Here is a 54418-nt window from a genome sequence, read left to right on the forward strand (position 1 = left end):
GGCCGACATCGCGGCCTTCCGGCGCGATGAGGCGGTGGTGCTCCCCGCGATGCTCGATTACGGCAGCATCGCCGGGCTCTCGAACGAGTTGCGGCTGAAGCTCGGGACAGTGCGTCCCCTCACCCTCGGCCAAGCTGCCCGCATAGAGGGCGTCACTCCTGCCGCCCTCACCCTGCTCGCTGCCCATGCCCGTCGCGGCGCTACCGCCGAGGTTCCGGCCGAATGACCAAATCCCCGGTGACGAAGTCTCCTTCCGGCCGAGACGCCGTCCTGCGAGATGCGGGCGTTTCACGTGAAACAGCCGCTGCCCTCGATCTCTACGTCGCCCAGCTCACCCGCTGGCAGTCGATCAAGAACCTCGTCGGACCCTCGACCCTGGCCGAGGTCTGGACTCGGCACGTCGCGGATTCGCTTCAGCTCCTGGCCCTCGCCCCCGATGCGACGCGTTGGCTCGATCTCGGCAGCGGCGCCGGTATCCCAGGCCTGATCCTGGCGATCGCCGGGCGCGACCGTCCCGGCTTCCGCGTCGACCTCGTCGAGAGCAACGGCCGCAAGGGCGCGTTCCTGCAGGAGACGGCGCGCCTCACTGGCGCACCGGCCAAAATCCACGTCGCGCGCATCGAGACGGTGATCGCGGGCTTCACTGATTCGCAGATCGTGACTGCCAGGGCTCTCGCGCCGCTTTCGCAGCTTCTCATCTGGACCGCACCCTTGTTGAAAAATGGCGCGATCGGGCTTTTTCCGAAAGGGCGTGATGTCTTAACCGAATTGACCGAGGCCGAGGAAAGGTGGAGATTTGCCGCGGATCTGATCCCGAGCCGGACCGATTCTGATGCCAGAATCGTCCGCGTCTCCAGCGTGAGCGGCCTTCTCCCATGATCGCGGACCCCCCCGAGTCGCAGGCGAGCGGCAGCCCGCGGCCCCTGCGCATCATCGCGCTCGCCAACCAGAAGGGCGGCGTCGGCAAGACCACGACGGCAATCAACCTCGGCACCGCCCTGGCGGCGATCGGCGAGCACGTGCTGATCGTCGACCTCGACCCGCAGGGCAACGCCTCGACCGGCCTCGGCATCGACCGGCGCCAGCGCCGCCTCTCGACCTACGACGTGCTCGCCGGCGAGGCGCCCCTCACCGAGGCCGTACAAGCCACCGCGGTGCCGCGTCTCTCGTTGATCCCATCCACGATGGACCTGCTGGGCCTCGAAATGGCGATGGCGAGCGCGCCGGACCGGGCACAGCGCCTCCGCCGGGCCCTGGAGCCGCTCGATCTCGGCGACATGCCGGAGGATCAGCGTTTCACCTACGTGCTGATCGACTGCCCCCCCTCGCTCAACCTGCTGACCCTCAACGCCCTCGCGGCGGCGCATGCGGTGCTGGTCCCGCTGCAATGCGAGTTCTTCGCCCTCGAAGGATTGAGCCAGCTCCTGCGTACCGTCGAGCAGGTCAAGGGCGCTCTCAACCCGCGCCTGGCGATCCAGGGCGTGGTGCTGACGATGTTCGATCCGCGCAACAACCTGTCGGCGCAGGTGGTCGCCGACGTGCGCGAGTTCATGGGCGACAAGGTCTACGAGACCATGATCCCCCGCAACGTGCGCGTCTCCGAGGCGCCGTCGCACGGCAAGCCGGTGCTGCTCTACGATCTCAAATGCGCCGGCTCGCAGGCCTATCTGCGGCTCGCCTCCGAGATCATCCAACGTGAGGGCCGTCTTCCGGCCGCCGCCTGAACCAGCGTAATGGAGTCGATGAGAGGATGAAGGGTATGGCGGAGGAGGGAGCGCGGCCGCGCCTCGGGCGAGGTCTCGCGGCGCTGATCGGCGATTTCGGCGAGGAGACTCCCGCGGCCGCCGAGAAGCCGAAGGCCGGCCAGAGGCGCGTGCCGATCGAGTTCCTGCGGCCCAATCCACGCAACCCGCGTCGCCATTTCGCCGAGGCCGAGCTCGAGGAGCTGTCGGCCTCGATCCGCACCCGCGGTGTAATCCAGCCGATCGTGGTCCGGGCGCTCGCCAACGTGCCCGACGCGTTCGAGATCGTCGCCGGCGAGCGGCGCTGGCGGGCGGCGCAGCGGGCCGGCCTGCACGACGTCCCGGTGGTCACGGTCGAGATCGACGACCGCACCTCGCTCGAATACGCGATCCTGGAGAACGTCCAGCGCGCCGATCTCAACGCCATCGAGGAGGCGGCGGGCTACGAGCGGCTGATGAGCGAGTTCCGCTACACCCAGACCGAGCTCGCCGAGATCATCGGCAAGAGCCGCAGCCACCTCGCCAACACCCTGCGCCTGCTGCAATTGCCGCCCGGGGTGCAGGACCACGTGATAACCGGCACGCTCACCGCCGGCCATGCAAGGGCGCTCCTCGCCGTCAAGGACCCGGAGGGAATCGCCCGCCGGGTGATCGAGGACGGGATGACGGTGCGCGAGGTCGAAGCCCTGGCCGCCGGCGAGCAGACCGGTACCGGCCCACGCCCGGGCCGTCCGCGCAAGGCGGCTGTGGAGAAGGATGCGGATACCCGCGCCCTCGAGCGGCGCCTGGAGGAGGCTCTCGGGGTCGTGGTGTCGATCGAGGCCAAGGGCGCCGGCGGCGAGGTTCGCTTGCGCTATGCCAGCCTCGATCAGCTCGACGGACTGTGCCGGCGCCTGGAAGCGTAAGGATCGCAAGGCCAAGCTTCAGGCTCGGCCTTGGAATGAGAGGGGAGGGGGCGCGTCAGCCCCTTCTCGCCGCTTCGCTCGCCAGACGCAGGAAGAGATCGGCCGCGATGGCGTGCGAGAAGTCGCCCCCGGCCCGGCGGGCATTGAGCACCGCGTCTTGCAACAGCGAGACCGCCCGACGTAACGAGGCCGGGCTCCAGCGGGCGAGTTGCGTCTCGACGATCTTCTGACGCCGGAAATGCAGGCCACGCCATCCCGCCACCATCGCGCTCGGGCTCTTGCCCTCGCCATCGAGGCGGGTGGCGAGAAGGGTGAGCGCGTGGCGGAGCGCTCCGCCCAGCATCACCGAGGCGTCCATGCCCTCGATCTGGAAGCGCCGATAGCTGCGCTCGGTCTCGGCGATCCGTCCGGCAAAAGCTGCATCGATCAGCGCGTTGAGCATCGATCCGGAAACGTCGCTGCCGATTGCCTCGACATCGTCGATGCCGATCTCGCCCTGGCCGCGAGCGTAAAGCGCCAGCTTCTCGATCTCGCCGAGGCTCGCCCGTCGGTCACCACCGAGGCCGCTGGCAAGCAGGTCGCGGGCCTCGCGGGTGATGCGCAAGCCGTCCGCCCGCAACGTTTTGTCGATCAGGTCGGCGAGGGTGCCGGCATCGTCCGGGTAGCAGGGGATCGCGAGCGCCCGTGGCGAACGTTCGCAGATCACGCGCAAGGGCGCCGACTTGGCGAGATCGCCGGCCTCGACCACGATCCGCGTGTCGGCGCTCTCGTGCTTGAGGGCGGCGTCGACCGCCGGCGCGTAGTTGCGGCTGCCAGGACGGACCCAGACAGCCCGCTTGCCGCCGAACAGCCCGACGGTGGCGGCTTCGTCGACGAGGCGGCCGGGATCGCTCGCCAGCACGTCGCCGTCGAGCTTCACCAGCGCGAAGGGGTCCGAGGGATCGTCGACCGCCTTCTCGGCCAGGAGGCGGGCACGCTCGGTCACGAGACCGGTATCCGGGCCGTAGACCAGGATCACGGCGATGCGCGGGTCGGGGCCGCGGCGCAGCAGGCCCTCGACCTCGCCAGCCTTCACGGCGGTCACGACAAGCCTCCGGCGGTCATCATGCGCTCAGGGCTGGGTCGCCAGGATCGCGGCGACGCGTGTCTTGATCTGGTCGGAAAGGAGCTTGGCCAGCCGGATTTCGGCATCCCGGGCGGCGCGCAGGCTGGCGAAGCGCTGGGCCGAGCGGTCGTAGGTGGCGGTCCCTTGCGCGACGCCCTCGGTAATGGTGCGGTCGCCGGAGAGCGTCTGGACCTTGTAGGAGGCGGTGCCGACCAGCGTCGCGGCTTCCGCCCGGCCGGTGATCGAGCTGACGATCGGCGTCTGCACCGTCTCGCTCGCCGCAAGGGTCAGGCGATACTTCTTCTCCGCCGGCGTCCCTGAGCCGTCGAGGTCGAAGACCAGCTCGCTGCGCAGGTAATGACCGAGGCGCTCCTGGCCCTGCGCGGTCTTGGCCGGCTCGACCTGGATCGAGGCGAGCACGGCGCTCAGGGGCGCGCCGGAGGCGGTCGGCCCGTAGAGCGGCCGGAAGCAGGCCGAGAGGCCGAGAGCCAGGGTGGCGACGAGAGTGAGGTTCCGCGCCGTCTTCGCCGTGCTGCCTGCCATGAAGGTCCGTCCTGCCACCGCTTGATTCGTCACCGCGACGCTGACGCGGTTACCGCTACGCTGAGGTTCTGCCAAGGGGTTCTGCCAAGTGGAGTGAACACGCCCCGCGGGCTCCCAGGATAGAGCCGGCGATCTAAAGAATCTCTGCGGCGACAGCAGGGCCGTCGGCCGGTCGGATGGTGGAAATCGGGCATAAGACGACCGGAGTGAAAACGAGAAGGGCCCGGCGATCGGGAGATCGCCGGGCCCTCGTCTCTATCAATCCGTCACGCCCGCTCAGACCACGATGTTGACGATGCGCAACGGCACCACGATCACCTTGCGGGGCGGCTTGCCTTCGAGCGCCCGCTGAATGGGCTCGAGGGCCAGGACCGCATCCTGCACCGCCGCCTGATCGGCATCGCGCGGCACGGTGACGTCGGCGCGCTTGCGGCCGTTGATCTGCACCGGCATCGTGACGCTGTCCTCCACCAGCAGGTCGTGACGGACGGACGGCCAGGAAGCCTCCGCCACCAGGCCGTCCTGCTTGAGCGCCGTCCAACAGGCCTCGGCGAGGTGCGGCATCATCGGGGCGATGAGCTGCACCAGGATCAGCGTTGCTTGGTGCAGGGCAGGGGAGGGGGCATGGCCGCGCTCGGCATTGACCGCCTCCTGCAGGCTGTTCGCCAATTCGTAGATATGGGCGACGCAGCGGTTGAAGCGCAGGCGCTCGATGTCGTCGCCGACCGCCGCCAGCGCCTTGTGCGCCGCCTTCAGCGCGGCCTCGCTGCCGGCGGCAGCGGGTTCGGAACCGCCTTCCGCGATCTCGCTCACCATGCGCCAGACGCGCTGGACGAAGCGCGACGCGCCTTGCACGCCATCCTCGGTCCAGATCACATCGCGCTCCGGCGGCGAGTCGGAGAGCATGAACCAGCGGGCGGTATCGGCGCCGTAGGAGGCGATGATGTCGTCTGGATCGACGACGTTCTTCTTCGACTTCGACATCTTCTCGATCGCCCCGATGGCGATCGGCGCGTCGGTTTTCACGTGAAACGCTTTGCGCGTTCCATCCTCGGTTACCAGCTTGACGTCGACCGGCTGCACCCACGCTCCGGCCTCGTCGCGATAGGTCTCGTGGACGACCATGCCCTGCGTGAACAGGCCGGCGAAGGGCTCGTCGAGCCCGGCCCAGCCGGTCTGGCGCATCGCCCGCATGAAGAAGCGGGAATAGAGCAGGTGCAGGATCGCGTGCTCGATGCCGCCGATATACTGGTCGACCGGCAGCCAGTGATCGGCCACCGCCTTGTCGGTCGGCGCGTCCGTGAGCCACGGGGCGGTGAAGCGGGCAAAGTACCAGGACGAATCGACGAAGGTGTCCATCGTGTCGGTCTCGCGGCGGGCCGGCTTGCCGCAGGACGGGCACGGCACGTTGCGCCAGGCCGCATCGCGCTCCAGCGGGTTGCCGGGCACGTCGAACGAGACCTCCTCCGGCAGCCGCACCGGCAGGTCGGCGACCGGCACCGGCACGACGCCGCAAGCGTCGCAATGGATGACCGGGATCGGGCAGCCCCAGTAGCGCTGGCGCGAGACGCCCCAGTCGCGCAGGCGGAACTGCACCCGGCGCTTGCCGACCGAAGCGCCGTCGAGGGTCTCGGTCTCCAGGCGATCGGCGACGGTCTTGAACGCCTCGTCGGTGCTCATCCCGTCGAGGAAGCGCGAATTGATCATCCGGCCGTCGCCGTCATAGGCGGTGTCGGTGATCGTGAAGGCGGCGGGATCCTGGTCCGGCGGGCAGACGACCGGCGTGTTGCCGAGACCGTACTTGTTGGCGAAGTCGAGATCGCGCTGGTCGTGGGCCGGGCAGCCGAACACCGCGCCGGTGCCGTACTCCATCAGCACGAAATTCGCGACGTAGACCGGCAGGGTCCAGGACGGGTCCAGGGGGTGGCGCACCCTCAATCCGGTGTCGAAGCCGAGCTTTTCCGCCGTATCGATCGCAGCCTGGGCGGTGCCCATGCGCCGGCACTCGGCGATGAAGTCCTGCAGGGCCGGGTTGTCCTTCGCCACCGCGGCGGCAAGCGGATGGTCGGCGGCGACTGCCAGGAACTTGGCGCCGAACAGCGTATCGGGCCGCGTCGTGTAGACCGTGACCTCGGAGCTTGCGCCCTCCGGCACCGCCTCCAGGGCGAAGCGCAGCTCCAGCCCTTCCGAGCGGCCGATCCAGTTGCGCTGCATCAGCCGGACCTTCTCCGGCCAGCGCTCCAGCGTGTCGAGCCGGTCGTCGAGGTCCTGGGCGAAGTCGGTGATCTTGAAGAACCACTGGGTCAGCTCGCGCTGCTCGACGAGCGCACCTGAGCGCCAGCCGCGCCCGTCGATCACCTGCTCGTTGGCGAGCACGGTGTGATCGACCGGGTCCCAGTTCACCTTGGCGGTGCGGCGCGAGACCAGCCCGGCCTTCAGGAAGTCCAGGAACATCCGCTGCTGGTGCTTGTAGTAGTCGGGATCGCAGGTCGCGATCTCGCGGCTCCAGTCCAGCGACAGGCCCATCGATTGCAGCTGCGCCCGCATCGTCGCGATGTTGGCGTAGGTCCACTCCCGCGGGTTGACCTTGTTCTGCATCGCGGCGTTCTCGGCCGGCAGGCCGAAGGCGTCCCAGCCCATCGGATGCAGGACGTTGAAGCCCTTGGCGCGCTTGTAGCGGGCGACCACGTCGCCCATCGCGTAGTTGCGCACGTGGCCCATATGGATGCGCCCCGACGGGTAGGGGAACATCTCGAGCACGTAGTATTTCGGGCGCGGATCGTCGTTGCGGGTGCGAAAAATCTCCCGCTCGGCCCACACCTGCTGCCAGTGGGGCTCGGAATCCTTCGCGTTGTAACGTTCGGCCATGGCGGCGTCTTTGCGACCGGTCGGCGCCGGCGCCGAGAGCACCGGCGGCAGGGATGAAGGGAAAACGTCACGGCCGCAAACGGTTGAGCTTGCTCGGCGCGGCGCCGGCGGACTAGGACACGGTTTGGTCCCGAGGGTCAACAATCAAGCAAGGCGGCGCGCCGCCGGGAAGGATAGCGGTCATGATCGACCCGCAGACCGTCGTGGCGAACCTAACCGAGGTACAGGGCGAGATCGCTCGCGCCGCGCAAGACAGCGAACGCGATCGGGCAGACGTCGCCCTCATCGCCGTGTCGAAGACGATTGCCGCCGAGGGGATCCGCCCGGCCCTGGCTGCGGGCCAGCGGCTGTTCGGCGAGAACTACGTGCAGGAGGCCAAGGCGAAGTGGCCCGCCTTGCGCGAGGAATATCCGCAAGCCGAGCTGCACCTGATCGGCCCGCTGCAATCGAACAAGGCCCGCGAGGCGGTGGAGCTTTTCGACGTGATCCATACCCTCGACCGGACCTCGCTCGCGGCGGCCCTGGCGAAGGAGATTCAGCGCAGCGGCCGGCACCCGAGGCTGCTGGTGCAGGTCAATACCGGCGAGGAGCCGCAGAAGGGGGGCGTGGCGCCGGGCGCGGTCGATGCCTTCCTGGCCGAGTGCCGGGACACGCACGGCCTCACCGTCTCGGGGCTGATGTGCATCCCGCCGGCGGCGGATCCGCCCTCGGCGCATTTCGGCTTGCTGGCGGCAATCGCCCGCCGCCATGCCCTGCCGATCCTGTCGATGGGGATGAGTGCCGACTACCCGGCGGCCATCCAGATGGGCGCGACCCATGTGCGGGTCGGCAGCGCGATCTTCGGGGCGCGCCAGCCGCAGGGCTGACGCGCAACCTCAGTCAGTTGGCGTGCAGGCAGCGGATCTCCTCCCGCGCCTGCTCCAGGAAGCGGACACGGTCCTCGTCCGTGAGCAGGATGGGAGAGTTGGGCAGCCCGTCGCGATAGCGGGCGCCGAAATCCCAGAGGGTACCGCGCGCGCCCTCCGCCGCGTGGATCTGTCGGGCACGAACGATCTCGGTCGCGGTGTAGGCGTCGAGCATGCGTCTCTCCCCTGCGTCCGATAAGGCTTTTGTGTGGCAAGCCAGACCCTACAGGATGTTTTCGCGCTGCGCGAGTGTGGCAGCGTTACCAAAATGAAAGAGTTTTTTGTGCTCCGCAGCATGATTCGACGAGAAGATCCCGTCGAATTGTTCGCGTTGCCGGAGAACAGCTTGCCTAGATCGTGAGGCGGGTGCCGGGCCCGAGGCGGCGCAGGAGCCGGACCAGGTCGGGGCGGCGCAGGGCCACGCAGCCCTCGGTCGGCCGGAAGCCGGGGCGGGCGACGTGCAGGAAGATGGCGCTGCCGCGTCCGGGACGGATCGGGCCGCGATTGTAGTCGAGGTCGATCACGAGGTCGTAGAGCCCGTCGTCGCGCCACATCGCCTCGGCGCTGATGCCCGGGGCGGGGAGCGGGATCGGGCGGTTGTAGCGCCGGTCGTAGGTCTCGTCGCACCAGCCGTCGCCAGGGCGGATGCGGCGCAAGGGGAGGAGGGTCGCGGGCCGACCCCCGAGCCGGTCGGGCCGGTAGAAGCCGCCGCGCAGGCGAAAGGTCCCGCGGGGCGAGGCGCCGTCGCCCTCGCGCTTCCGGTGGGTCTGGCCGCCCTTGCCGAGGGCGCAGGGAATCAGCACCGGGCCGGCGATCAGCGTGCCGCGGCGGCGGTCGAGGGGATCGGGGCGGACCCGCAGGTGCCGGAGGGTGGTGCGCTTCATGAGCACCGTCTTACGGCGCCGTCGCGGGACCCGTCGAGGGGAGCGTGACAGGAGGCGGGGTCCGGCGGAGAATGGCGCTGAGACCCCGTATCCGAGCCGTCGCCATGCCCGAATCTCTCTCCGTCCTCGATGCCGTCCCGGACTGGCTCGGCTGGCTGCCGCCGCGCCTCGTCGCGGTCGATGTCGAGACGACGGGGTTGTCCGGAGCCGACCGGGTGGTGAGCTTCGGCGCCGTGGCGCTCGCCACCGCCTCGCTGGCCACCGGAACGCCTGAGATCGCCTGCCACCACCTGATCTTCGATCCCGGGCGGGCGAGCCATCCGATGGCCGAGGCGGTGCACGGTTACGACGACTGGCTCCTGCGCCACCAGGACCCGGTGGGCGCCCATGCGGGCGCCCTGGCGGACCTCCTCGCCGGGGCCGACCTGATCGTGGCCCACAACGCCGCCTTCGATCTCGGCTTTCTCGACCGCGAGCTGGCCGCCGCCGGGCTGCCGCCGGTCGCCGCCAAGGTCTACTGCACCATGGAGGCCTATCGCCGCCGGGGCGAGAAGGGGAGGGCGGCCCTCGACGCTGTGTGCCGGCGCATCGGCATCGCCCGGGTCGGTGCCCGCCACGGTGCGCTGGAGGATGCCTGGCTGGCGCTTCGGGCCTATCTCTGGCTCCAGGCCTGCCCGGTGGCGGTGGCGCGCCCGGAACTTGCCGCGCCGAGCAACCTGCGCCCGGCTCCGCCGCGCCCGGACGGCCCCTTGCCGCCCCGTCCGTGAGCCGGCGGCCGTGGACAGGCCGGTCCCCGGCCCTTGCCGCGGCTTGGCGCTCCGCTACTCTGCCCCGCAAGCTGCCAGGCTGCGCTCCGTCCGGGAGTGCCGCCCCGGCCGGCGGCGGGTCGCCCGTTCGCCTTCCTCGAGAGTGCCGGTTCGATGTCGAACGCCCACCGCCTGCTCGTCGTCGACGACGATCCGACCCTGCGCGACACCCTCACCGAGCAGCTCGCCCTGTCGGACGCCTTCGAGGTGGCGACCGCCGAGACCGCGCGGGGCGCGATGGACCGGGTCGCGGCCGAGCGCGTCGATCTCGTGGTGATGGATGTCGGCCTGCCCGATCTCGACGGGCGCGAGGCGGTGCGGCAGATGCGCCAGGGCGGCTTTCGCGGCCCGGTGATCATGCTGACCGGCCAGGTCTCGGATGCCGACACGGTGCAGGGGCTGGATGCCGGCGCCAACGACTACGTGACGAAGCCGTTCAAGTTCGCGGTGCTGCTCGCCCGCATCCGCGCCCAGTTGCGCCAATACGAGGCGAGCGAGGACGCGGTGTTCCAGATCGGCCCCTATACCTTCCGTCCGGGCGCCAAGCTCCTCGTCGGCGAGCGCGGCTCGAAGCTGAAGCTCACCGAGAAGGAGACCGCGATCCTGCGCTTCCTCTACCGGGCCGGACGGCAGGTAGTCGGGCGCGACACCCTGCTCGCCGAGGTGTGGGGCTACAACGCCCAGGTCACCACCCACACGCTCGAGACCCACATCTACCGCCTGCGCCAGAAGATCGAGCCGAACCCGGCGACCGCCTCGATCCTGGTGACGGAGGGCGGCGGGTACAAGCTGCTGCCATAGGCACGGGGGGATGGCTGAGCCGGTCGGTGACCGTGGGTCATCGAAAGTCCCAGGATCATCCCACGCGCAACCTCATCCCGAGGTGTGGAGCGATCGACGATGGACTAAATAGAAACTGGCTCTACGGGTTTGATTTCGCACGCAAATCCAAGGCGCTCGATCTGCCGCACGAGCGCCTTGGCGCGGATGGTCGGGGCCGCCTTGCGGCCGTGATCAGGCCCGGGATCGACGTAAGCCGTGCCGGCCTTGAGCATGTGATAGATCGCGGTCAACATCGAAGCGGCGACCGCGCAGATCGCCTTCTTGGGGCCGCGCCGGCCGCGCAAGCGCTGGAACTGCGCCCTGATGTAGCTCGCCTTCTTGCGCACTCCGGCCCAGGCGGCCTGCACCAAGGCCGTCTTGAGCCAGGGCGCGCCCTTGCGCAGTCGCGTCGAGCGCCGCTTGCCCGCGCTCTCGTCGTTTCTCGGGCACAGCCCGGCCCAGGAGATCAGATGGCCGGCGGTCGGGAAGCGGCTCATGTCGGGGCCGATCTCGGAGAGGATCACCTGCGCGGTGAGGTCACTGATGCCCGGGATCGTCACCAGCAGCTTCACCGCTTCCCGGAAAGGGCCGAGGTCGCGCTCCACCTGCGCGTCGATCTCCGCGATCGCTCGCCCCAACCCGTCGTACTGGCGTAGATGCACACCGAGCAGGAAACGGTGGTGATCCCCGATCCGGCCCGTGAGCGCGGCCCGGATCGCCTCGGGCGCCGCCTTCACCCGCGGGCTGACCAGCGCCTGCAGCCCAGCCGGATCGCGCTCGCCCTTGACCAGCGCGTCGAGCACGGCGCGACCGGACTGGCCCATGATGTCGGTGAGCACCGAGGCGAGCTTGAGGTTGGCCTCCTCGAGGGTCTTCTGGATGCGCTGGACGTGGCTGGCCTGCTCGCGGACCAGTTGCTTGCGGGTGCGCAGCAGGTCGCGCATCGCCTGGGTCTGAGCCTCGGGCACGAAGCTGGCGCGGATCAGGCCGTGGGCGAGCAGGTCGGAGAGCCAAACCGCGTCGGCGACGTCGGTCTTGCGGCCGGGCACGTTCTTGACATGGGCGGCATTGGCCAGGATCAGGGTGCGGCTGTCGGCGTCGAGGACCTGCCAGACCGGGCGCCAGTAGATGCCGGTCGCCTCCATGGCGACATGGGTGCAGGCGTGCTCGTCGAGCCAGGCGGAGAGGTCGAGCAGAGCGGGCGTGGTGGTGGCAAACGTCCGCACCTCACGCTGAACCTCGCTGCTCTCGGCCAGACGGATGGCTGCGACGACGGTGTCCTTGTGAACATCGAGGGCGGCGCAGCGGGGGTAGAGGACCTCCATCACGATCTCCTTGCCGTCAGGCCGCCGGCGCAGGCTCCCGTGAGATCAAATCTAAATGACGCGCTCCGGGGCTGGCCCGAGGACCGGCCCGTGACGCAAGCGAGGGGACTGAAGAGGAGCCCGGATCCAACTGATACGCGGGGTCTGGCACACCAAAGACGAACCGATCTCTCCGCCGACGGCAAGTCCACTCTGCCATATGTTTCATCCGCAAGGGACCGCGAAGCCGGTGACGAACTGATACCAATGGTCCAAGATGCTGACGCATCGGGCCATTGATCCATCTCGAATTTTCGATTTCAAGCCAGAGGCTTGGCGAAAATTCGAGAGCGGAACCAAAGGTCGTTTCCAACGACCGTTGGTATGACACCTCGGGATGAGGGCGTGAATGGGAACGACGCCGGAACGGATGCTCCATTCGTCAAGCGATCATCCCGCGCGCCTCGACCGGCAACGTCCCGACGATCGCCCCGTCCCGCACCGCCACCAGCTCGTCGACCATGTTGACGACGACGCAGACGTGGTTGGGCACCACCTCGACCAGGGTGCCGACCGGGGGCCGCGAGGTGCAGGCCGAGAGGTCGAGGAAGCCGTGCTCCTCGGCGAAGGCGCCGATCCGGGCGCCGGGATGGTCGGGCAGCAGGCCGAACCCGTCGAGGCCGCCGCCGGCGTCGCTGGTGAGCGTCTTGGAACCGGCATCCAGGATGCCGCGCTCGAGGCCTGCCCGGCTCACCACCCGGGCGAGCACCGCGAGCGCGCAATCGTCGAGCGTCGCGACGCCCGCCGCCATCATCATGCGGTCGTTGAAGATCACCGTGCCGGCCCGGTGCTCGGTGGCGCCGCGGACCCGGCCGAGTTCCGGCAGGTTCGGCGTGCCGCCGGTCGAGACGATGCGGGCGGTCAGACCATGCTCGGCGAGCCCCGCTTGCGCCGCGTCGAGGAAGCGTTGCGCGCCGTCGGCGTCGCCGGCTGGGGGATAGAGGAGCAGGCCCGCGAAGGCGAGGCCGGGCCGGGCGGCGATGTCGCGGGCGAGCGCCACCGCCTCGCCCGGGGTCTCGACGCCGGCGCGCTTGCGGCCGGTGTCGCATTCCACCACCACGTCGAGAGTGCGCCCGCCCGCTTGCGCGGCCTCGTGCAGGCCCGCCACCGTGATCGCGTTGTCGGCCGCGACGGTGATCCGGGCAGCGCTCTCGCGCAGGAGCCGGCCGAGGCGCCCGAGCGCGTGCGGGCCGATCAGGTTGTAGCTCACCAGGATGTCGTCGATCCCGGCCCGGGCCATCACCTCGGCCTCGCCGATCTTCTGGCAGGTGACGCCGCTTGCGCCGGCCTCGATCTGCATCCGGGCCAGCACCGGGCTCTTGTGCGTCTTGATGTGCGGGCGGTTGGCGAGGCCGGCCGCGTCGCAGGCGGCCTGGAGCCGGGCGATGTTGCGGGCCACCCGGTCGAGGTCGATCACCACCGCCGGCGTGCCGTGGCGGCGGGCGATCTCCTCGCGCAAGGCGGGGCTCAGCATCGCGGCGCATCCCGGCAGGGCGTCGGCGCAATCGTGTCGGCACGCATCGTGGTCCCTCCTGGCGGCGGTTCTTTCGCGGGCCGGATCCTAGAGCATTTTCCGACGAAGTGGATGCCGGTTCGTCGCAGAAAATGCGGCAAAATCAAAGACCTAGAGCAGCCCTCGATCGCGTTGCAATCGGTACCATGCTGGATCTTCGATCTTGGCTATGTCTTTGATATTGAGATTATTTCTCCTCGACGAGCCGGCATGTGCCCCGCCGCAGGATGCGCCGGCCGCGGCCGTCTGCGCCACCTCGGGCACGTCAGCCATCCACATGAGGGCATCCCTCCGTTTCCGCCGGGCAACCCAATGTTAGAAATCCGCTACTAGAGAGAGAACATCCCAGCACCGCGCAACGGAGCGTCGATGCCGTCCGGACCCCGCAGGCGACCCTCCACCGCGTCCCGCACGCTGGCCGGATCGATCGTGGTTGCCACCCTGGTGATTGGTGCGGTTTCCGGCCTGACGGTCATGCAGATGCGCGCGAGCGCCTGGGATCAGGTCGGCCGTGTGTCGCAGAACCTGCTCGAATCGGTCGAGCACATGGTCGACCGCAACATCGAACTCTATGACCTGTCGCTCCAGGCCGTGGTCGAAGGCCTGCACAACCCGGAGGCCGACGGCATCGCGCCGAGCCTGCGTCAGGTCGTGCTGTTCGACCGGGCCGCCACGGCGACCGGCCTCGGCGCCATCCTGGCCCTCGACGCGCAGGGGCAGGCCTTCGCCGATTCGACCGATCCAGTGCCCCGCCGGCTGAGTTTTCCCGACGCGGATTTCTTCCGGGTCCACAAGGAGCGGGGGGATGTCGGTCTCTATATCGGCAAGCCGTTCCGGACGAAGCCGGACGGGCGCTGGGTGATCCCGCTCAGCCGCCGCCTCGCCTATGCCGACGGGGCCTTCGCCGGCGTCGTCGTCGGCACGATCGACATCGGCTACTTCAACGCCCTGTTCGGCCGCCTCAGCCTCGGCGACCACACCCGCATCGCCTTCTTCCGCGAGAGCGGCGAGCTTCTGGTCCGCAGCCCGGTGATGGAGGACGCGATCGGCAAGGACCTGACGGCGGCGCCGCATTTCCGGAACTTCCTCGAGCACCGCTCGGGACAGTTCGTCGCGACCGGCTACACCGAGGCGATCGAGGGCCTGTTCAGCTACAGCCGGATCGGCGACCGCCCGCTCATCGCCGCGGTGGTGGTGCCCACGCGGGCCATCGCCGAGCTGTGGCGGCCCAAGGCGATGGCGATCGTGGCCGTGGTGGCCTTCCTGTGCGGCGGCATGATCGGGCTGACCCTGGTGCTCCAGCGCGAGCTCGAACGGCGGGCCCGCGCCGAGGAGGGGGCGCTCGCGGCCAACCGCGACCTCGCCCGCCTCGCCCATACCGACGGACTCACCGGCCTGCCGAACCGGCGCCACTTCGACGAGGCCTTCGCGCGGGCGCGCGCGGAGGTCGCGCGGACGGGCGTGCCTCTCTCCCTCGTCCTGCTCGATGCCGACCGGTTCAAGCGCTACAACGACACCTACGGCCACCTCGCCGGGGACGAGGTGCTGCGCGCCGTCTCCCGTGTGCTGCAGCGCCAGGTCGGCGAGCCGGACGAGACCGCCTGCCGGATCGGCGGCGAGGAATTCGCCGTGCTGCTGCCGGGGGCGTCCGGTGCCGAGGCCGCGGCCCGGGCCGAGCGCATCCGCCAGGCCCTGGCCCGCCTGCAGATCCCGCATGTCGGCAACGAGGGCGGCGTCGTCAGCGTGAGCCTCGGCGTCGCCGAGGTGCAGCTGGCCGAGACCGCCGGGCAGTCCTTCGCCGCCGCCGACGCGGCGCTCTACGAGGCCAAGCGCCAGGGGCGCAACCGCGTGGTGGCACGGCCCGGCGGCGCGGAGGCCGTGCGGGTCGCGTGACGCTGCGCAGACTGACGGTGGCGCGCCGACGCAAGTCTGCTTAGAGGAGTCTGCTTAGAGCTTGTCTGCGCGGAGCGTGAAGCTCGGGCGGACTGGACGGACGCGTGAGGACCGCGCGAGGCGCATCACGGGGAGAGCGGGGCCGTTGGCGCTCGACGACGACATCGCGATTCTGGAAGCGGCGCCGCTGTTCGGCCTGATGAACCGGGACGCCCTGCGGCTGATCTCGTTCGCCGCCGAGCGCCGGCAACTCGCGCCGGGCGCCGTGCTGTTCACCCGCGGCGACACCGCCGAGGGCGGCTTCGTGGTGACCCGCGGCACCGTGGTGCTGGAGCCCCGCGGGCCCCGCGGCGCCCTGGTCGAGGCCGGGCCCGCCGCGCTGATCGGCCAGGCCGCCCTGTTCTTCACCCTGGAGCGGCCGACCACCGCGCGGGCCGGCAACGGCCCGGTCGAGGTGATGGTCGTCACCCAGGCGGTGATGCGCCGGATGCTCGAAGTGTTTCCGGATGCCGCCGCGGTCATCCACGATGCGCTCGCCGACGAGCTCGCCGCGCTCACCCGCGCCTTCGCCGACAGCCGCGCCGCCGACCCGACGTGACAGCACGGCAGGGGCTTTGGTAGAGGGGACGCCGCAACGAAACGAACTCCCGCCTGGACGCCTCCCATGTCGCACGCCGATCTCGCCCGGACCATCGAAGCCGCCTGGGAGGACCGCGCCGGCATCGGCGCCGATACGCGCGGACCGGTGCGCGAGGCCGTCGAGGCCGCCCTGGCGCTCCTCGATTCCGGCGAGGCCCGGGTCGCCGAGAAGAGCGAGGGCGGTGACTGGCACGTCAACCAGTGGCTCAAGAAGGCGGTGCTGCTCTCCTTCCGCCTCAACGACATGTCGCTGATCGAGGGCGGGCCGGGCGGCGGCGGCTGGTGGGACAAGGTGCCGTCGAAGTTCGAGGGCTGGGACGCCGCGCGCTTCCGCGCCGCCGGTTTCCGGGCGGTGCCGGGTGCGGTGGTGCGCCGGGGCGCCCATATCGCGCCCGGTGCGGTGCTGATGCCGTCCTTCGTCAATCTCGGCGCCTATGTCGGCGAGGGCTCGATGATCGACACCTGGGCCACGGTCGGCTCCTGCGCCCAGATCGGCAAGCACTGCCACATCTCCGGCGGCGCCGGTATCGCCGGCGTGCTCGAGCCGCTCCAGGCCAACCCGGTCATCATCGAGGACAATTGCTTCATCGGCGCCCGCGCCGAGGTGGCCGAGGGCGTGATCGTCGGCGAGGGCAGCGTGCTCTCGATGGGCGTCTATATCGGCGCCTCGACCAAGATCATCGACCGGGCCACCGGCGAGGTCACCTACGGCCGGGTGCCGCCCTACTCGGTGGTCGTGTCGGGCACCCAACCCGGCAAGGCGCTGCCGGACGGCACCCCCGGCCCGTCGCTCTACTGCGCCGTCATCGTCAAGCGGGTCGATGCCGGCACCCGGGCCAAGACCGGCATCAACGAGCTCCTGCGGGACTGATACCAACGGTCGTTGAAAGCGACCTTTGGTTCCGGTCTCGAATTTTCGCCAAGCCTCGAATTTACGCCAAGCCCGAGGTCCCGGACTTCTGGGCGTGGTGTCGACAATTCGAGATGGGTCGACGGTCCCGTCGATCTCGGGCCTGCCCGAGATCGAATCGATGCGTCAGCATCTTGGGCCGTCGGTATGAGTCTTCCCCAGCGTCGCGGTCTCGTCTTTCAGACCGCGACGTTGTCGATGAGGCGCGTGCGGCCGAGGAAGGCCGCCGCCAGCACCCGCGCCGGACCCTCGACCCGCTCCAGCGGCGCCAGGGTCTCGGCATCGTTCACCGACAGGTACTGCACCGGCGCAAAGCCCGCCGCCTCCAGCGCCGCCCGGCCCTCCGCCAGGGCGGGTGCCGTCGCCGCCCCGTTGCGCACCGCCTCGGCCACCCGTTGCAGCACGGCATGCATCGCCGGCGCGGCCCGCCGCTCCCCCTCCGAGAGGTAGCGGTTGCGCGACGACAGGGCGAGGCCGTCCGGCTCGCGCAGGGTCGGCGCGCCCTCGATCGCGACCGGGATGTCGAGGTCGCGGGCGGCGCGCCGGATCACCTGGAGCTGCTGAAAATCCTTCTCGCCGAAGATCGCCCGGTCGGGCAGGCCTTGCAGCAGGAGCTTCGTCACCACGGTGGCGACGCCGGCGAAATGCCCGGGGCGCAAGGGGCCGCACAGGACCTCCGTCAGTCCCGCCACCGTCACGGTGGTGGAGAAGCCCTGCGGATACATGGTGTCGACGTCGGGCAGGAAGGCGGCATCGGCCCCGATTGCGGCGAGCAGGGCGAGATCGGCCTCCAGGACGCGCGGATAGCGTGAAAAGTCCTCGTTGGGGCCGAACTGCGTCGGGTTGACGAAGATGCTGACCACGACCCGCCGGCTTCCCGCCTGCGCTTGCCGTACCAGGGACAGGTGCCCCTCGTGCAGCGCCCCCATGGTCGGCACCAGGGCCACGCCCTCCCCGGCCGCCCGCCAGCCCCGCACCTGCGCCCGCAGGGCGGCGACGTCGGTCAGCCGGAGAACGGGGGTGGAGCGGGCAGGGGACGGTGATAGGGTCATCGTCGATCTCCGGTCGGTCGAACCGGCGCGACCGTAATCGGGGCGGGCGCCGGGCGCCAGGGTCGCGCCGCGCCGAGATGCGGGGAAGATCCCCCGCCTCTGCGCCGGTCGCTGCCGGGACTCGAGAGTGTCGAATAGTGCACGTCCCCAGCGGAACGGCGTCAGAGCTGTTGCTGCCTCATCAAGGCCTCGCGACCGAGGCGATACGTGAGATCGCTGTAAGACAGGGAATCCGCGATGAAGCGGTCGAACGCATCGATCCAGAGCGGTGTCAGGACGATGAACTGTCCCTTGTCACCGTGGCGCGCGAGGAAGCCGTGTTGCTCCGCGGCGAGCAGCATGTTCCGGATATGCGAGCGGGACACCCCGAACCGGGGGGCGAGCGCCGCGAGATCGGCCTCCCGCACGGCGCTGTCCGTGGTTTCCCCCCCGAGGCGGCACAGGGTGAACAGGATCGAGAGGGCACTGGTCGCGGCCAGGAAGAAGACGACGGCGAGGTTGCGCCACGCCACCTTGACGGCACCTTCGAGCACGGGAACGGAGGCGCTGCCGTGGGCCCTCTGGAAGGCCGGGCTGCGATCGAGGGCGAGCGCGTATCCAGGCTTCGGAAACAGGATCGACAGCGGCTCGAAATGCGCCGCCATCCACTCGCGGTCCCATCGCAGCAGCGCCTCGGTGGGGACGAGCAGGCGGACGCGGCTATCCGCGGGGTGATGGCGAAGCTCCAGGAACTGGGTCTGGACCAGGCGGGCGACGAAGTCGTCGATGAAACGGGGGCTGGCGAAACCGAAATCCGCCACGGTATCCTTGAGCCGCTTCAAGGTCGGCCACGTTTCGCGATCGTCTTCGATGTAGCGCGCATGCAGGCAGACGATGATCGCCAGCGTCGTGACGCGGCCGGCATCGGCGCCGGAATTTCCGGGAAACCCATCCAGTTTGTAGACATCGATGCAGTTATTGATGTAAAGCATGCGACTTTCTTGAAATCGCGGATGCGACAATATTTCTTCCACTGTATGATGGGCGACCATGTCTTGCGAATCCATATCGTGTCCCATCTCAGGCAGGCCAGTCCCCGGGCAGGCGAGCACCAGGTCGATGCACGGGCCTTGCTGTGCTTACGAAAAGTTAAAATGACGCAATCAAATCTGAATGTGCTCAGGCATCCGTGTATCGCCTGATGCATACTGCGTCATCTGTGGTGGGTAAAGGTGCAAGGTCGGACAGGCCGTCGATCCAAGGCGAAGAATTCGACGGATCCGACCTGCAAACAGGATGGCGTCACCCGCAAGGGTATCAGCGAGGAGGCCCACTTCCCGTAGCGATACGATTTCCCTCCGCAACCCGCATGTTCCCTTGCCGATCGGACCTGGACCGAGGCGGCGACGGCGCGACCCGTGCCTCGTGTCTCCGAAATCCTCGCGATGAGCCCGGTGAGGGCCGGTGCGGCCGCCGATCCTCTTCCCGGTGGCGATCGTCTCAAAGACCGTCCCGATCGTCGCAAAATTTGTCACCCGACGCGCTTGTCGCTGCGGAATCGGCTGGATAGAGCAAGACGTAGATGAGTCGTCGCCTCCATGATCCTGAAGGCCGGGTTCCCGAGCAATCGCGTCAGGTCATGAGTGTCCGAGGAAGCCTCGTTCTTACGGCCCCAACGATAAGCGGTCACGATGTCGGGTATTCCTGTCGAACACTTCGCGCCGGATTGCGATCCGGCGGCGGCCTGGAAATCATGGGCAGAGCACCTCGCGCCGATCTTCGATGCGCGTCCGGTACCGGACACGCATGCGGGCCCCGAGGTCGGGATGCGAAGCTACAATCTCGGCTCGATCCTCGTCGGAGAGGTGTCGGCGCCCGCCCAGATGCTCGAGCGGAGCGGCCGCACCGCGGCGCACCAGGGCATCGACCATGTCCTGATCCAGTTCTACCGGCGCGGCACCAGCGTGATCCGGACGGACCGGGCGCAAGCCCGGATCGGCCCTTCCGACTTCGTCATCTACGACCTGGCTCAGCCGGTTTCCGTCGAGGCGTCGGCCGTGGACGCCACCAACATCCTCGTTCCCCGGGCCGTTCTCGGCCACCGCAGCGGGCAGATCGACAGCCTGCACGGCAGCGTGTTCAGCACCGCGCGCGATCGGGTGGCGCAGATCTTCGCCTCCTATCTGTGCGAGGTGGTGGCCGGCTGCAACGACCTGACGACCCAGCACGCGGCGGGCATCGCCCAGGCGGCGGCCTCGCTCTGCGCCACCGCGCTCCCGAACCCCTCGGGCGATGCCGCCGTCACGGAGCGCCGCATCAGCCTCGCCGTCAGGACGTTCATCCAGGACAATCTGGGTGCCAAGGATCTGGGCCCGGAGATGATCTGTGCCCAGTTCGGCCTGTCGCGGGCGACGCTGTACCGCCAGTTCGCGGCCGATGACGGCGTCCAGAACTACGTCCGCAATTGCCGCCTGGCTCAGGCGATGCGGCTGCTGACGGCCCCGCCCGATGGCGTGCGACCGCGGATCTCGAGCGTCGCCTATGCGACGGGCTTCTCGGACGAGAGAAGCTTCAGCCGCGCCTTCAAGCGGCGTTTCGGCAGCCTGCCGCGCGACGTGGCCATGCGCCGGGCGGCCGAGCCGCTTCAATCCGGGACCGGCCGGCAGCTCGGTGCGTGGCTTCAGCAGCTGGGTCTCTGACCGCACGCGCCTTGCGACCCCCGGCTGCTCTTCGGCAACCGGATCGTGCAGGACGCCGAACGCTCGCGCTCACGGCAGCGCGCGAGCGGGCAGGGGAGCGGAGGCCGGAGCCCGGCCGGGCGCGGCCGGGCCGGGGCGGCGGGCCCGTCGCGCCAGGACGGACAGGCCCTGCTGGAGCGCGATGAAGGCGAACAGCAGCGCGCCGGTGGCGATCTTCGCCCACCAGCTCGACAGCGTGCCGTCGAAGGTGATGTAGGTGCCGATCAAGGCCTGGATCATCACCCCGAGGAAGGTGCCGACCATCAGGCCCTGCCCGCCGGTGAGCAGCGTGCCCCCGATCACCACCGCGGCGATGGTGTCGAGCTCGACCCCGACCGCGGAGAGCGAATTGCCCGACGAGGTGTAGAGCGAGAACACGATCCCGGCGAGCCCCGCCAGCACGCTCGACAGGGTGTAGATCGCCACCGTGTTCGCACCGACGCGCAGGCCCATCAGCCGGGCCGAGACGCGGTTGCCGCCGAGCGCGTAGGCGGCGGTGCCGAAGCGCGTCAGGTGCAGGGCGAGGCCGCCGCCGACGAAGACCGCCAGCATGATCGCCGCCACCACGGTGAGCCGTCCGCCGCCGGGAAGCCGCAGGCTCGCCTCGCTCACCGCCTCGTAGAACGGCGCTGTGATCGGGATCGATTCGGTGGAGAGGAGAAAGCTCGCGCCGCGGGCTAGGAACATGCCGGCGAGCGTGACGATGAAGGGGGGCAGGTCGAGGAAGGCGATGATCCCGCCCATCGCCGCCCCGAACGCGGCCGCGATCAGGAGCGCGAGGGCGAAGGCGGCGAGCGGCGGCAGGCCCCAGCGCTCGATCGCGATGGCCAGGAACACGCCCGTGAAGGCGATCACCGAGCCGATCGACAGGTCGATGCCGCCCGACACGATCACGACGGTCATGCCGACCGCGACGATGCCGAGGAAGGCGCTGTCGGTGAGGAGGTTGCCGACGACCCGGGTCGACAGGAAGGCCGGGAACTGCGCGGCGCAGAGCGCGTAGCCCGCCGCGAAGACCAGCGCCGTGACCAGGACGGGGAGATATCGGTTCACGACGGCCTCCGCCGGACCAGCAGGGACAGGCCGGCGAGCCGGGGCGACTGGACGAGGAGCACCGCGAGCACCACCACCGCCTTGACGAGAAGGTTCAGCTCCGAGGGCAGGCCCGAGAGCAGGATGCCGGTATTCATCGCCTGGATGATGAAGGCGCCGAGCACCGCGAGCGGCACGCTGAAGCGGCCGCCCAGGAGCGAGGTCCCGGCGATCACCACCGCCAGGATCGCGTCGAGTTCGAGCCACAGGCCGGCATTGTTGGCATCCGCCCCGAGGATGTCGGCGGTGGTGACGAGGCCGGCGAGGGCCGCACAGAACCCGCTCCAGACATAGACCGCGAGCGTCGTCGTGCGCGTGCTGACGCCGGCGAGCGCGCTCGCCCGGGCATTGGCGCCGGTCGCCTCGATGAGGAGGCCGAAAGCCGTGCCGCGCACGACGAGGACCGTGACGGCAAGGACGCCCAAGGTGAGGACGATGGGGGCGGGCAGGCCGAAAACCGCGCCGTTGCTGAAGGCGGCGAGCCCGGGTGCGCTGAAGGTGACGATGCGCCCCTCGGTGAGAAGCTGCGCGATGCCGCGTCCCGCCACCATCAGGATCAGCGTCGCGATGATCGGCTGGATGCCGAGCACCGCGACGAGGAAGCCGTTCCAGGCCCCGCACAGGATGCCGGCGCCGAGCGACGCCGCCAGCACCACCGGCAGGGCGTGGCTGTCGGCAAGCGTCGCCGCGACCGCGCCGGTGATCGCCATGACGGCGCCGACCGACAGATCGATGCCGCGGGTCGCGACGACGAGGACCATGCCGATCGACAGGAGCGCCACCGGCGCGCCCCGGTTGAACACGTCGACCAGGCTGCCGAACAGCCGGCCGCCCTGCATCCGCAGGTCGAAGAATTGCGGCGAGACGAGCCAGTCGACCAGCAGGATCGCCGCGAAGGCGAGGATCTGCGGGGCGCCGCGCCGGGGAAGGCGGAGGGCGGGGAGGCGAAGGGACAGGGCTTGCATGGGTCAGGCGGCCTCCGCGGCCTCGTCGCCGGCGATCGCCTTGAGGATGGCGGTGACGTCGACGGCCTCGCCCTCGAGGGTGGCGATCTGGGCCCGGTCGCGCATCACCACGACCCGGTCGGCGTAAGTGACGATCTCCTCCAGCTCCGAGGAGATCACCACGAGGGCGAGCCCCTCGTCGCAGAGCCGCCGAATCAGCCGGATGATCTCCGCATGCGCCCCGACATCGATGCCGCGGGTCGGCTCGTCGAGGATCAGCACCTGCGGCTCGGTGGCGAGCCAGCGGGCGAGCAGCGCCTTCTGCTGGTTGCCGCCCGAGAGCAGCCCGATCGGGCGCTCCGGATCGGGCGGTCGGATGTCCAGCATCGCGATGTAGCGGCGCGCCAGCGCCTCCTGCTCCCGCCGCGGGATCGGGCGGAACGGCCCGCGCCGGGCCTGGAGCGCCAGGATGATGTTGTCGCGAACAGACAACTCGGCGATGATGCCTTCGGTCTTGCGCTCCTCCGGGCAGTAGCCGAAGCGGTGCCGGATGGCGTCGCGCGGCGTGCGCAGCCGGACCTCCGTGCCGTCGATGCGCGCCCGCCCCGTCTGTGCGATCTCGGCGCCGAAGAGGAGGCGGGCGGTCTCGGTGCGGCCGGACCCGAGGAGGCCGGCGAGGCCCACGACCTCGCCGCGCCGGAGCGTCAGGTCGAACGGCGCGACGTATCCAGGTTTTCCGAATTGTTCGAAGTGCGCGACCTCGCTCCCGGCGGCGCCGGATTGGTGCCGGTCCGCAGGCCCCGCCTCGGCGGTGGCCTCGCTGAGCTCGCGCCCGAGCATCGCCTGGATCAGCGTCATGCGCGGGAGGTCCGCGCTTGCCCAGGTGCCGACGAGCCGGCCGTTGCGCAGCACCGTGATGCGGTCGGTCACGGCGTAGACCTGGTCGAGGAAGTGGGTGACGAAGACGATGCCCAGTCCCCGCGCGGCGAGGCGGCGCATCACGCGAAACAGGATCTCGACCTCGTGCGCGTCGAGGCTCGCCGTCGGCTCGTCGAGGATCAGCACCCGGGCCGACAGGTCGACGGCGCGGGCGATGGCGACGAGGTGCTGCACCGCGACGGAATGGTCGCCGAGCGGCGCGCCAGGGTCGACCGCGAGGTCGAACTCGGCGAGGATGGCGGCCGCGCGCCGCCGCATCTCACCGTGGCGCACGAGGCCGAACCGGGTCGGCTCGCGGCCGAGGAAGAGGTTCTGCGCCACCGAGAGGTTCGGCAGCAGGTTCACCTCCTGGTAGACGGTGGCGATGCCCGCACTTTGCGCCGCCTCGCCGGAGCGCGGCGCGATGGCGGTGCCGTCGAGCGTTACCGTCCCGGCATCGCGCGTCACGATGCCCGTGACCGTCTTGATCAGCGTCGACTTGCCGGCGCCGTTCTCCCCGAGCAGCGCGTGGATCTCGCCGGCCTTCAGCGTGAAGTCCACGCCTTGGAGGGCCGGGAAGCCCGCGAAGCTCTTCGTGAGCCCACGGATCGCGAGGAGGGGGGCGCCGTCCGTTTGTGCCGAAGACATATACTCGATCCCGACAAGTCTAGCGCAGGTTTTCCCTCTCTCCCGTTCCTCGGGGAAAGGAAAAGGCGCGGATTTCTCCCTGCCCCCTCTGCGGGGGAGGGTGGCGAGCGGAGCGAGCCGGGAGAGGGGACGCCGCTTCAGGATATGGCGGAACCGTCGTGAAAGGCGCTCGCTGGAACAGCGTCGCGCTGCCCCTCTCCCGCCCGGCGCACGAGTGCTTCGCACTCGCAGCCGGGCACCCTCCCCCGCACAGGGGGGAGGGGAAAACCCGCGCCATCCTTTTTCCTGGACAGCTCTGCCTGAACGGCACGGAGGAGATAAATTTAACTTTTACTCGAAAGTCCCGAGCGAAGACCGCCTCAATACCCGAGCCCCTTCTTCGAATCGTAGACCTTCTGCGGATCGTCGGCCGCGGTGAAGAGCTTCGATTCGGTCTGGATCCATTTCGGCGGGACGGTGCCTTTGGTCTTGTAGGCGATGATGGCGTCGAAGGCCGGGCCGGCCATGTTCGGGGTCAGCTCGACGGTGGCATTGGCATCGCCCGCCATCATCGCCTTGAAGATGTCCGGGACGCCGTCGATCGAGACGGTGAGGATGTCCTTGCCGGGCTTGAGTCCCGCTTCCTTCATGGCCTGGATCGCGCCGACCATCATGTCGTCGTTGTGGGCGTAGACCGCGCAGATCGATTTAGCCCCGCCCTCGGCCTTGATGAAGCTCTCCATCACCTCCTTGCCCTTGGAGCGGGTGAAGTCGCCGGTCTGGCTGCGTACGACCTTGATGGTGGGTGTTCCGGCGATGGCCTGCTCGAAGCCCTTCTTGCGGTTGGTCGCGACGCTGGCGCCCACCGTGCCCTGCAATTCGACGACGTTGCAGGTTTTCGACCCGACGGTCTTCACCAGCCAGTCGCCCGCGACCTTGCCCTCGTGGACGCTGTCGGAGGTGACGGCGGTGAGATAGAGGTCCTTGCCGGAGGGGTCGATGTCGCGGTCGAGGAGCACGACCGGGATCTTCGCCTCGCGCGCTTCCTTCAGCACCGCGTCCCAGCCCGTCGCCACCACGGGCGCCAGGAAGATCGCGTCGACGCCTTGCGCCACGAAGGACCGGATCGCCTTGATCTGGTTCTCCTGCTTCTGCTGCGCGTCGGCGATCTTCAGGGTGACGCCCCGCTTCTGCGCCTCGGACTTGGTGACCGAGGTCTCGGCGGCGCGCCAGCCGGATTCGGAGCCGATCTGCGAGAACCCCACCGTCAGGCCGGCCGCCGACGCAGTCGAGGCGGCGAAGCCCGTGAGGAGCGTGGCGGCGAGAAGAAGACGATGCATCTTGGGGCGAAGCATCTTGGGACGATGCGTGCTGGCACCGGGCATGGGCGGCTCCCTCGATCCTTGTCGTGGCGCATCTGCGTGCGTGATCCGGAGCATGAGACAGGGGAAGCGGGGACGCAATAGTCATATTGTAAGATTTTTCGATCGGGGGACGTACGGGAAGACGAGGGTCGGTCGATGGATTCGCACGTGCCGGTCCGTCGGCAGGGCGATGCATGTTGCCCTGCGGAACCGGATCGGGCACGGCCTTCGAGGCGACGCTCAGCGAGGAGGCCTTGCACCCGTGACCCCGGACGAACTCGCCGGCACGCTCGATTTCCTGCAACGGGCCGAAGCGCTCAAGAGCACCCTGCGCAACGGCACCACCGCCTCCGGCCGGCAGGAGAGCACGGCCGAGCATACCTGGCGGCTCTGCCTGATGGTGATGGTCCTGACCGACGGCATCGACGGGATCGACGCGCTCAAGCTCCTCAAGATGTGCCTCGTCCACGATCTCGGCGAGGCGGTCGGCGGCGACATCCCGGCGACCGATCCCCGCGCGGCGGACAAGGGGCTCCAGGAGCGCCGGGATCTCCTCGCCCTCACGGCGACGCTGCCATCGGCGCGCCGGGACGAGATCGTGGGATTGTGGGAGGAGTACGAGGCCGGCACCTCGCCGGAGGCGGTCCTGGCTAAGGGCTTCGACAAGCTGGAGACGATCCTCCAGCACAACCAGGGCCGCAACCCGCCGGGCTTCGACTACGCCTTCAACCTCGCCTACGGTGCCAAGCACACCGCCCGCCACCCGCTGACGGCGGCGATCCGCGCCGTGCTCGACGAGGGCACGCGGGCGCGCATGGCACCGCGCGTGGAGGGGCCGGACCCTGGCGGCTCGACCCTCGACGGCTGACGGTCGCCTTCAGGCGGGCCGGACGGCCATCATTCCGGCCGTGCGCGCCCTGACGTCGGGAGCGGCGAGGCAGGTCGCCGCGGCCTCGTAGCCCCGCCCGCCCGGATGCGGCACGGCGAGCAGGGGCACGTCGTGGTTGGCCGGGCACAGGATGACGACCTCCTGCGGCGCGAGGGCGTCGAGGTCGAGGATGGACGAGGACCGGGTCATCAGCACGAGGGCCCGCTTGTCCGTGCCCCGCAGACGCAGATGCGCCATCAGGGCGACCTGCGTCGCCGCGCTCAAGCCCTCCTCCACCATGTCGATCACGAGCGATGCGGGGGCGTCGGTCTCCAGCGCGACGACGAGCGCGGTCAGCGCCTCCGATCGCTCCGCACCCTCCTCGACCAGCCACGCCAACCGGCGCTCGACCCGCTCCGCCAGGGGCGCGTCCTCCGCCAGGCGTCGTGCGAGGTCGGGATCGCCCAGGCGGTCGAGGCCGAGGAAGGCGACATCGGGCAGGGCCGCCGCGAGGCCTCGCGCGAAGCGGGTCTTGCCGCTGCCGAGCGGCCCGGTGAGGAAGGAGAGCCGGGGAAGGTCGTGGAGGGCGAACCATTCTCCGTCCCACGGCCAGGGCAGCACGAAGCCGATCGCCAGGGGTGCGCTCTCGACCAGCGCGCGCGTCACCGCAGCGGGCGCCGGAAGGCTGCCGCGGGCAAGATCCGCGCGCAGCGCCCGCACCCGGGCGAGGGCGGCGGCGGTCCGCTGGCCGGCCTCGCTCAGGCGGGCCTCATGCGCCGCGAGGCCCGCATCGAGGTCGCGCGGCTCCCCGTCGAGCACGCGGGCCACCTGAGCGAGGCTCAGGCCGAGACGGCGCAAGCCGACGATCTCGGCGGCCCGCGCCATCGCGGCCGCGTCGTAAGCACGCCATCCGGTGCGGGTGCGGTCGGGCGCGAGCAGGCCGCGCTGCTCGTAGAGGCGCAAGGCCTTGGCGGAGACGCCGAGCGTGGCGCCGGCCTGCGCGGGCGTGAGGCAACGGAACGACGGTTTCTGCGACGGGGTCATGGCTCACCTCGGTGGGTCGAACCTGACTTCCATCGGACCGGCCGCAGGGGCCGGGTCAAGGGCCTTCTCGACCGGCCCTCTCCGCCGTCACGCGGATCGGCGACCCTGCCCGGGCGGCGGCGATCGCCGCGGCGAGGCCGACCGTCGGGCTGGTGAGGGGGCGTCTCATCTGCGGGGAGCAGGGCGGCGGCGCCGGCCATCGAGGCCTGCGCCAGGGCGACCTGCCTCGCACCCGCGTCTCGCGCGGCGTCGGCGGCGCGGGCGACCAGTGCCCGATAGCGGTCGGACTCGCCCGCCTTGAAGGCCTCCCAGGCCTGTGGGACCACCTCCACGCCGATTTGCGCGCCCGTCGCCCGCGCGGCGGCTTCGAAGAGGCGCCGGGTCGGCTCGACCGTGGTCGCGACGGCGCAGAGCACCACCACCTGGCCGCCCGCCTTGACGGCTTCGGCGGCGAGCGCCGCATCGACCCGCAGGACCGGCGCCGCGACGTCGCGAGACGCGGATTCCACGGCCGGGCCCAGGGTCGAGCAGGTCAGCAGGACCGCATCGGCTTGCGCGGACAGGTCGCGCAGAAGCGCGGCGGTCTCGGCGGCGATAGCCGGCGTGAGGCCGCCCTCGCGCTCGGCGGCGGCGAGCAGGTCGGCGCGCACGGTGTGGTACAGGTGGATTCCGGTCAGGCCGGTGGTTTGCAGCGCCGCGTCGAAAACGGCGGCATTGCTGTCGATCGTGTGAAGGCAGGCGATGCGGGGCATGGGAGACGGTCCGGCGGCGACGGGGCCGGTTTACCCGTCGGGACCGGGGCGACAAGGTCAGTCGGGGTGAATCCGATCCGAGCCTGGTGCTCAGAAGCACCCTCGGACGAGCCGGCGCCCGTACGGGTCGTCGACGCCGCGCGGGGGCGGGAAGCCGTAATAGCTCGGCTTGCCGATGCCGAAGGGCGACCCGACGTAAGTGGGATCGCCCGGCGTGTTGGTCGGCACGAAGACCTGGCAACCGGGATCGCCCCGCGTCGGGGCTGAGGCGTCGCTGTCGCCGCGGGGGAAGTAGCGCGGCGGCGGGACGGGACCCGGTGCGGCCCGCGGCACCGGCCAATAGCCGGGCTCGGGCATGTCGGCCGCTCCCGCCGGCCCCGCGAGGCCGAGGGCGACCGCGCCCGCAACCAGCCCCACGCCGTACCGCATCCGTCCGCCCCCTCGTCCGTTCTCCTCTTCAGCCTTGGCGGATCATGGTTAAGGCAGCGTTTCCGTCAGGTGACGGCCTCGGTCCGGGCCTGGAGCACGCGCACGAGGTCGTCGGGCCTCACCCGCACCTGCAGCCCGCGCTGGCCGCCATTGACGAAGATTTCGGAGAAGCCGAGGGCCGCCGCATCGACCAGGATCGGGACCGATCGCTTCTGGCCGAGCGGGCTGATGCCGCCGACATGATAGCCGGTCAGCCGCTCCGCCTCGGCCGGGCGCATCATCGCGGCGGATTTTCCCGCGAAGGCGGCGGCGAGCTTCTTCAGCGACACCTCCCGGTCGGAGGGCACCAGCACGCAGACCGGCTTGCCGTCGATCGCCGCCATCAGGGTCTTGAACACCTCGCCCGGGGCAACGCCCATCGCCTCCGCCGCCTGGAGGCCGATGCGGGTCGCCTCCGGGTCGTAGTCGTAGGTGTGGACGGTGTGGGGGATGCCGGCGCGGGCAAGAGCCTGGGTGGCGCGGGTGGTCTTCGACATCGATGGGCGTCTTCGAGCGGGGTCAGGCGCCCGGGAAGCTCCGGGCGATCAGCCGGCCCACCTCGGCGTGCACGGCGTCACGCGCGGCGGGCTCGGCCGGCGATCCGGTGAGATACACCGCCGCCAGGATCGGCGCACCGTCCGGCCGGTGGATCAGCGCCACCACGTTGGCGGTGCCGTTCTCGCCGGTGCCGGTCTTGTCGGCCGTGCGCCACCCGTCCGGCAGGCCGGCGCGGACCCGCTTCAGGCCGGTCGGGCTCTCCTGCATCCAGCCGGTGAGCCGGGCGCGCGATTCCGCCGACAGGGCGTGGCCGAGGAGGACGTTGTCGAGGAGGCCGACCATCGCCGCCGGGCTCGTCGTGTCCCGCGGGTCGCCGGGAATCGCGGTGTTGAGGGTCGGCTCGGTGCGGTCGAGCCGGGTGACGGTGTCGCCATGGGCGCGGGCGAAGGCGGTGATGCCCGAAGGACCGCCCAGCGTGTCGAGCATCAGGTTGGCGGCGGTGTTGTCGCTCCACACCACGGCGGCGGCGCAGAGTTCGGCCAGCGTCATGCCGGTCTCGACGTGTTTCGACGTCACCGGGGCGTAGCTGAGGAGCGCTTCGCGGCCGTAGGCGATGCGCCGGTTCAGGTCGTCCTGGCCCTTGTCGGCCCGGGCCAGCACCGCGGCGGCGGCGATCGCCTTGAAGGTGCTGCACATCGGGAAGCGCTCGTCGGCCCGGTGGCCGAAGCGGCGGCCGGTGGCGGTGTCGCGGACCTCGACCCCGAGCATCCCGCCGTCGCGCCGCTCCAGCTGCGCGAGCTTGGCCGCCGCGTCCTCCGCGGCCTGCGCGCTCCGGGCGGTGCAGGCGGCGAGCGCCGCGCCGATCAGGGCGGCGCGACGGGTGAGGCCGGGCTGAAGAAGGGCGGGGTCGGACATGAGCAGGCTCCCTGCGCGGTTCGTCAGGGAGGTTCCTGTGAGACCTGACCTTGGCGATAACACGCTGGGGTCGTGGCCGGATCGGGGCGCCCGCCCCCTCGTTTCACGGGAAACATCCTTAACGGATGTCTCCCGGTGCCGGGGACGGACGCCGCCGGCCTCAATGCGAGCGCGGCGAGTGCCCCTTGCGATCGGGATCGTGCGTGTGGTGCCGGTCGTGCTCGCCGCCGCCGCCCGAGACGTGGGAGCGGCTGTCGCCGGTGGCGGCGCCCGGGTTCGGACCGCCCTTCGCCGTGGGGTCTGGCCGGTCGGGAGCCTGGTGGCTGCTGCCGGGGCCGCCATGATGGCGGTTGGCGGCGTCGGTCTTGTGCGAGGTGCTCATGCGCTCACCGATCCTGCTGATGGCCCTGGTGGGTGGTGTTCACCTTCGCGTTGCCGGCCTGGCCGATCTTGTCCGGATCCTTGGCCTGGCCCGCATCCTTCGTCCCGGTCGCGGTCGGGGCGCGCTCGGCGCTGCCGGGGCCCTTGTCCGAGCGGTTGGCCGGCGGCACGGGGGGCGGTGACGCGGTCATGGCGATCTCCCTCTGATCCGGCGGCGAAGGGTTCGAGGCCCCCGCCGAAGAGGGCGATCAACGCCCGCTGCCTGCCGGCGTTCCGCCTCGGACCGGCCCGCTCGGATACTTTGTCATAGTATGAGTATTCAAGGCGAACCGGCGATGGCGGAGGGCGTTGGCCCGGACACCACGACACCCACGCAGACCCCCCGACAGGAAGGATTCCCCGATGGCCGAGGACGTCCAATCGCTCTACGTGACCGCGCTGAAGAACACCCACGCGCTCGAATTGCAGGCGCTCCAGATCATGGAGCGCCAGGTCGAGCGGCTGAAGCGCTATCCCGACATGGAAGCGGCTCTACGCCGCCACATCACCGAGACGCACGGCCAGCGCGACCGGCTCGACGAAGCGCTGGCGGCGATGTCCGAGAGCCCCTCGGCCTTGAAGGAAGGCGTGCTCGGCTTCATGGGCAACATGGCGGCGCTCGCCCACACCCCGGCCCAGGACGAGATCCTGAAGAACGCCTTCGCCAACCGCGCCTTCGAGAATTACGAGGCGGCGGCCTACGACGCACTGATCACGCTGGCGGAAGCCGCCGGCGAGAGCGCCCGGCTGCCGGCCTTCGAGATGTCGCTGCGGGAAGAGCTGGCGATGGCCCAAAAGATGGCCGACCTCGTGCGGCCGACGACGCGGCGCTACCTCGAACTCACGGTCAGCGGCAGCAAGGCCGACCGCTGAGGCTCAGAGCCTGTTTACTGAGCGATCATAGTACTGACTTGTATCCTCCATCCCATCTGCGACCTCATCCTGAGGTGTCAGTCCATCGTTGATGGACTGACCTCGAAGGAGGGCTCCAGGAGTCGCAGCGATCTCTGGAGCCCTCCTTCGAGGCTCCTTTCATACGATTTCCGACTGATCGCTTCGCGATGCGGAAATCGGCTTCGCTCACGCGCCGCGCGGGCTGGTGATACGAAATCCGGAAGTGATCTTCCGGATTCCGTATCAGTTCGTCACCGGCTTCGCGGTCCCTTGCGGATGAAACATATGGCAGAGTGGACTTGCCGTCGGCGGAGAGATCGGTTCGTCTTTGGTGTGCCAGACCCCGCGTATCAGTTGGATCCGGGCTCCTCTTCAGTCCCCTCGCTTGCGTCACGGGCCGGTCCTCGGGCCAGCCCCGGAGCGCGTCATTTAGATTTGATCTCACGGGAGCCTGCGCCGGCGGCCTGACGGCAAGGAGATCGTGATGAAGGTCCTCTACCCCCGCTGCGCCGCCCTCGATGTTCACAAGGACACCGTCGTCGCAGCCATCCGTCTGGCCGAGAGCAGCGAGGTTCAGCGTGAGGTGCGTACGTTTGCCACCACCACGCCCGCTCTGCTCGACCTCTCCGCCTGGCTCGACGAGCACGCCTGCACCCATGTCGCCATGGAGGCGACCGGCATCTACTGGCGCCCGGTCTGGCAGGTCCTCGACGCCGACAGCCGCACCCTGATCCTGGCCAATGCCGCCCATGTCAAGAACGTGCCCGGCCGCAAGACCGACGTCGCCGACGCGGTCTGGCTCTCCGACCTGCTCGCCCACGGCCTGATCCGCGCCAGCTTCGTGCCCGAGGCTCAGACCCAGGCGATGCGCGACCTGCTGCGCACCCGCAAGCAACTGGTCCGCGAGCAGGCCAGCCACGTCCAGCGCATCCAGAAGACCCTCGAGGAGGCCAACCTCAAGCTCGCCTCGGTGCTCACCGACATCATGGGCCAGTCCGGTCGCGCCGTGCTCGACGCGCTGGTCAAGGGCGAGCGCGATCCGGCTGGGCTGCAGGCGCTGGTCAGCCCGCGGGTGAAGGCGGCGCCCGAGGCGATCCGGGCCGCGCTCACGGGCCGGATCGGGGATCACCACCGTTTCCTGCTCGGTGTGCATCTACGCCAGTACGACGGGTTGGGGCGAGCGATCGCGGAGATCGACGCGCAGGTGGAGCGCGACCTCGGCCCTTTCCGGGAAGCGGTGAAGCTGCTGGTGACGATCCCGGGCATCAGTGACCTCACCGCGCAGGTGATCCTCTCCGAGATCGGCCCCGACATGAGCCGCTTCCCGACCGCCGGCCATCTGATCTCCTGGGCCGGGCTGTGCCCGAGGAACGACGAGAGCGCGGGCAAGCGGCGCTCGACGCGGCTGCGCAAGGGCGCGCCCTGGCTCAAGACGGCCTTGGTGCAGGCCGCCTGGGCCGGAGTGCGCAAGAAGGCGAGCTACATCAGGGCGCAGTTCCAGCGCTTGCGCGGCCGGCGCGGCCCCAAGAAGGCGATCTGCGCGGTCGCCGCTTCGATGTTGACCGCGATCTATCACATGCTCAAGGCCGGCACGGCTTACGTCGATCCCGGGCCTGATCACGGCCGCAAGGCGGCCCCGACCATCCGCGCCAAGGCGCTCGTGCGGCAGATCGAGCGCCTTGGATTTGCGTGCGAAATCAAACCCGTAGAGCCAGTTTCTATTTAGTCTGCGATCTCCGATCGCCGGCACCTCAGGATGAGGTCGAGGATGGGATGAAGCGACCGATCACATGAAAACAGAGTGTCAGAGCCGGAACAGCCCGCCCCGGCCGGTGATCCGGCCGGGATCGGCGCCTGCCGCCCGCAAGGACGCCCACAGGGTGACGGCGATCGAGTCATAGACCGGGATGCCGAGTTCGGCTTCCAGGGTTTCGACCATCGCCGCCCCCGCCATGTTGGTGCAGACGATCGCTATCGCCTCGGCGCCTTCCGCCGCCACCGCCCGGGCCATCGCGGCCACCTGCGTTTCCGGAACCTCCGCGAAGGAGAAGTTGTCGGACAGCCCGCAATGCCGCTCGGCCGCGCAATCGAACCCGGCCGCCTCCCAATTCGCTTGGATCCTCGCCTGCACGTCGCCGGTATAGGGCGTGACGAGGCCGACCCGCCGGATGCCGGCCCGGGTGAAGGCCTCGCGAAATCCGAGCACGGCGGTCGCCGCCGGAATACCGGTGACTTGCGTGATCCGGGCACACAGGGCCTCGTCGCGGGCAAAGCCCAGCCAGGCCGCTGAAGTGCCGTTCCAGGCGATCGCATCGACCTTGGCGTCGGCGAGGAGGGAGGCCGCGTTCAGGATCGGCGCCTCGTCGAACTGCCCGAGCCCGGCCGCCGACAGGGTGATCTCGGTGACGCGAAAGCGCGCGAAATGCGCCGTGACGTCGGGCGTGTCGTGCAGCAGGTCCGCGGTCGCCGGTTCGAGCCGGGTGTTCGAGGACGGGGTCAGCATCCCGAGCCGGATCATGCCGCGGCCTTCCGGCTCGATTCCTCGCGGATCATCGCGAGCACCCGCCGCTTCATGTCGTTGAATTCCGGGCTCGTCACGTCCCGCGGCCGGGGTAGATCGAAGGGGATGAACTCGCGGATGCGGCCGGGGCGCCGGCTCATCACGGCGATGCGGTTACCGAGCACCAGGGCCTCGTCGACCGAGTGGGTGACGAAGACCACCGTGGCACCGACCCGCTGCCAGATCGTGACCAGTTCCTCCTGCATCTCGATCTTGGTCTGGGCATCGAGGGCCGCGAAAGGCTCGTCCATCAGGATCACCGCCGGGTTCATCAGGAGCGCCCGGGCGATGCCGACCCGCTGGCTCATGCCTCCCGACAGCTCCGCCGGATAATGCCGCTCGAAGCCGGTGAGCCCGACGAGGTCGATATAGGTCTTGGCCCGCGCGTGCCGCTCAGGTTTCGCCACGCCCTTCAGCTTGAGGTGGAAGGCGACGTTGTCGATCACCGTGAGCCAGGGCATCAGCGTCGGCTGCTGGAACACCACGCCGCGATCGGCGCCCGGCCGCTCGACCCGCCGTCCCGCGACGCGAACCTCGCCGGAGGTGGGCGCCTCGAAGCCCGCGATCATGTTGAGCAGGGTGGACTTGCCGCAGCCCGACGGCCCGAGCAGGCAGACGAACTCGCCCGCCTCGATCGTGGCCCGGGTGCGGTCCACCGCCACGAGGTCGCGCCCGTCGCGGTCGCGAAACACTTTCTGAACGTCGGCGAGGTCGATCGCACTCATGGAGATCTCCGTGAGGAAGGGGAGGGGCGGCTCACCGCCCCTGCACCGTCGTGCCCTTCTGCCAGTGCAGCACCGAGGCCATCAGCGCCTTGAGGCCGAGATCGGACAGGTAGCCGAGCAGCCCGATCGAGATCATCGCGGCGAGCACGATGTCGTAGCGCAGGAAGTAGTAGGAATCCCACAGGACGTAGCCGAGCCCGCTCTTCACCGCGACCATCTCGGCGGTCACCGTCAGCATCCAGGCCGAGCCGATGGCGATGCGCAATCCGGAGAAAATCGACGGCAGGGCGGCCGGCAGGACGATGTCGGTGAGGAGCTGGCTCTCGGAGGCGCCCATCATGGCGCCGGCCCGGATCAGGTTGCGGTCGACCCCGCGCACGCCGTGGATGGTGTTCATCAAGACGGGAAAGAACGCACCGAGGAAGACCAGGAAGATCGCCGGCTTGTCGGCGATGCCGAACCAGATGATGGCGAGCGGGATCCACGAGACCGGCGGGATCGGCCGCAGCATCTGCAGGGTCGGCTCGACGGTGCGCTCGACGAGCCGCCACCAGCCGATCGCGACGCCGATCAGAATCGCCGACAAAGCCGCGATGGCGTAGCCGGCCGCGACCCGGGTGAGGCTCGCCAGCGCATCCGGCACCCAATGGCCGGAATAGGTCTGGGTACTCTCGTCGAGGCCGAAGAGCCAGTCGCCCAGCGCGTGCAGAACGGCGGTGGGCGCCGGCAGGAGCGCCGCCGGGAGTGCGCCGGAGCGGGCGAACGCCTCCCAGCCGGCGACGAGGAGGAGCGGCAGGGCCGCCCGCTCGAAAAAGGCGACGAGGCGCCGGGGCAGCCGGCGGGCGGGGGCCGGGGCCGCGGGGGTGAGCGGCGCGGTCTCAGTAGCCGAGGCCATCGCGGGTCTTCTTGGTGGCGGCCTCCAGGAACGAGAAGTCCATGTGCGTCTCGACATCCGCCGAGACGTCGCGGCTGATGTATTTCAGGTCCCGCATCATCGCGGCGATCGCCTGGGTCTTGGCGCGGTGCATGCGGTAATCCGGCTCGGCGTTCTGGATCGCCGCGGCGGCGACCTCCTTCGACAGGCCGGTCTTCTGGTTGATCACGTCGATCCAGACGCCCTTGTCGGCCTTGAGCGTCTCGACCAGGGCCACGTCGGCATCGACCACCGCCTGCACGCCGGCGCGGTTCTTGGCGATCACGTCGGAGCGGGTGACGATCAGGTTGGTCAGGTTGCCGGCCGCCTGGTCGTAGGGCAGCACGAAATGCGTGGCGGCCCCCGCCATGCGGATCTGCGAGGCGAAGGGCTCGACAGAGCAGACCATGTCGATCTCGCCCCGCTGCATCGCCGCGAGGTGGTCGGACGGGTTCGGGATGTTGACGAACTGCACGTCCTTGTTCGGGTTGATGCCCTGCTTGAGGAAGGCGCCGCGCATGTGGATGTCCTGCGCGTTGCCGCGGGAGGCCGCCACCTTGAGCGGGGTGCCCGCCACCTTCGCCTTCTCCACCGCCGCCTTGAACCCGGCCCAGTCGTCGGCCTTCAGGTTCAGCGCCTTGGCGGAAAGGCATTCCGAGCCGCCATTCACCTCGCCGGCCACCGCCACGATGTCGAAGCCTTTGTCGAGAGCGGTGACGTAGTGGAGATAGGTGACCTGCGCCACGTCGAGGCTTTTCGCGATCAAGGCCGTCAGCACGTCGTTGCCGGAATTGAAGCCGGTGGCGTCGATCGTCGCGCCTTTGGCGAACCCCGGCAGCAGGGCGACCGGCAGGCAATGGGCGCATTTGGCGTAACCCACCTTCACCGGCGCGTCCTGGGCGGAGGCCGGCGAGAGGGGCCCGGGCGAGAAGGACCAGATGGCGGCGGCCAGCAGGGGGCCGAGATGGCGGCGCATGGTCGATGACCTCGCTAGAGGGGCGCCGGACTCGGTCCGGGCGCTGCGGCGGCGTCTTGTGAGCGGGCGACGGGCAACCGCCGCAGAGCCAGGGTGTGACGGGCTCGGGCGCGGTGCAATTCATTTTTCGTGCTCTGCATGCAATTAATGCCAAATGCCGAGGCAGGCAGCAGAAATGCCTGGAATTGATGCGCCCGCTGCCGGTCGGAGCGGCTATGGTCCACGCCGGACGACAATGGAGAGGACAGGCATGGACCCGGTCCGGCGCCCCCGCGGGCGCCCGCGAAAACCCGTGCTGCTGGAGCCCGCCGCCCTCGGGCCGCGCCGCGGCCTGCACGACCAGGCGGTGGAGCGCCTGCGCGGGCTGATCGTTGCGGGCACGCTGCCGGCCGGCAGCGCGCTGGTCGAGACCGAGCTGTCGGCGGCTTTGGGCATTTCGCGCACGCCTTTGCGCGAGGCGCTGAAGCTGCTCGCCGTCGAAGGGCTGGTGGAGCTGCGCCCCAACCGCTCACCCCGGGTGGCGGAACTGCGCGCGGAGGCCGTGACCGAGCTGTTCGAGGCCATCGCCGCCATCGAGCGGGCGGCGGCGGAACTGGCGGCGCTGCGCATCACGCCCGCCGATCTGGAGCGGCTGCGCCGGCTGCAATCCGAGATGGAGGCGCATCACGCCGCCGGGGCGCTCGCTCCCTATTTCGCCCTCAACCAGCGGATCCACGCCCTGATCGTGGCTTGCGCCCGCAACGGTCCCTTGCGGGAGGCGCACGAGGTCCTGCATGCGAGGGCCGAGATCGCCCGCCGCCGCGCCCTCGACAGCCGGGCGCGCTGGGACGAATCGGTCGCGGAGCACCGGGCGATCCTGGCCGCCCTCGCGGCCGGCGACGCCGCGGGCGCGGGCCGGCTGCTCGCCGACCATGTCGGCCATACCGGCACGGCCCTGCTCGCCGGCCTCGCCCGGTCCGATGCCGCCTGATCCTTGTCTGCCCGATCCTTGGCGGCCTGATCCTTGGCGGCCTGATCTTTGAGAGAATCCCGATGCGCCTGCTGCTCCTCAACCCCAATACCAGCCGCGACGTGACCGAGCTGATGCGCGCCACCGGCACTGCCGCCGCCGCTCCCGGCACCGAGATCCTCACCGCGACGGCGCCCCGGGGCGTGCCCTACATCGCGACCCGGGCCGAGGCGCAGATCGGCGGCGCCATCGCCCTCGAGATGCTGGCCGAGGCGCCGCCGGTCGATGCCGCGATCATCGCGGCCTTCGGCGATCCGGGCCTGTTCGGTGCCCGCGAATTGTTCGATTTTCCCGTGATCGGCCTCGCCGAGGCGGCGATGCTGTCGGCCTGCCTGCTCGGCCGCCGCTTCGGCCTCGTCACCTTCGCCCGGGCCCTGGTGCCCTGGTACGAGGAAACCGTCGCCGCCCACGGCTTGAGCCGGCGCTGCGCCGGGGTACGGGCGCTGGAGGGGCGCTTTTCCACGCTCTCCGGCCTCCAGGAGGAGAAGGAGGCGCAACTGATCGATCTCGCCCACGCGGCGGTCGAGGAGGACGGCGCCGACGTTCTGATCTTCGCCGGCGCGCCCCTGTCGGGCCTCGGCGCCCGGGTGCGCGACCGTCTGCCGGTGCCGGTGGTCGATCAGGTGGTGGCAGCGGTCAAGCTCGCCGAGGCCGTGGTGGCGCAGGCGCCCCGCAAGGCCACGGCCGGCACCTTCCGCCGGCCGGACGCGAAGCCGAGCACCGGGTTGGCGCCGGCTCTGGCGGCGCGGATCGGGCATGGCTGACGAGAGGGGTGGATGCGTGCCCCGATCACGCGTCCCACGGCCGGACAAGGCGCAGGATCCCCTCTCGGGCGATCCCGGGCTTGCCCGGGACCGCCGCGACGCAGGGTGAGGGGAATGGTCGAGGCGAAGGGCGATCTCAGCCGCCGCTGCCCGCCTCGTCCTGGCAGCGGATCAGCTTGGTCGCCCCCGCCGCCCGGTCGGGCTCGGCGAGGCGGAACTCGCCGGTCTCCGGGTCGCGGATGCGCAACTGCCCGGTGGCGATGCCGAAATGCGCGCCGTGGAGCTGGAGCTTGCCCCGCTCGACCAGAATCTTCACGCAAGGGAAGGTCATCAGGTTGCGCAGGCTGTTCGTCACCGTGGCGAATTCGAGCTGCTCGAGGTAGTCGGGCCCCCGCTGCTCGTCGCCGAGCGCTTCCGCCGCCGGGCGGATCAGCGAGACCCAGCGGCCGATGAAGTCGCCGGGCGAGAGCGGCGCGGCGTCGTCCGCGTAGGCGCGCACGCCGCCGCAGCGGGCATGCCCCAGCACCACGATGTGCTTCACCTTGAGCGCCTGCACGGCGAATTCGAGCGCCGCCGAGGTGCCGTGATACTCGCCGCCGGTCTCGTAGGGCGGGACCAGGTTGGCGACGTTGCGCACCACGAACAACTCGCCCGGCCGCGCGTCGAAGATCACCTCCGGCGAGACCCGGCTGTCGCAGCAGCTGATGATCAAAATCTCGGGGCTCTGCCCCTCGGCGAGGCTGGCATAGCGGTCCTGCTCGCGCACGAACCGGTCGTCGAGGAAGGCGCGGTAGCCCTCCGTGAGCGATTGCGGGAAGGGGGTCGCGTCGGCCATGGTTTCGCGCTCCTCAGGAAGATTCCGAGACAGGATTACGCTGCGCCCGGGCCCCAGGACAACGTCACGACCTCCGGGATCGTCTCGCCGGCCACGAGCCTTTTGGCCAGGGCGGCGAGCCCTTGCGGCTCGACGCGCTCGACGGTTGCGGCGAGCTCGTCGAGCGGCCACCAGCGGGTGCCGTAAACGGGATTGTCCTCGGTCTCGGCGAGCCGGCTGGTATCGACCTTATCGTCGGGCAGCCGCACGACGAAGTAGCGCTCGCGGGCGAAGCGCGACTTGTTGAACAGCGTGAACGGCCCGTCGCAGCGCGCGACCTGAGGGCCGAGGGGGACGTCCTTCACGCCGATTTCCTCTTCCAGTTCGCGCCGGCAGGCTTCTTCCGGCGTCTCGCCGGGCTCCATCCCGCCGCCGGGCATGAACCAGAAGGTCCGGTCCCCCGGCCGGCCCGGGTCGACGTCGCGCGAGGCCTCGTAGGCGATCAAGAGGAGGCGGCCGGCCGGGTCGAGCACCAGGGCGCGGGCGATGTCGCGGGTGGGCAGATCGGTCATGGGATCGGTCATCCGTGGGCCTCGCCGAGGGGAAGCGTCCAGATCGCGGCCGGCAGGCCGTGGGCGTCGCGCTCCGGCGGATCGGGATAGGGCACGCCGCGCCCCTTGGCGATGGCCCGCGCCACGGCCAAGGCCGCCAGGGCGTCGAGGAGGTCGTCGGGCTTGGCGCCGCGCGGCGGAACGAGGTCGGCGGGCAGGCCTGCTCGGATGAGGAGGCCGCGCCGCAGGGCCGCGCCCGCGGGCTTGCGCTTCGGCTCGGGCAGGGGCGTGCCGCCGTTGAGGCTCTGGAAGGCAAGTTCCGGATGCACCTCGTAGACCCGCGCCTGAAGCTCGGGCCGGGCGCGCAGGAGGGCGTCCGCCTCGCGGATGCGCGGGAAGATGGCGTTGGCGGGCGGGGAGGGGGCGAAGGGCTGGGTCTCGGGCCGGCGCGACAGGGCGATGGCCGCGGTATAGTCCGGCGCGTAGACGACGCTGCGCGCCGAGGTCGGGAAGACCGAGGCGCGCCGCGGCCCCAGCAGCGCCCGCACCAGCACCTCGGCCGTGCGGCCGCCGGGGCCGACGCGATCGGGCAGGCCTACGGGGATGTCGACCGCCACGATCATCGGAGCTTCCGGGGCGTCGCAGATCGCCTCGAGGCTCGGCAGGACCCGGATGCGGATTTGTTCGGACCCGCCGTCGCTCGGCCCCAAGACCGCGACCCAGCCGCCCGGGCACCCGTCCACCCCTGCGACCCATGGCATGCGCCGATTCCCCTGCTCGGGGCGGGATCTAGGGCGGGGAGGGCGGTTGTCGCGAAGCGCGTCTTTGCCGGGATCGTTCTTCCAACCCGCGACCTCATCCCGAGGTGCGAACGGAGTGAGCCTCGAAGGAGGGCCCCAGACATCACTGAGACTTCCGGAGCCCTCCTTCGAGGTCAGCCGATTTTCAGTCGGCTAACACCTCAGGATGAGGTTCCGGGTTGGAGAGGACGACTTGCCGTCGTGGGATGCGTTCAGGTCGAGGTCGCGGCAGTGATACGGATCCCGGGCTCCGCTTCGCGGCCCCGGGACGACCCGGAGGGTATCAGTCGTTCACCAGCTTCGCGGTCCCTGGCGAATGAAACAGTTTCGCGATCCAGGGTGGCAAATGCCACCCTGGATCGCGAGTTTCTATTCAGGAACCGTGGAGGAGAGTGAAGTGCGTCACGCCGCCTTGGCGTAGCGCGACTCGGCCAGATCCCGATGGTCGATCTCCGGCGCCCGGCCGCCGATCAGATCGGCAAGCAGGCGGCCCGAGCCGCAGGCCATGGTCCAGCCGAGCGTGCCGTGGCCGGTATTGGTGTAGAGGTTGTCGTAGGCCGTGGCGCCGACGATCGGGGTGCCGTCCGGGGTCATCGGGCGCAGGCCCGTCCAGAACTTCGCCTGCGAGACGTCGCCGCCCGCCGGGAAGAGGTCGAGGACCGAGCGCTCCAGGGTCGCCCGGCGCGGGCCGCGCAAGGCCTGGCTGAAGCCGGCGAGTTCCGCCGTGCCGCCGACCCGGATGCGGTCGCCGAGCCGGGTGATCGCCACCTTGAAGGTCTCGTCCATCACGGTCGAGACCGGGGCGGCGTCCGCGTCGGTGACCGGCAGGGTCAGGGAATAGCCCTTCACCGGATAGACCGGAATCTCGATGCCGAGCGGCTTCAGCATCATCGGGGTGTAGCTGCCCATGGCGGCGACATAGGCGTCCGCCGTCAGCACCTCGCCGCCGGCCAGGCCCACGCCGGCGATCCGGCCGCCCTCCTGGCGGAGCGAGGTGATCGTCGCGCCGTAGCGGATGGTGACGCCCATGCTCTCGCAGATCGCGGCGAGGCGCTGGGTGAAGAGATGCGCGTCGCCGGTCTCGTCGCCCGGCAGGCGCAGGCCCCCGACGAAGCTGCCGGCGACCCGGGCCAGCGCCGGCTCGGCGGCGATGCAGCCCGCCGGGTCGAGCACCTCGTAGGGCACGCCGTACTCGTCGAGCACGCCGGTATCGTCGCCGACATGGTCGAGCTGCTTCTGGGTGCGGAAGAGCTGGAGCGTGCCCTTCTCGCGGTGATCGTAGGTGATGCCGGTCTCGGTGCGCAGGTCGCGCAGCACGTCGCGGCTATACTCGGCGAGCCGCACCATCCGGCCCTTGTTGCGGCGATAGGCATCCTCGGTGCAGTTCGCCAGCATCTTCGCGAGCCAGCCGTAGAGCTTGGGCTCCAGGCTCGGCCACAGCACCAGCGGGCGGTGACGCATCATCAGCCACTTCATCGCCTTGACCGGGATGCCCGGGGCGGCCCAGGGCGCCGAGTAGCCGGGCGAGACCTGGCCGGCATTGGCGAAGCTGGTCTCGAGGCCGGCGCCCGGCTGGCGATCGAGCACCGTGACCTGGTGGCCGGCCTTCGCGAGGTAATAGGCCGAGGTGACGCCGACCACGCCGCCGCCGAGGATCAGAACGCGCATCGCGAAAAATTCCTTGAGTTGCGCCCTGCTCGTCCATGCCCGACCCGGCGCCCGGTCGATGCCCCTACTGTCGCGCAAGGATCGCCGAATGTCCCGCCGGATCGTCGCAGGCTCTGCGAGACCATGCTACGATACGCAACGATCTGCGGCGAAACGACAGGAAATTGCGCCATGGCGGGACGGGACGAGATCGACGCGCGCATCCTGCGCGTCCTGCGCGACGACGGGCGCATCAGCAACGCCGATCTCGCCGCCCGGGTCGGCCTGTCGCCCTCGGCCTGCCTGCGCCGCCTGCGGCTCTTGGAATCGAACGGCACCATCCGGGGCTACACCGCCCTGATCGAGGCCGACGAGCGCGAGCATCACATGGTGGTGCTGACCCAGATCACCCTGGAGCGGCAGACCGAGGAATCGCTCAACCGCTTCGAGGCCGCGGTGCGCCGCTGCCCGGAGGTGCGCGACTGCTACCTGATGACCGGCCTGTCCGATTACTTGATGCGGATCGAGGTGGCGGATGCCGGCGATTACGAGCGCCTGCACAAGGAGGTCTTGTCGCGCCTGCCGGGGGTGGCGCGGATCCAGTCGAGCTTCGCGATCCGGACGGTGGTGGGGCGGGGGTAGGACGGATTAATCGTCGTCAGACAAAGGGAATGACACTCTCTGCGTCATTCCGGGGCCGCGCAGCGGAGCCCGGAATCCAGAACCGCTTATTGTTCAGGATCAGGCGAAGAGCGTTCCGTTTCGTTCTGCACCACCTGCGCGTCTGGATTCCGGGCTCTCGCCTTCGGCGAGCCGCGGAATGACCCAGAGTGTGGGAGTGTGGTATTTGGCAATTTCCAAGGAGATGCTCGCATCACTTGTGTCGTTGATGCTCCCTTTGGGGGATGGACAGGCAGGTTACAGATATTGAGGCGCACGATGGTCACTCATCGTGTCGAGATCGTAACGCGGCAAGTTCCGCTGCATCCGATCGCCGATGATGCCCAGTACGAGGTAGCCGTCGCCGCCACGAACGGCCTCATCGACGCCGGTGCGGGTGACGAAGAGCATTCCCTGGCCCCGCTCCTCGGTCTCCTCGGCGAGTTCATCGCCGCCTACGAGGAGAGGACCTACCCCCGGCCCGACGCACCGCCGGCCGAGGTGCTGCGCCTGCTGATGGAGCAGCACGGGCTCAAGCAGGGCGATCTGCCCGAGATCGGCAGCCAGGGCGTCGTCTCGGAAATCCTGAGCGGCAAGCGCGAGTCGAACAAAAACCAGATCGCGCACCTGTCGGAGCGATTCGGCGTCAGTCCCGCGACGTTCTTCTGAGCGCGCCTCAGGCGAAATACGTCGGCCACCGCGCCCGGATCTCGTCGCCGAGCGCGATCGACTTCGACAGGTGATCGCGAAGAGCCTCCTGCGCCATCTCGGGCGCGCCCTCGGCGAGTGCCGCCACGATCCGCCGGTGATCGGCCACGATCTGTTGCGCCTTGCCCTCGACCGGCAGGTGCAGCCGGCGCAGGCGGTCGATATGGCCGCTGCGGCGGCGGATCAGGTCCCACAGGTCGGGGACGACGGCGGCCTCGCATAACGCCCGGTGAAAGGCTTCGTCGCTGGCCGAGAGCCGGGCGAAATCACCCTCGTCGGCGAAGATCGCCTGCTCGGCCACGAAGGCCTGGAGGCGGGTGAGCAGTGCCCGGTCGGGCGCCTGCGCAAGGGTGCGGACCACCTCCTGCTCGACGGCGCGGCGCAGGAACTGCGCCTGGCGGGCGGCCGCGAGGTCGATGCGGCTCACCACCGTCGACGATTGCGGGAAGATGTCGACCAGCCCCTCTTCCTGGAGCCGCAGCAGCGCGTCGCGGATCGGGGTGGCGCTCAGGCCGAAGCTCGCCTGGAGTTCCGGGCGCGACAGCACTGTGCCGGGCGCGAGATCGAGCGAGACGATCTTTTCCCGGATGAGATCGAAGACCTGCGGAGCGGCGTGACGCGAGCGGTCGCGGAGACGCTGCGCACCGGCGAAGACGGCGTTCATGACGGTCGCACTCTGGAGACGACGCGGGCCGCCGGAGCGGGCCCGGCCACAAGCCTAGCACGGGCTCGCTCGGGTTGACATACTAATGCATTACCATTTTAGTGAGGAGGCCAGACCGGTGCATCGACAACAAGCCGGCATGCGCCGCCCCCTCGCGGCCTCGGGAGAACGCTCATGATCCACTCGCCCGCGCGCCGCGCCTTCGCGGCGGGCCTTCTCGCTGCCGGTGCATGCTTGTCCGGGGCGGTCCCGGCCCTGGCGCAGCAGAAGAGCGAGATCGCGATCACCCGCCAGCCCGGCATCATCTACCTGCCGACCCACATCATCGAGAAGCAGGGGCTGATCGAGAAGCACGCCGAGCGGCTGGGCGTGCCCGGTATCAAGACGAAGTGGCTCACCTTCACCGGCGGCGGCAGCCAGACCGACGCGCTGCTCGCCGGCAACGTCGACATCGTCAATACCGGCACCGGCAACCTGCTGCTGCTCTGGGACCGCACGCGGGGCGGCGTGAAGGGCATCGTCGCCACCTCGGCGCTGCCGCTGCTGCTCGTCAGCCGCGACCCGAAGATCAGGACGATCAAGGACATCGCCGCCGGCGACAAGATCGCGGTGCCGACCGTGAAGGTCTCGACGCAGGCGATCCTCCTGCAGATGGCGGCGGGCGAGGCTTACGGCGCCGACCAGTCCGGCCGGCTCGACGCCAACACGGTACAGCTCGGCCATCCGGACGCGGCGATCGCGCTCGCCAACCCGACCCACGAGATCAAGACCCATTTCGCGGCACCCCCCTTCCAGTACGTCGAATTGCGCAATGTCCCGGGCGCCCACATCGTCGCCCGCTCGCCCGACATCATCGGTGGGCCGCTGACGCAAGGCCAGTTCTTCACCACCACGAAGTTCGCCGACGCCAACCCGAAGATCGTCCAGGCCGTGCGCGCGGCCTCGGAAGAGGCTCAAAATCTCATTCGCCAGGACACGCGCCAAGCGGTCGAGATCTACCGCGAGGTGACCGGCGACAAGACCAGCGTCGAGGATCTGCTGGGCTATCTGCGTGAGCCCGGCATGATGGAGTTCAACCTCCAGCCGCAAGGGACGATGCGCTTCGCCGAGCATCTTGCGCGGATCGGCACCCTGCGGACCAAGCCGAAGGCCTGGACCGACTATTACCTGCCGGTCGCCCACGACCTCAGCGGCAGCTGACGGGAGGACACGCCCTATGAGTACCCTCCTCGACGTCCGCGGGGTCACGCTCCGCTACAAGACCCCCAACGTGCTGGTCACCGCGACCGAGCGCGTCAGCTTCCAGGTCGATACCTCCGACCGCTTCGTGCTGCTCGGGCCGTCCGGCTGCGGCAAGTCCACCCTGCTCAAGGCGGTGGGCGGCTACCTGCATCCGAGCGAGGGCGAGATCCGCATCAAGGACCGGGTGGTCAAGGAGCCCGGCGCCGACCGGATGATGGTGTTCCAGGAATTCGACCAGCTCCTGCCCTGGAAGTCGGTGCTCGAGAACGTCACCTTCCCGCTCCTCAACGCGCGCAAGATGTCCCGCCGCGAGGCGGAGGAGCGGGCGCGGGCCTATATCGAGAAGGTCGGCCTGACGCGGGCGATCGACAGCTACCCCCACACCCTCTCGGGCGGCATGAAGCAGCGCGTGGCGATCGCCCGCGGCATGGCGATGGAGCCCGACATCCTGCTGATGGACGAGCCGTTCGCGGCGCTCGACGCGCTCACCCGGCGCACCTGCCAGGACGAGCTCCTGCAGCTCTGGGAGGAGACGAAGTTCACGGTGCTCTTCGTCACCCACTCGATCGCCGAGGCGATCAAGATCGGCAACCGCATCCTCCTGCTCTCGCCCCATCCGGGTCGGGTCAAGGCCGAGGTGCTCGATGTCGACAAGGTCTCGGCCCAGGACGGCAGCGCCGGCCAGCTCGAGCAGCAGATCCACGACCTGCTGTTTTCCGACGAACCCGGCCACCATTGAGCGATCGTCGAGGAATCAAGCCATGAGCACCACGACGAGCACCACGACGAGCACCACGACGCGCCCCGCCATGCCGGCCCGCATCATCATGAGCGAGGCGGCGCCCGCCGCCGACGGCGCGGTCGAGCGCCAGCTCGGCACCGCCGAGATCCTGTGGAACTCGGGCTTCGTCCGCAAGACCGTGATCATCGTCGTGCTGGCGCTGGTCTGGGAGATCTATGCCCGGATCCTCGACAACCCGCTCCTGTTCCCGACCTTCTCCGACACCGTCACGACGCTCTACGACCAGACGATCGACGGCACGATCCCGAGCCGGGCCTTCGCGTCGATCAAGGTGCTGCTGATGGGCTACGTCGCCGGCATCCTGCTCGCCGCGACGCTGACCATGCTGGCGATCTCGACCCGCATCGGCACCGACTTTCTCGAGACGATGACGGCGATGTTCAATCCCCTGCCGGCCATCGCGCTCCTGCCCCTGGCGCTGATCTGGTTCGGCCTCGGCAACGGCAGCCTGGTCTTTGTGCTGGTCCATTCGGTGCTGTGGGCGGTGGCGCTCAACACCCATTCGGGCTTCCGCGGCGTGTCGAACACGCTCAGGATGGTCGGGCGCAATTACGGCCTCAAGGGGCTCCCTTATGTCACCAAGATCCTGATCCCGGCGGCGTTCCCGAGCATCCTCACCGGCCTCAAGATCGGCTGGGCCTTCGCCTGGCGCACGCTCATCGCCGCCGAACTCGTCTTCGGCGTGTCGTCGGGGGCCGGGGGCTTGGGCTGGTTCATCTTCGAGAACCGCAACCTCCTCGACATCCCGGCGGTGTTCGCGGGACTGCTCACCGTGATCATCATCGGCCTCGTGGTCGAGAACCTGATCTTCCGCACGCTGGAGCGGCGGACGGTGCAGAAATGGGGCTTGCAGCACTGACGCCCCAACCCTCCCCCCACAGAACTCGGGCTTGCCCGAGTCCTGCATCCACTTGCCCAAGTCGGGCAAGCCCGACTTGGAATGGGGGAGGGTGGCCTACGGAGTAGGCCGGGAGAGGGGCAGCGCGACGCTGATCCAGACGGCGCCCGTCACCACGGTCGCGACCTCTCCGGAAGCGGCGTCCCCTCTCCCGGCCCGCTTCGCGGGCCACCCTCCCCCGCAGAGGGGGGAGGGGATGGGCGTCGCGATTCATCGAACGACACAAACTGGAGCCTGGAAAAAAATGGCCCGCGACCCGCTCCCCCCGCCCGACCTCGAACCCGGCACCATCCCGGACGGCCCGCAAGGGCAGCGCCGCGACCCCGCCTCCTTGCGCTCCGCCCGCTGGTTCGGCCCGGCCGACCTGCGCTCCTTCGGGCACCGCTCCCGCGCGATGCAGATGGGCTACGCCCCCGAGGAATGGACCGGCAAACCGGTCATCGCGATCCTCAACACCTGGTCCGACCTCCAGCCCTGCCACGCCCACTTCAAGCACCGCGTCGACGACGTGAAGCGCGGGATCCTGATGGCGGGGGGCTTTCCCGTCGAACTCCCGGCGATCTCGGTCTCCGAGAGCTTCGTCAAGCCGACCACCATGCTCTACCGCAACATGCTGGCGATGGAGACCGAGGAGCTCTTGCGCTCCCACCCCGTCGACGGCGCGGTGCTGATGGGCGGCTGCGACAAGTCCACGCCGGGCCTGCTTCTCGGCGCCACCAGCATGAACCTGCCGGCGATCTACATCCCGGCGGGGCCGATGCTGCGCGGCAACTGGCAGGGCAAGGTGCTGGGTTCGGGCTCCGACAGCTGGAAGTACTGGGACGAATTGCGCGCCGGCAAGATCACCGACCAGGACTGGCTCGGGATCGAGGGCGGCATCGCCCGCTCCTACGGCACCTGCATGACCATGGGCACCGCCTCGACCATGACGGCGATCGCGGAAGCCGTCGGCATGGTGCTGCCCGGCGGCTCATCGATCCCGGCGGCCGATGCCGGGCATATCCGGCTGTGCTCGGAATCCGGGCGGCGCATCGTCGACATGGTGTGGGAGGACCTGACCCCGCAGCGGATCCAGACCCGGGAGGCCTACGAGAACGCCATCGCGGTCGCGATGGCGATGGGCTGCTCGACCAACGCCATCATCCACCTGATCGCCATGGCGCGCCGGGCCGGCCACGCCATCGGCCTCGACGATTTCGAGCGCTACAGCCGCATCGTCCCGGTGATCGGCAACGTCCGCCCGAGCGGCAACACCTACCTGATGGAGGATTTCTTCTACGCCGGCGGCATCCGGGCGCTGATGAACGAGATCCGCGAGCACCTGCATCTCGACTGCCTGACGGTGAGCGGCCGGACCCTCGGCGAGACGATCGAGGGGGCGGGTGTCCACAATGCCGACGTGATCCGGCCGCTGTCGAACCCGGTCTACGGCCAGGGCTCGCTCGCGGTGCTGAAGGGCAACCTCGCGCCGAGCGGCTGCGTCATCAAGCCGGCGGCGATGGACCAGCGCTTCCTCAAGCATTCCGGCCCGGCCCTCGTCTTCGACGATTACCCGTCGTTGAAGGCGGCGATCGACGACGAGACTCTCGACGTGACCGCCGATCACGTGCTGGTCCTGCGCAATGCCGGGCCGCAGGGCGGGCCGGGCATGCCCGAATGGGGCATGCTGCCGATGCCGAAGAAGCTGCTCAAGGAGGGGCACCGCGACATGCTGCGCCTGTCGGATGCGCGGATGAGCGGCACCAGCTACGGCGCCTGCGTGCTCCACGTCGCGCCGGAATCCTTCATCGGCGGGCCGCTGGCATTGCTGCGCACCGGCGACATCGTCAGCATCGACGTCGAGGCCAGGGCGATCCGCATGGAGGTCTCGGACGAGGAACTGGCGCAGCGCCGCGCCGCCTGGACCCCGCCGGCCCCGCGCTACGAGCGCGGCTACGGCGTGATGTTCTCGCGCCACATCCAGCAGGCCGACGAGGGCTGCGATTTCGACTTCCTGCGCACCGAGTACGGCGCCCCGGTGCCCGAGCCGGCGATCTACTGACGCTCTGTTCGGACGAAGTCTTCCGGACAGAGCGTCACAAGCCCGCGCGGCGCTTGAGCGAAGTCGAAATCCGCATCGCGAAGCGATCAATCGGATTTCATATGATAGGGCTCCGGGCGAGAACCCGGAGCACCCCCATGATCCGCCCGAGCATGACCCGCCCGAAGGGAACCGCCGCCGCGACCGGCCGCTCGCTGCGGCTCTATCGCGGCGGGGCTGCGCCCCACGCCGCCATGGACGCGCTCTATGCCCGCTTCGCGCGGCCGGGCGACCTGGTGTTCGATGTCGGCGCCCATGTCGGGGATCGCGTCGCGGCCTTCCGGCGCCTGGGCGCCCGGGTCGTCGCGCTGGAGCCGCAGCCCGGGCCGATGCGAGCCCTGCGCCTGCTCCACGGCCGCGACGCGAGCGTGATCCTGGTCGCGGCGGCGGTCGGCGATGAAGCGGGCGAGGTCGTGTTCCATCTCAACTCGGCCAACCCGACCGTGTCCTCGGTCTCGGCGGAGTTCGTCGCCGGGGCTGCGGGCGCGCCGGGCTGGGAGGGGCAGGTCTGGGACCGGACGATCACGGTGCCGGCCACGACCCTCGACCGGCTGGTGGCGGAGCACGGGCGCCCGGCCTTCGTGAAGATCGACGTCGAGGGGTTCGAGGACCGGGTGCTGGCGGGCCTGTCGGTGCCGCTCCCCGCCCTGTCCTTCGAGTTCACCACCATCGCCCGGGACGTGGCGCTCCGCTGCCTCGACCGGCTGGCCTCGCTCGGCGCCTACGGATTCGATGTCGCGCTCGGCGAGAGCCAGGCGTTGAGCTTCGGCCATCCTGTCGGCCGCGACGCGATGGCGGCGCATCTGATGGCGCTGCCGCAGGCGGCGAATTCCGGGGATGTCTACGCCCTGCTCCAGCCTTGAGCGGCCGCACCGGTCCTGCCGTTGAGGAGTCGTTCACGCCTCGCAGGCGACGCTCGGTCACGTCGAACGGAGAGCGGCATGGGCGCGTGGATCGGGATCGGTGGGGCGGCCGTGCTCGGCGCGTTGTGGCTCACCGGGGCGGCCCAGGCCGGCTCGCCGGACCGGACGCAACGCTACCTCGACGCGATGACGCGGCACGACCTGTGCGCCCGGGACGATGCGGGGTTGAGGCGGCTCCACCGCGATCTGTCGAAACCCTCCGCCGCGAGGGTCGGCGCGAAACGCTGAGCAGATTTCGAAAAAGTGGTGACCGGTGTTGCGACAAAAATCTGCGACAAAACAAGAACCTGAGCGGACGAAGCGTTGGCCTGCCAACGCAAGTCTGCTTGGGGGCGGATGCCGGCCCGGGGCCGGCACCGATCGGTCGAGCGGGCGGCTCAATCGGCCGAGCGCACGATCTTGGTAATGGCGAGCGGGGGCTTGCCGGACTTTTCCGCGATGTCGCGGTCCTGCTCCTCGATCACCTGGCGCACGGCGCCATCGACGTCGTGCTCGAGCGTGGCGGTCCGGGGCACCCGGCGGTTGGAGCGGCGCGAGCCGTCCTCGTAGTAGACGTCGAACAGGACGTAGCCCGTATCCTGCACTTTCGGCTTCTGCTTCGAACGCAGCATGGTCGTTGACTCTTCTTGGCGGCGGGGCACACGGCACGACAACGCGGCCCGTGAGGCCACGCTGACATGCGGCCCGCGCCGCGAGGGGGAGGATCGATCGAGTGACGGCGGTCCTTCGGGCACTCGGCCGGGGGCCTGCCTCGAAGGGGCGGGCGCGCGACGCGAGCGAGGATATGGGCCCGAACGACGCCGAACGCCAGCGCGAAGCGCCAGCGTCGATGCCGCAGTGCAGGAAAATGCGGAGCGGTGCGGCGCTCAGCCGGTATACATCACTGCCGCCACCGGGGCGGCCTTCGGGCGGGCGGTGTGGGTCATGGCCCAGATCGACCAGGCGGCGAGGCCCGAGCAGAAGAGCAGCACCAGCCCGCGGACGTAGCGGCCGCGGTGGATGTCGCGCACGGCATAGACCGGCAGCAACGCCGCCTTGGCGAGGTTGCGCAGGGCCAGAACCATCAGGATCGCCATGAAGGCCGTCACTGTCCCGAGCATGTCCATCCCCCTTCGGCCGTGAGCCATGGCGGAGCTTATCCCCGCAACACGGCGAAACGAAGCCACCCGCTCGAAATTATCGCTGCGACGTGTCAACCCGGCCACAGCGATCCTGCACGCCGAATGGTTAACGATGCGTAACGGAGCCACGGCGCTCACCGCTCCCGCCTGACATCCGGCCTCGCAGGGACGCAGACCGCCGCCCTGCCGAGGGGGGACGTGCCAAGTCCTCCCAGAGCAGGCGGTTCTTGGCTTGGCCTTCGCCTCGTGCCGCCCGAGCTTGCGCCCGGCGCCGTGGGCCAGCGACCGCCGACGGCCTATACGGATTGGGAGCCGCTCGTGGGCGTGGGGGCCGGAAGCCGTCAGTAGCCCCGCGCCGCATCCACCGTGTCCGGCGGCACCCGGCCCGCGCGCACGGCCTCGGCCGCGGCGAGCAGGGTGCGGGCGACCGCCTGGGGGCTCGCCTCGCAGGCCTCGTGCGGGGTGATGCGGATCGCCGGATGGTCCCAGAACGGGTGCTCGGGCGGTAGCGGCTCGGTGGCGAACACGTCGAGGGCGGCGCCCGCGAGACGGCCGGATTCGAGCGCCGCCAGGAGATCGGCCTCGACCAGGTGCTCGCCGCGGCCGACCTGGATCAGGACGCCGCCGGGGCGCAGGGACGAGAAGAGGCGCGCATCGAGAATGGCGCGGGTCTCCGGCGTCAGCGGCAGCAGGTTCACCAGGACTTCCGTTTCACCGAGCATGGCCGTGAGCCCGTCCGGGCCGTGATGGTGGATGACACCAAGGTCCGCCTCCTGTGGCCTGCGGCTCCAGGCCCGGACCGGAAAGCCGAGGGCGGCCAGGTCGCTGGCGACCCGTCGGCCGATCTTGCCGTAGCCGAGAAGGCCCACCGGCACTGCGCTCGCATCGCGCGGATAGAGGCGGCGCCAGATCCGGTCGCGCTGGTTCTCGGCGTAAGTGGTGAAGCGGCGCTGGTGGCCGATGACGTGCCAGAGCACGAAGCCCGACATCGCCCGCGCCTGGTCGGGATCGACCACCCGCACCACCGGCAGGTCCGGCGGACGTCCGGGACAGGCGAGGAGATTGTCGACCCCCGCTGCGATCGAGCACAGGGCCGCGAGGTTGGGGTAGCGCGCCAGCGCGTCGGCGGGCGGGCGCCAGCCGAGCGCCAGACGCACCCGCTCGGGGTTCGGTGCGGGGTGATCCACGATCTCGACGTGATCGGAAATCCCGGCGAGCGCCGCGCCGAACAATCCGCGCAGGTCGGTGGTCGCGCTCAAGAGCACGCAGGGAAGGCGGTCCATTGTCAGGCCTGGTTGAACGGAAAAGTCTGCCGTGATTGAAAGACGAGCGGAGCGTCCGACCAGCCATCCCAGAGCGCGTTCGAGTTGGCCGGCCGAAGTGAAACCCTCGATGTCATCCCGGGGCCGCGCACCGGAACCCGGGATGACATCGAGGGTGGCAGACCCGTCGCCGCCGCGACGCGGAGTCTCACGCCGCTTGCCGCACCCGGCCAGGCACCGCCTCGAGAAGCGCGCGCGTATAGGGATGCTCGGGATTGGCGAACAGCGCGCTCGCGCTCTTCAGCTCCACGATCTCACCCTGGCGCATCACCGCGATCCGGTCGCAGATCTGGGCCGCCACCCGCAGATCGTGGGTGATGAACAGCATCGACAGGCCGAGGCGCGCCTTGAGATCTTCCAGCAGCGCCAGCACCTGGGCCTGGACCGAGACATCGAGGGCCGAGACCGCCTCGTCGGCGACCAGCACCTCGGGTTCGAGCGCGAGCGCCCGGGCGATGCCGATGCGCTGGCGCTGGCCGCCGGAGAATTCGTGCGGGAACCGCTCCAGCGCCTTCTCGTCGAGGCCGACGAGGGAGAGGAGGCGGCGCGCCCGCTCCGTCGCTTCCGTCACCGAGACCCCGTGCGCCACCGGCCCGTCGGCGATGATCTGACCCACGCTGCGGCGCGGGTTGAGCGAGGCGAAGGGATCCTGAAAAACCATCTGGATCCGGCTGCGGGCCCGGCGCAGGGCCTCGCCCTTCAGCCCCGTGAGGTCGGTGTCGCCGAGGCGCACGGCCCCGGCATCGGGGTCGATCAGCCGCATGACGAGGCGCGCGACCGAGGATTTCCCCGAACCCGATTCGCCGACGAGCCCCAGCGTCTCGCCGCGGTGGAGCGTGAAGGCCACGTCCCGCGCCGCCGCGGTGCGGCGCTTCGGCTTCCACAGCCCGCCGCCGGTGACGTAGGTCTTTTGCAGGCCCGTCACCTCGATCGCCTTCGGCCCCGAAAGGGGAGGGCGGGTCGGCGGGTCCATGGTCGGCACGGCGGCGAGCAGGGTCCTGGTATAGGCGGCCTGCGGCCGGCCGAGCACGGCGGCCGCGGGGCCTTCCTCCACCACCCGGCCGTGGCGCAGCACCAGCACCCGGTCGGCGATCTCCGCCACCACGCCGAAATCGTGGGTGATGAACAGGACCGCCATGTGGCGGCGGGTCTGAAGGTCGCGGATCAGCTTGAGGATCTGGGCCTGCGTCGTGACGTCGAGGGCCGTGGTCGGCTCGTCGGCGACGAGGACGGTGGGTTCGAGGGCCAGCGCCATCGCGATCATCGCCCGCTGGCGCTGGCCGCCCGAGAGCTGGTGGGGATAGGAGCGGACGATCTGCTCGGGGTTGGGCAGCCCGACCTCGCCGGCGAGCGCCACCGCCCGGGCGCGGCGCTCCTTGGGGTTAAGCTGGCCATGGGCCTCGAACATCTCGGCCATCTGGTCGCCGATCCGCATCAGCGGGTTCAGCGCCGTCATCGGCTCCTGGAAGATCATCGCGATCCGCCGGCCGCGGGTGTCGCGCCAGCCGGCTTCGTTCTGGCCCAAGAGGTCGGTCTCGCCGAGGCGGATCGCTCCGGAGACCGGCCGCACCGCCTTCGGCAACAGGCCCATCAGGGCGTGCGCGCACATCGACTTGCCGGAGCCCGACTCGCCGACGAGGCACAGGATCTCGCCGGCCACGAGATCGAACGACACGCCGTCGACGGCGTTCGGCCGGTCGCCGCCTTCCGGCAGGGCGAGGCTTAGAGATCGGACCGAGGCGGCGACCCGGCGGGTGTCGGAATCCA

Annotated in this window: 57 protein-coding genes (2 of these 57 only partly in view); 24 read left to right on the top strand and 33 right to left on the bottom strand. The window is 69.8% G+C overall.

The annotated features are described in order from the left end of the window. The 4 genes in view from mnmG to HBB12_RS01600 are tightly spaced (at most 35 nt apart) and all read left to right on the top strand, a layout consistent with a single transcriptional unit that may run on beyond the window. A protein-coding gene (gene mnmG, locus HBB12_RS01585) for a tRNA uridine-5-carboxymethylaminomethyl(34) synthesis enzyme MnmG (protein ID WP_236987740.1) crosses the window boundary here: on the top strand, positions 1 to 226 show its end. 1658 nt of this gene lie to the left of the window's left edge; only the last 226 of its 1884 coding nucleotides appear in the window; its start codon lies beyond the left edge, outside the window; its stop codon occupies positions 224 to 226. Continuing rightward, positions 223 to 879, top strand: coding sequence for a 16S rRNA (guanine(527)-N(7))-methyltransferase RsmG (rsmG, locus tag HBB12_RS01590; protein WP_236987742.1), 657 nt, complete (start codon positions 223 to 225; stop codon positions 877 to 879). Before mnmG ends, rsmG begins: the two co-directional genes overlap by 4 nt. Then, positions 876 to 1724, top strand: coding sequence for a ParA family protein (locus HBB12_RS01595; RefSeq protein ID WP_236987743.1), 849 nt, complete (start codon positions 876 to 878; stop codon positions 1722 to 1724). The genes rsmG and HBB12_RS01595 overlap by 4 nt, the downstream gene beginning before the upstream one ends. A gap of 35 nt (positions 1725 to 1759) precedes the next feature. Next, the gene (locus HBB12_RS01600; RefSeq protein ID WP_236987744.1) at positions 1760 to 2647 is read left to right on the top strand and encodes a ParB/RepB/Spo0J family partition protein; all 888 of its coding nucleotides are present in this window, start codon (positions 1760 to 1762) and stop codon (positions 2645 to 2647) included. Between the two features lie 55 nt (positions 2648 to 2702). Here the strand turns inward: HBB12_RS01600 and holA are convergent, their stop codons facing one another. The 3 genes from holA to leuS form a co-directional block, all read right to left on the bottom strand. Beyond that, positions 2703 to 3731, bottom strand: coding sequence for a DNA polymerase III subunit delta (gene holA, locus HBB12_RS01605; RefSeq protein WP_236987745.1), 1029 nt, complete (start codon positions 3729 to 3731; stop codon positions 2703 to 2705). Positions 3732 to 3758: 27 nt separating this feature from the next. Then, positions 3759 to 4295, bottom strand: a complete 537-nt coding sequence (locus HBB12_RS01610; protein WP_236987746.1) for an LPS assembly lipoprotein LptE — start codon at positions 4293 to 4295, stop codon at positions 3759 to 3761. Positions 4296 to 4571: 276 nt separating this feature from the next. Then, complete coding sequence (gene leuS / locus HBB12_RS01615; RefSeq protein WP_236987747.1) at positions 4572 to 7163, bottom strand: leucine--tRNA ligase; 2592 nt, start codon at positions 7161 to 7163, stop codon at positions 4572 to 4574. Positions 7164 to 7345: 182 nt separating this feature from the next. Here leuS and HBB12_RS01620 point away from each other — a divergent pair, with 182 nt between their 5' ends. After that, entirely contained in the window at positions 7346 to 8029 is a 684-nt protein-coding gene (locus tag HBB12_RS01620; RefSeq protein WP_236987748.1) for a YggS family pyridoxal phosphate-dependent enzyme, read from the top strand. A 13-nt stretch (positions 8030 to 8042) separates the two neighbouring features. Here HBB12_RS01620 and HBB12_RS01625 read toward each other — a convergent pair whose 3' ends face one another. Both HBB12_RS01625 and HBB12_RS01630 read right to left on the bottom strand, forming a co-directional pair. Then, the gene (locus tag HBB12_RS01625) at positions 8043 to 8243 is read right to left on the bottom strand and encodes a hypothetical protein (RefSeq protein ID WP_236987749.1); all 201 of its coding nucleotides are present in this window, start codon (positions 8241 to 8243) and stop codon (positions 8043 to 8045) included. A 175-nt stretch (positions 8244 to 8418) separates the two neighbouring features. Next, positions 8419 to 8952 carry a L,D-transpeptidase family protein gene (locus tag HBB12_RS01630; protein WP_236987750.1) on the bottom strand — a complete coding sequence of 178 codons (534 nt, stop codon included), beginning with the start codon at positions 8950 to 8952 and terminating at the stop codon, positions 8419 to 8421. Between the two features lie 104 nt (positions 8953 to 9056). On the opposite strand from HBB12_RS01630, the gene HBB12_RS01635 reads away from it, so the two are divergent. Both HBB12_RS01635 and HBB12_RS01640 read left to right on the top strand, forming a co-directional pair. Then, entirely contained in the window at positions 9057 to 9719 is a 663-nt protein-coding gene (locus HBB12_RS01635) for a 3'-5' exonuclease (RefSeq protein WP_236987751.1), read from the top strand. A gap of 153 nt (positions 9720 to 9872) precedes the next feature. Beyond that, positions 9873 to 10559 carry a response regulator transcription factor gene (locus tag HBB12_RS01640; RefSeq protein WP_236987752.1) on the top strand — a complete coding sequence of 229 codons (687 nt, stop codon included), beginning with the start codon at positions 9873 to 9875 and terminating at the stop codon, positions 10557 to 10559. A 104-nt stretch (positions 10560 to 10663) separates the two neighbouring features. Here HBB12_RS01640 and HBB12_RS01645 read toward each other — a convergent pair whose 3' ends face one another. Continuing rightward, positions 10664 to 11905, bottom strand: a complete 1242-nt coding sequence (locus tag HBB12_RS01645; protein WP_236987753.1) for an IS110 family RNA-guided transposase — start codon at positions 11903 to 11905, stop codon at positions 10664 to 10666. Between the two features lie 421 nt (positions 11906 to 12326). Then, the gene (locus tag HBB12_RS01650) at positions 12327 to 13415 is read right to left on the bottom strand and encodes an alanine racemase (protein ID WP_442919336.1); all 1089 of its coding nucleotides are present in this window, start codon (positions 13413 to 13415) and stop codon (positions 12327 to 12329) included. A gap of 411 nt (positions 13416 to 13826) precedes the next feature. On the opposite strand from HBB12_RS01650, the gene HBB12_RS01655 reads away from it, so the two are divergent. The 3 genes from HBB12_RS01655 to dapD all read left to right on the top strand — a co-directional run bounded on the left by HBB12_RS01655 (position 13827) and on the right by dapD (position 16860). Then, on the top strand, positions 13827 to 15350 hold the full coding sequence (locus HBB12_RS01655) for a sensor domain-containing diguanylate cyclase (RefSeq protein ID WP_236987755.1): 1524 nt from the start codon (positions 13827 to 13829) through the stop codon (positions 15348 to 15350). 145 nt (positions 15351 to 15495) lie between these two features. Next, positions 15496 to 15948, top strand: a complete 453-nt coding sequence (locus HBB12_RS01660) for a cyclic nucleotide-binding domain-containing protein (protein WP_236987756.1) — start codon at positions 15496 to 15498, stop codon at positions 15946 to 15948. A gap of 66 nt (positions 15949 to 16014) precedes the next feature. Next, complete coding sequence (gene dapD / locus HBB12_RS01665; protein WP_236987757.1) at positions 16015 to 16860, top strand: 2,3,4,5-tetrahydropyridine-2,6-dicarboxylate N-succinyltransferase; 846 nt, start codon at positions 16015 to 16017, stop codon at positions 16858 to 16860. Positions 16861 to 17078: 218 nt separating this feature from the next. Here the strand turns inward: dapD and panC are convergent, their stop codons facing one another. Together panC and HBB12_RS01675 are read right to left on the bottom strand one after the other, a co-directional pair. Beyond that, positions 17079 to 17951, bottom strand: coding sequence for a pantoate--beta-alanine ligase (panC, locus tag HBB12_RS01670; RefSeq protein ID WP_236987758.1), 873 nt, complete (start codon positions 17949 to 17951; stop codon positions 17079 to 17081). 161 nt (positions 17952 to 18112) lie between these two features. Further along, positions 18113 to 18922, bottom strand: coding sequence for a hypothetical protein (locus HBB12_RS01675; protein ID WP_236987759.1), 810 nt, complete (start codon positions 18920 to 18922; stop codon positions 18113 to 18115). Between the two features lie 699 nt (positions 18923 to 19621). Between HBB12_RS01675 and HBB12_RS01680 the strand changes: the two genes are divergently transcribed. Continuing rightward, positions 19622 to 20629 (top strand): helix-turn-helix domain-containing protein, encoded by a 1008-nt coding sequence (locus HBB12_RS01680; protein ID WP_236987760.1) that lies wholly within the window; start codon positions 19622 to 19624, stop codon positions 20627 to 20629. A 69-nt stretch (positions 20630 to 20698) separates the two neighbouring features. Here HBB12_RS01680 and yjfF read toward each other — a convergent pair whose 3' ends face one another. The 4 genes from yjfF to ytfQ form a co-directional block, all read right to left on the bottom strand. After that, complete coding sequence (gene yjfF / locus HBB12_RS01685; protein ID WP_236987762.1) at positions 20699 to 21721, bottom strand: galactofuranose ABC transporter, permease protein YjfF; 1023 nt, start codon at positions 21719 to 21721, stop codon at positions 20699 to 20701. Further along, positions 21718 to 22725 (bottom strand): ABC transporter permease, encoded by a 1008-nt coding sequence (locus HBB12_RS01690; RefSeq protein WP_236987763.1) that lies wholly within the window; start codon positions 22723 to 22725, stop codon positions 21718 to 21720. The genes yjfF and HBB12_RS01690 overlap by 4 nt, the downstream gene beginning before the upstream one ends. A 3-nt stretch (positions 22726 to 22728) precedes the next feature. Beyond that, positions 22729 to 24270: a sugar ABC transporter ATP-binding protein gene (locus tag HBB12_RS01695; RefSeq protein WP_236987764.1), complete on the bottom strand. Its 1542-nt coding sequence runs from the start codon at positions 24268 to 24270 to the stop codon at positions 22729 to 22731. A 359-nt stretch (positions 24271 to 24629) separates the two neighbouring features. Beyond that, positions 24630 to 25589 carry a galactofuranose ABC transporter, galactofuranose-binding protein YtfQ gene (ytfQ, locus tag HBB12_RS01700; protein ID WP_236987765.1) on the bottom strand — a complete coding sequence of 320 codons (960 nt, stop codon included), beginning with the start codon at positions 25587 to 25589 and terminating at the stop codon, positions 24630 to 24632. 286 nt (positions 25590 to 25875) lie between these two features. Here ytfQ and HBB12_RS01705 point away from each other — a divergent pair, with 286 nt between their 5' ends. Continuing rightward, positions 25876 to 26481 (top strand): HD domain-containing protein, encoded by a 606-nt coding sequence (locus tag HBB12_RS01705; RefSeq protein WP_236987766.1) that lies wholly within the window; start codon positions 25876 to 25878, stop codon positions 26479 to 26481. Positions 26482 to 26490: 9 nt separating this feature from the next. On the opposite strand, the gene HBB12_RS01710 is transcribed toward HBB12_RS01705, so the two are convergent. The 7 genes from HBB12_RS01710 to HBB12_RS01740 form a co-directional block, all read right to left on the bottom strand. Then, positions 26491 to 27525, bottom strand: a complete 1035-nt coding sequence (locus tag HBB12_RS01710; RefSeq protein WP_236987767.1) for a MerR family transcriptional regulator — start codon at positions 27523 to 27525, stop codon at positions 26491 to 26493. Next, positions 27522 to 28277 (bottom strand): aspartate/glutamate racemase family protein, encoded by a 756-nt coding sequence (locus tag HBB12_RS01715; protein WP_236987768.1) that lies wholly within the window; start codon positions 28275 to 28277, stop codon positions 27522 to 27524. The genes HBB12_RS01710 and HBB12_RS01715 overlap by 4 nt, the downstream gene beginning before the upstream one ends. Positions 28278 to 28367: 90 nt before the next feature. Further along, positions 28368 to 28706: a hypothetical protein gene (locus tag HBB12_RS01720; protein WP_236987769.1), complete on the bottom strand. Its 339-nt coding sequence runs from the start codon at positions 28704 to 28706 to the stop codon at positions 28368 to 28370. Between the two features lie 65 nt (positions 28707 to 28771). Further along, complete coding sequence (gene ybaK / locus HBB12_RS01725; protein WP_236987770.1) at positions 28772 to 29242, bottom strand: Cys-tRNA(Pro) deacylase; 471 nt, start codon at positions 29240 to 29242, stop codon at positions 28772 to 28774. 22 nt (positions 29243 to 29264) lie between these two features. Beyond that, entirely contained in the window at positions 29265 to 30158 is an 894-nt protein-coding gene (bla, locus tag HBB12_RS01730) for a class A beta-lactamase (RefSeq protein WP_236987772.1), read from the bottom strand. Positions 30159 to 30318: 160 nt separating this feature from the next. Continuing rightward, positions 30319 to 30540 (bottom strand): hypothetical protein, encoded by a 222-nt coding sequence (locus HBB12_RS01735; protein ID WP_236987773.1) that lies wholly within the window; start codon positions 30538 to 30540, stop codon positions 30319 to 30321. A gap of 4 nt (positions 30541 to 30544) precedes the next feature. Then, entirely contained in the window at positions 30545 to 30730 is a 186-nt protein-coding gene (locus HBB12_RS01740; protein ID WP_236987774.1) for a hypothetical protein, read from the bottom strand. A 211-nt stretch (positions 30731 to 30941) separates the two neighbouring features. Here HBB12_RS01740 and HBB12_RS01745 point away from each other — a divergent pair, with 211 nt between their 5' ends. Beyond that, positions 30942 to 31451 (top strand): ferritin-like domain-containing protein, encoded by a 510-nt coding sequence (locus tag HBB12_RS01745; RefSeq protein ID WP_236987775.1) that lies wholly within the window; start codon positions 30942 to 30944, stop codon positions 31449 to 31451. Positions 31452 to 31956: 505 nt separating this feature from the next. Further along, on the top strand, positions 31957 to 33198 hold the full coding sequence (locus HBB12_RS01750; protein WP_236987776.1) for an IS110 family RNA-guided transposase: 1242 nt from the start codon (positions 31957 to 31959) through the stop codon (positions 33196 to 33198). 78 nt (positions 33199 to 33276) lie between these two features. On the opposite strand, the gene HBB12_RS01755 is transcribed toward HBB12_RS01750, so the two are convergent. From HBB12_RS01755 to HBB12_RS01770, 4 genes are read right to left on the bottom strand one after another with little or no spacing between them, the layout of a single operon-like run. Continuing rightward, the gene (locus HBB12_RS01755) at positions 33277 to 33990 is read right to left on the bottom strand and encodes a maleate cis-trans isomerase family protein (RefSeq protein WP_236987777.1); all 714 of its coding nucleotides are present in this window, start codon (positions 33988 to 33990) and stop codon (positions 33277 to 33279) included. Beyond that, positions 33987 to 34757: an ABC transporter ATP-binding protein gene (locus tag HBB12_RS01760; protein ID WP_236987778.1), complete on the bottom strand. Its 771-nt coding sequence runs from the start codon at positions 34755 to 34757 to the stop codon at positions 33987 to 33989. The genes HBB12_RS01755 and HBB12_RS01760 overlap by 4 nt, the downstream gene beginning before the upstream one ends. Positions 34758 to 34788: 31 nt before the next feature. Beyond that, positions 34789 to 35652 (bottom strand): ABC transporter permease, encoded by an 864-nt coding sequence (locus HBB12_RS01765; protein ID WP_236987779.1) that lies wholly within the window; start codon positions 35650 to 35652, stop codon positions 34789 to 34791. Further along, positions 35636 to 36646 (bottom strand): ABC transporter substrate-binding protein, encoded by a 1011-nt coding sequence (locus HBB12_RS01770; RefSeq protein WP_236987780.1) that lies wholly within the window; start codon positions 36644 to 36646, stop codon positions 35636 to 35638. The genes HBB12_RS01765 and HBB12_RS01770 overlap by 17 nt, the downstream gene beginning before the upstream one ends. Positions 36647 to 36896: 250 nt before the next feature. Here HBB12_RS01770 and HBB12_RS01775 point away from each other — a divergent pair, with 250 nt between their 5' ends. Continuing rightward, positions 36897 to 37616: a GntR family transcriptional regulator gene (locus HBB12_RS01775; RefSeq protein ID WP_236987781.1), complete on the top strand. Its 720-nt coding sequence runs from the start codon at positions 36897 to 36899 to the stop codon at positions 37614 to 37616. A 62-nt stretch (positions 37617 to 37678) separates the two neighbouring features. Continuing rightward, positions 37679 to 38419: an aspartate/glutamate racemase family protein gene (locus HBB12_RS01780; protein WP_236987782.1), complete on the top strand. Its 741-nt coding sequence runs from the start codon at positions 37679 to 37681 to the stop codon at positions 38417 to 38419. A 136-nt stretch (positions 38420 to 38555) separates the two neighbouring features. Here the strand turns inward: HBB12_RS01780 and HBB12_RS01785 are convergent, their stop codons facing one another. From HBB12_RS01785 to HBB12_RS01800, 4 genes are all read right to left on the bottom strand, one after another. Next, complete coding sequence (locus HBB12_RS01785) at positions 38556 to 39254, bottom strand: carbonic anhydrase (RefSeq protein WP_236987783.1); 699 nt, start codon at positions 39252 to 39254, stop codon at positions 38556 to 38558. 35 nt (positions 39255 to 39289) lie between these two features. Then, a complete protein-coding gene (locus HBB12_RS01790) occupies positions 39290 to 39817 on the bottom strand; it encodes an NUDIX hydrolase (RefSeq protein WP_442919214.1) in 528 nt (175 codons plus the stop codon). Continuing rightward, the gene (locus HBB12_RS01795; protein ID WP_236987785.1) at positions 39814 to 40545 is read right to left on the bottom strand and encodes a DUF429 domain-containing protein; all 732 of its coding nucleotides are present in this window, start codon (positions 40543 to 40545) and stop codon (positions 39814 to 39816) included. The genes HBB12_RS01790 and HBB12_RS01795 overlap by 4 nt, the downstream gene beginning before the upstream one ends. Positions 40546 to 40986: 441 nt before the next feature. Next, positions 40987 to 42252 carry a D-amino acid dehydrogenase gene (locus tag HBB12_RS01800; protein ID WP_236987786.1) on the bottom strand — a complete coding sequence of 422 codons (1266 nt, stop codon included), beginning with the start codon at positions 42250 to 42252 and terminating at the stop codon, positions 40987 to 40989. Between the two features lie 171 nt (positions 42253 to 42423). On the opposite strand from HBB12_RS01800, the gene HBB12_RS01805 reads away from it, so the two are divergent. Beyond that, positions 42424 to 42873: an Lrp/AsnC family transcriptional regulator gene (locus tag HBB12_RS01805; RefSeq protein WP_236987787.1), complete on the top strand. Its 450-nt coding sequence runs from the start codon at positions 42424 to 42426 to the stop codon at positions 42871 to 42873. A 285-nt stretch (positions 42874 to 43158) separates the two neighbouring features. Continuing rightward, a complete protein-coding gene (locus HBB12_RS01810) occupies positions 43159 to 43560 on the top strand; it encodes a helix-turn-helix domain-containing protein (protein WP_236987788.1) in 402 nt (133 codons plus the stop codon). Between the two features lie 7 nt (positions 43561 to 43567). On the opposite strand, the gene HBB12_RS01815 is transcribed toward HBB12_RS01810, so the two are convergent. After that, positions 43568 to 44263: a GntR family transcriptional regulator gene (locus tag HBB12_RS01815; RefSeq protein ID WP_236987789.1), complete on the bottom strand. Its 696-nt coding sequence runs from the start codon at positions 44261 to 44263 to the stop codon at positions 43568 to 43570. 174 nt (positions 44264 to 44437) lie between these two features. Here HBB12_RS01815 and HBB12_RS01820 point away from each other — a divergent pair, with 174 nt between their 5' ends. From HBB12_RS01820 to HBB12_RS01845, 6 genes are all read left to right on the top strand, one after another. Beyond that, complete coding sequence (locus HBB12_RS01820; protein WP_236987790.1) at positions 44438 to 45463, top strand: ABC transporter substrate-binding protein; 1026 nt, start codon at positions 44438 to 44440, stop codon at positions 45461 to 45463. Between the two features lie 16 nt (positions 45464 to 45479). Then, on the top strand, positions 45480 to 46244 hold the full coding sequence (locus HBB12_RS01825) for an ABC transporter ATP-binding protein (protein WP_236987791.1): 765 nt from the start codon (positions 45480 to 45482) through the stop codon (positions 46242 to 46244). 70 nt (positions 46245 to 46314) lie between these two features. Next, positions 46315 to 47166 carry an ABC transporter permease gene (locus HBB12_RS01830; RefSeq protein WP_236992630.1) on the top strand — a complete coding sequence of 284 codons (852 nt, stop codon included), beginning with the start codon at positions 46315 to 46317 and terminating at the stop codon, positions 47164 to 47166. Positions 47167 to 47449: 283 nt separating this feature from the next. Then, on the top strand, positions 47450 to 49246 hold the full coding sequence (gene araD / locus HBB12_RS01835) for an L-arabinonate dehydratase (RefSeq protein ID WP_236987792.1): 1797 nt from the start codon (positions 47450 to 47452) through the stop codon (positions 49244 to 49246). A gap of 137 nt (positions 49247 to 49383) precedes the next feature. After that, entirely contained in the window at positions 49384 to 50148 is a 765-nt protein-coding gene (locus HBB12_RS01840; RefSeq protein ID WP_236987793.1) for an FkbM family methyltransferase, read from the top strand. A 78-nt stretch (positions 50149 to 50226) separates the two neighbouring features. Continuing rightward, on the top strand, positions 50227 to 50436 hold the full coding sequence (locus HBB12_RS01845) for a hypothetical protein (protein ID WP_236987794.1): 210 nt from the start codon (positions 50227 to 50229) through the stop codon (positions 50434 to 50436). A gap of 149 nt (positions 50437 to 50585) precedes the next feature. Here the strand turns inward: HBB12_RS01845 and HBB12_RS01850 are convergent, their stop codons facing one another. The 4 genes from HBB12_RS01850 to HBB12_RS01865 all read right to left on the bottom strand — a co-directional run. Beyond that, a complete protein-coding gene (locus HBB12_RS01850) occupies positions 50586 to 50819 on the bottom strand; it encodes a hypothetical protein (RefSeq protein WP_165085980.1) in 234 nt (77 codons plus the stop codon). Between the two features lie 255 nt (positions 50820 to 51074). After that, the gene (locus HBB12_RS01855) at positions 51075 to 51308 is read right to left on the bottom strand and encodes a hypothetical protein (RefSeq protein WP_236987795.1); all 234 of its coding nucleotides are present in this window, start codon (positions 51306 to 51308) and stop codon (positions 51075 to 51077) included. Between the two features lie 362 nt (positions 51309 to 51670). Continuing rightward, entirely contained in the window at positions 51671 to 52612 is a 942-nt protein-coding gene (locus HBB12_RS01860; RefSeq protein WP_236987796.1) for a 2-hydroxyacid dehydrogenase, read from the bottom strand. Between the two features lie 187 nt (positions 52613 to 52799). Then, positions 52800 to 54418, bottom strand: the 3' portion of a protein-coding gene (locus tag HBB12_RS01865; protein WP_236987797.1) for an ABC transporter ATP-binding protein. The gene runs 1 nt beyond the window's last position; the window shows 1619 of its 1620 coding nt (coding positions 2-1620); the start codon is cut by the window's right edge — 2 of its three bases fall inside, at positions 54417 to 54418; it ends in the stop codon at positions 52800 to 52802.

Origin of the sequence: Methylobacterium sp. SyP6R (genome assembly GCF_019216885.1) — a bacterium.
In the GTDB taxonomy this organism is placed as follows: domain Bacteria; phylum Pseudomonadota; class Alphaproteobacteria; order Rhizobiales; family Beijerinckiaceae; genus Methylobacterium.

What these genes read in the sequence shown, in the direction of transcription:
- rsmG (WP_236987742.1), top strand. Translation starts at nt 223, where the DNA reads ATGACCAAATCCCCGGTGACGAAGTCTCCTTCCGGCCGAGACGCCGTC.
- HBB12_RS01595 (WP_236987743.1), top strand. Translation starts at nt 876, where the DNA reads ATGATCGCGGACCCCCCCGAGTCGCAGGCGAGCGGCAGCCCGCGGCCC.
- HBB12_RS01600 (WP_236987744.1), top strand. Translation starts at nt 1,760, where the DNA reads ATGGCGGAGGAGGGAGCGCGGCCGCGCCTCGGGCGAGGTCTCGCGGCG.
- HBB12_RS01610 (WP_236987746.1), bottom strand. Translation starts at nt 4,295, where the DNA reads ATGGCAGGCAGCACGGCGAAGACGGCGCGGAACCTCACTCTCGTCGCC.
- leuS (WP_236987747.1), bottom strand. Translation starts at nt 7,163, where the DNA reads ATGGCCGAACGTTACAACGCGAAGGATTCCGAGCCCCACTGGCAGCAG.
- HBB12_RS01620 (WP_236987748.1), top strand. Translation starts at nt 7,346, where the DNA reads ATGATCGACCCGCAGACCGTCGTGGCGAACCTAACCGAGGTACAGGGC.
- HBB12_RS01625 (WP_236987749.1), bottom strand. Translation starts at nt 8,243, where the DNA reads ATGCTCGACGCCTACACCGCGACCGAGATCGTTCGTGCCCGACAGATC.
- HBB12_RS01630 (WP_236987750.1), bottom strand. Translation starts at nt 8,952, where the DNA reads ATGAAGCGCACCACCCTCCGGCACCTGCGGGTCCGCCCCGATCCCCTC.
- HBB12_RS01635 (WP_236987751.1), top strand. Translation starts at nt 9,057, where the DNA reads ATGCCCGAATCTCTCTCCGTCCTCGATGCCGTCCCGGACTGGCTCGGC.
- HBB12_RS01640 (WP_236987752.1), top strand. Translation starts at nt 9,873, where the DNA reads ATGTCGAACGCCCACCGCCTGCTCGTCGTCGACGACGATCCGACCCTG.
- HBB12_RS01645 (WP_236987753.1), bottom strand. Translation starts at nt 11,905, where the DNA reads ATGGAGGTCCTCTACCCCCGCTGCGCCGCCCTCGATGTTCACAAGGAC.
- HBB12_RS01655 (WP_236987755.1), top strand. Translation starts at nt 13,827, where the DNA reads ATGCCGTCCGGACCCCGCAGGCGACCCTCCACCGCGTCCCGCACGCTG.
- dapD (WP_236987757.1), top strand. Translation starts at nt 16,015, where the DNA reads ATGTCGCACGCCGATCTCGCCCGGACCATCGAAGCCGCCTGGGAGGAC.
- panC (WP_236987758.1), bottom strand. Translation starts at nt 17,951, where the DNA reads ATGACCCTATCACCGTCCCCTGCCCGCTCCACCCCCGTTCTCCGGCTG.
- HBB12_RS01675 (WP_236987759.1), bottom strand. Translation starts at nt 18,922, where the DNA reads ATGCTTTACATCAATAACTGCATCGATGTCTACAAACTGGATGGGTTT.
- HBB12_RS01680 (WP_236987760.1), top strand. Translation starts at nt 19,622, where the DNA reads ATGTCGGGTATTCCTGTCGAACACTTCGCGCCGGATTGCGATCCGGCG.
- HBB12_RS01690 (WP_236987763.1), bottom strand. Translation starts at nt 22,725, where the DNA reads ATGCAAGCCCTGTCCCTTCGCCTCCCCGCCCTCCGCCTTCCCCGGCGC.
- HBB12_RS01695 (WP_236987764.1), bottom strand. Translation starts at nt 24,270, where the DNA reads ATGTCTTCGGCACAAACGGACGGCGCCCCCCTCCTCGCGATCCGTGGG.
- ytfQ (WP_236987765.1), bottom strand. Translation starts at nt 25,589, where the DNA reads ATGCATCGTCTTCTTCTCGCCGCCACGCTCCTCACGGGCTTCGCCGCC.
- HBB12_RS01710 (WP_236987767.1), bottom strand. Translation starts at nt 27,525, where the DNA reads ATGACCCCGTCGCAGAAACCGTCGTTCCGTTGCCTCACGCCCGCGCAG.
- HBB12_RS01715 (WP_236987768.1), bottom strand. Translation starts at nt 28,277, where the DNA reads ATGCCCCGCATCGCCTGCCTTCACACGATCGACAGCAATGCCGCCGTT.
- HBB12_RS01720 (WP_236987769.1), bottom strand. Translation starts at nt 28,706, where the DNA reads ATGCGGTACGGCGTGGGGCTGGTTGCGGGCGCGGTCGCCCTCGGCCTC.
- ybaK (WP_236987770.1), bottom strand. Translation starts at nt 29,242, where the DNA reads ATGTCGAAGACCACCCGCGCCACCCAGGCTCTTGCCCGCGCCGGCATC.
- bla (WP_236987772.1), bottom strand. Translation starts at nt 30,158, where the DNA reads ATGTCCGACCCCGCCCTTCTTCAGCCCGGCCTCACCCGTCGCGCCGCC.
- HBB12_RS01735 (WP_236987773.1), bottom strand. Translation starts at nt 30,540, where the DNA reads ATGAGCACCTCGCACAAGACCGACGCCGCCAACCGCCATCATGGCGGC.
- HBB12_RS01740 (WP_236987774.1), bottom strand. Translation starts at nt 30,730, where the DNA reads ATGACCGCGTCACCGCCCCCCGTGCCGCCGGCCAACCGCTCGGACAAG.
- HBB12_RS01745 (WP_236987775.1), top strand. Translation starts at nt 30,942, where the DNA reads ATGGCCGAGGACGTCCAATCGCTCTACGTGACCGCGCTGAAGAACACC.
- HBB12_RS01750 (WP_236987776.1), top strand. Translation starts at nt 31,957, where the DNA reads ATGAAGGTCCTCTACCCCCGCTGCGCCGCCCTCGATGTTCACAAGGAC.
- HBB12_RS01755 (WP_236987777.1), bottom strand. Translation starts at nt 33,990, where the DNA reads ATGATCCGGCTCGGGATGCTGACCCCGTCCTCGAACACCCGGCTCGAA.
- HBB12_RS01760 (WP_236987778.1), bottom strand. Translation starts at nt 34,757, where the DNA reads ATGAGTGCGATCGACCTCGCCGACGTTCAGAAAGTGTTTCGCGACCGC.
- HBB12_RS01765 (WP_236987779.1), bottom strand. Translation starts at nt 35,652, where the DNA reads ATGGCCTCGGCTACTGAGACCGCGCCGCTCACCCCCGCGGCCCCGGCC.
- HBB12_RS01770 (WP_236987780.1), bottom strand. Translation starts at nt 36,646, where the DNA reads ATGCGCCGCCATCTCGGCCCCCTGCTGGCCGCCGCCATCTGGTCCTTC.
- HBB12_RS01775 (WP_236987781.1), top strand. Translation starts at nt 36,897, where the DNA reads ATGGACCCGGTCCGGCGCCCCCGCGGGCGCCCGCGAAAACCCGTGCTG.
- HBB12_RS01780 (WP_236987782.1), top strand. Translation starts at nt 37,679, where the DNA reads ATGCGCCTGCTGCTCCTCAACCCCAATACCAGCCGCGACGTGACCGAG.
- HBB12_RS01785 (WP_236987783.1), bottom strand. Translation starts at nt 39,254, where the DNA reads ATGGCCGACGCGACCCCCTTCCCGCAATCGCTCACGGAGGGCTACCGC.
- HBB12_RS01790 (WP_442919214.1), bottom strand. Translation starts at nt 39,817, where the DNA reads ATGACCGATCCCATGACCGATCTGCCCACCCGCGACATCGCCCGCGCC.
- HBB12_RS01795 (WP_236987785.1), bottom strand. Translation starts at nt 40,545, where the DNA reads ATGCCATGGGTCGCAGGGGTGGACGGGTGCCCGGGCGGCTGGGTCGCG.
- HBB12_RS01800 (WP_236987786.1), bottom strand. Translation starts at nt 42,252, where the DNA reads ATGCGCGTTCTGATCCTCGGCGGCGGCGTGGTCGGCGTCACCTCGGCC.
- HBB12_RS01805 (WP_236987787.1), top strand. Translation starts at nt 42,424, where the DNA reads ATGGCGGGACGGGACGAGATCGACGCGCGCATCCTGCGCGTCCTGCGC.
- HBB12_RS01815 (WP_236987789.1), bottom strand. Translation starts at nt 44,263, where the DNA reads ATGAACGCCGTCTTCGCCGGTGCGCAGCGTCTCCGCGACCGCTCGCGT.
- HBB12_RS01820 (WP_236987790.1), top strand. Translation starts at nt 44,438, where the DNA reads ATGATCCACTCGCCCGCGCGCCGCGCCTTCGCGGCGGGCCTTCTCGCT.
- HBB12_RS01825 (WP_236987791.1), top strand. Translation starts at nt 45,480, where the DNA reads ATGAGTACCCTCCTCGACGTCCGCGGGGTCACGCTCCGCTACAAGACC.
- HBB12_RS01830 (WP_236992630.1), top strand. Translation starts at nt 46,315, where the DNA reads ATGCCGGCCCGCATCATCATGAGCGAGGCGGCGCCCGCCGCCGACGGC.
- araD (WP_236987792.1), top strand. Translation starts at nt 47,450, where the DNA reads ATGGCCCGCGACCCGCTCCCCCCGCCCGACCTCGAACCCGGCACCATC.
- HBB12_RS01840 (WP_236987793.1), top strand. Translation starts at nt 49,384, where the DNA reads ATGATCCGCCCGAGCATGACCCGCCCGAAGGGAACCGCCGCCGCGACC.
- HBB12_RS01845 (WP_236987794.1), top strand. Translation starts at nt 50,227, where the DNA reads ATGGGCGCGTGGATCGGGATCGGTGGGGCGGCCGTGCTCGGCGCGTTG.
- HBB12_RS01850 (WP_165085980.1), bottom strand. Translation starts at nt 50,819, where the DNA reads ATGCTGCGTTCGAAGCAGAAGCCGAAAGTGCAGGATACGGGCTACGTC.
- HBB12_RS01855 (WP_236987795.1), bottom strand. Translation starts at nt 51,308, where the DNA reads ATGCTCGGGACAGTGACGGCCTTCATGGCGATCCTGATGGTTCTGGCC.
- HBB12_RS01860 (WP_236987796.1), bottom strand. Translation starts at nt 52,612, where the DNA reads ATGGACCGCCTTCCCTGCGTGCTCTTGAGCGCGACCACCGACCTGCGC.